Source organism: Pseudarthrobacter sp. TAF60_1, assembly GCF_052113505.1.
In the GTDB taxonomy this organism is placed as follows: domain Bacteria; phylum Actinomycetota; class Actinomycetes; order Actinomycetales; family Micrococcaceae; genus Arthrobacter.
On the sequence record NZ_JBFRDI010000015.1, the window covers coordinates 55,498 to 113,168 of the forward strand.

Below are 57,671 nucleotides of genomic sequence, written 5' to 3' on the forward strand. Positions count from 1 at the left end.
CCGTGCAACCCCGACAAGTGGATTGTCCACTTCCCCGAAGAGCGGTCCATCTGGTCCTACGGCTCCGGCTACGGCGGAAACGCTCTGCTGGGCAAGAAGTGCTACGCCCTGCGCATCGCATCCGTCATGGCACGCGACGAAGGCTGGCTGGCCGAGCATATGCTCATCCTCAAGCTCACCTCGCCGGAGAAGAAGAACTACTACATCTCCGCGGCCTTCCCCTCCGCCTGCGGCAAGACCAACCTCGCCCTGCTGGACCCCACCATCGACGGCTGGGAAGTCGAAACGCTCGGCGACGACATCACCTGGATGCGGATCGGCAAGGAAGGCGAGCTGCGCGCCACCAACCCGGAGGCGGGCCTGTTCGGCGTAGCACCTGGCACCGGCTGGGGTACCAACCCCAACGCCATGCGCGCCATTGCCAAGGGCCACAGCATCTTCACCAACGTGGCATTGACCGACGACGGCGGTGTGTGGTGGGAAGGCATGACCGACGAGGTCCCCGCGCACCTGACGGACTGGCAGGGCAACTCGTGGACGCCGGATTCGGACAAGCCGGCCGCGCACCCGAACTCCCGCTTCTGCACGCCGATCTCGCAGATCGACATGCTGGCTGAGGAGTACTACAGCCCCGACGGCGTAGAGCTCTCGGCCATCCTCTTCGGTGGCCGCCGTAAGACCACTGTTCCCCTGGTCACGCAGGCCCGCAGCTGGACCAACGGCATCTTCATGGGCTCCACGCTCTCCTCGGAAACCACGGCGGCAGCCGCAGGCCAGGTCGGCGTGCTCCGCCGCGACCCGATGGCCATGCTGCCGTTCATCGGCTACGACGCTGGCGACTACCTGAAGCACTGGATCAGTGTCTCGGGCAAGGCCAACCCGGAGCGGCTCCCGCACATCTTCCTGGTCAACTGGTTCCGCCGCACTGCCGACGGCGGCTTCGCGTGGCCGGGCTTTGGCGACAACGCCCGCGTCCTCAAGTGGGCCATCGAGCGTCTCGAAGGCAAGGCTGACGCCATCGAAACGCCTATCGGCTTCGTCCCCGCCGGCCACTCGCTGGACCTTGACGGACTGGACCTCACCCACGCCCACGTGGAAGATGCAGTGCGCGTCGACCGTGATGAGTGGGATGCCGAGCTGGCCTCCATTGAAGAGTGGTACGCGAAATTCGGTGACTCCCTGCCGGAGGCCCTGCGTGCCGAGCTCGACGCCCTGAAGGAACGCATGGCGGACCACAGCTAGTCAGCTGAACGAGCAGACATAACGACGGCGGCCCCGCACCTTTTGACCAAAGGTGCGGGGCCGCCGTCGTTCCCCACCGGCCCCTAGCCTCGCAAGCTCGGCCAGGGAACCCTGCCGGTGTGGGCCCATCAGTCGATTCAGCTGGCGAGCCAGATGTCCGGGCCGAAGACCTCGTAGTGGATGGACGTGGCCGGGATGCCCGCGTTGATGGCCTCGTTGCGGATGTTCTTCATGAACGGCAGCGGGCCGCACAGGTACAGGGAGGCGTTGGCCGGAAGATCCACCTCGCGCAGGGACATGAAGCCTTCCTTGGTGCCTTCGACCGGCTGCTCCAGCCACAGCTGCAGTTCGGCGCCGTCCAGGCGTTCGACGTCGTCCGTCATCTGGCCACGCAGCGCCCAACTGTCCAGGGTGCTTTCCGCATGCAGCACCAGGACCTGCCGCTCCGAACCAGCTTCGGCAAGGGAGCGCAGGATGGAAGCGGTGGGGGTGCAGCCGATGCCGGCCGAGGCCAGGACTACCGGACCGTCGCCCTCTTTGAGGGTGATCTCGCCGTAGGGGTTGGAGATCTCCAGGACGTCGCCCACCTCCACGCTGTTGTGCAGCACGGGGGAGACCTCGCCGCCGTCGTCAAGCTTGGTGGTGAAGCTGCGGCTGGTTCCGGCCTCGCCGGACAGTGAGTACTGCCGTACCTGCCGAAGGCCGTCCGGCAGGACCACTTTGACGCTGACGTACTGGCCCGGCAGGGCCGGGGTGATGGGGGTGTCGTCAGCAGGCTCGAGCGTGAAGGTCATGGAGCCGGCGCCGGCTACCGTTTTGGCGGCTACCCGCCACGGGGCCCACATTTTGCCGTTAGCCTGCGCGGCGTAGAGGCCCTTTTCCAGCTTGATCAGGGCATCCGCCATCAGCCAGTACACCTCGGTCCAGGCCTCGGCGATTTCCGGCGTGATGACCTCCGCAAGATCCTCGGCGATGGCGGCGAAGAGGTGCTCGTAGACCACCTGGTACTGGGGTTCGGTGATGCCGAGGGAGGCGTGCCGGTGAGCGATCCGCGCGAGGACTGTCTCCGGGAGTGTTCCGGGATTGTTGACCAGGTGGGTGGCGAAGGCGGCGATGCTGCCGGCCAGGGCCTGCTGCTGGTTGCCGTTGCGCTGGTTCGAACGGCTGAACAGTCCGTCAAGCAGTTCGGGGTGGGCGGCGAACAGGCGGGCATAAAACTTGGGGGTGATTTCACCGATGCGTGAACCGACGAGCGGCAGGGTGGCCTCAATGACTGGGCGGGATTTGTCCGAGAGCATTGCTAACTCCTGAGGTAGGTGACCGGGGCCTTCGTCCGGTCGGATAATACGCGCATTTGAGATGCCTGTATTGATACCCCAAGTTCTACACCTTGTAGAAATGTGAAATCAAATCGGGGCGTCACGTGGCGGGTTTGATCCGGAAATGAGGCCCGGAGGAGCGAGGGTGGGCCGGCCTACGGCGCCGGTATGGCCTCGGCCTGGAGGCCGGGACGCAGGCCGATCATCTGGAAGACAGGCGCCATTTGCGTCGATCCCGGCAGTTCGGCCACGACTATTTCGTCCAGTTCGCGGTAGAAGGCCTCGCGGGCCCGGGCCAGGGCGGCGCGAAGCTTGCACTCACTGATCAGCGGGCAGGTGCCGCCCGGAGACACGCAGTCGGCTGCGTCGGTGCGGGTGTTCAGTGCCCGCAGGACCTGCCCCACCGTAACCAGGCGCCCGGCCGCGCTGAGCCGCGAGCCGCCGCTCCTGCCCCGTTCCACGTCGATCAGGCCAAGGGCGCGCAGTTTGGCCATGGCCTTGCTGACGTGGTTGTACGGCGTGGCCACGGCATCGGCAATGTTCTGCGTGGTGAGGAGGGTGGCCCCCGGGGCAGCAGCCAGCACCATCAGGGCCCGGAGGCTGACGTCGGCAAAGGCATTGATCTTCATGGCTGCCGGCTGCGGTCTAGTCCACCCAGATGGCGGGCTCGTTGGTGTCGGCGGCGAGCGGGCCAAAGTCCCACTCGCGGCTGGCCGTGTTGGCAGCGTACGGGAGGACCGCGGCGAAGACAGACCCGTCCCGGTGCTCCGCGGCAACGTGGATGGCATCTGAATCATCCTCAACCAGCGTGATGTCGCAGACCACTGCGGCGGCGCGGAAATCAGCCCGATTCTGGCGCAGCAGTTCGGTGAGGTCGCTGATCATCCCCTCGGCATCGAAGTCGCCGTCCGAGCCTTCCGTGGCATCCGCCGGGGTAACGGCCATGAGCCGGACCTCGCCGTCGTTCTCCACCACCAGGGCGAACGGCAGGAACCCGCCGTTGCGCTGGAGCTGTTCCTGGGCGGCGCCAAGCCCTGTGCCCATCAGGTTCTCCAGATCGGCGGCGCTGGCCTCCGGAACGGAATCCCGCCAGGACGGCTCAGCCGGGCCGCCCGCCGCTTCGTTCGCCGCCTCCTGGGCCATGCGGGGCTTAGCGCCGGACATTGGCCAGCACGCGGTCGCGCACGCGTTCCATCAGCAGCCGGTCCGTGGCCTCGACGTTAAGCCTGAGGAACGGCTCGGTGTTGGACGGGCGGAGGTTGAACCAGAAGCTTCCGTCATTGGCCGTGAACGTGCTTCCGTCCATGGTGTCAACGATGATGTCCTCGGCAGCAAAATCTGCCTTCACCCGGTCTACTGCTCCAGCCTTGTCCTCGATCTCGGAGTTGATCTCGCCGGAGGAGACATAGGGCTCGTACTCGCGGCCAAGCTCGGACAGCGGGCCGTCCTGCTCGCCGAGGGCGGCGAGGACGTGCATCGCCGCGAGCATTCCGGTGTCTGCGTTCCAGAAGTCGCGGAAGTAGAAGTGTGCGGAGTGCTCGCCACCGAAGACGGCACCCTCCTCGGCCATGACTGCCTTGATGAAGGAGTGGCCAACGCGGGTGCGCACGGCCCGTCCGCCGTCGTTCGCCACCAATTCCGGCACCGCGCGGGACGTGAGGAGGTTGTGGATGATGGTGGGGGTGGCCTCACCTTGGGCCTGGGCGCGGGCGATTTCGCGGCGCGCCACCATGCCTGTGATGGCCGACGGCGAAACGGGCTCGCCCTTTTCGTCGATGACGAAGCAACGGTCGGCATCGCCGTCGAAGGCGAGGCCGATGTCGGCACCGTGTTTGATGACCGCGGCCTGCAGATCGCGCAGGTTCTCGGGCTCGAGGGGGTTCGCCGGGTGGTTGGGGAAGGAACCGTCCAGCTCGAAGTAGAGCGGAATGATCTCGAACGGCAGCTTGGGCAGGAGGGCGTCGCCGAGGACCGCGGGGGTGGTCAGGCCGGCCATGCCGTTGCCTGCATCCACCACAACCTTGAGTGGACGGGATCCGGACAGGTCCACCAGCTTGCGGAGGTACTCCGAGTATCCCTTCAGGACATCGTGGACGCCGATCTTCCCGCGCGTGGCTGCCGCCGGGATGTGGCGGGCGTTCAGATACTCCTCAGCAAGGGCCTGGATCTCTTTGAGCCCCGATTCGGAGGAGATGGGCTGAGCGCCGGCCTTGGCCATCTTGATGCCGTTGTACTCGGCAGGGTTGTGGCTGGCGGTGAACGTGGCGCCGGCCGCGTTGAGGGAGCCGCAAGCGTAGTAGAGCTCGTCGGTGGAAATGAGGTCAAGGAGCTGAACGTTGGCGCCGCGGGTGGCGGCGCCGTCGGCAAAGGCCTTGGCGAACTCGGGGGAGGAGGGGCGCATGTCGCCGCCCACCAGGACGGTCTGTCCTTCAAGTTCAAGGACATCGACGAACGCGGCACCTACGGCTTCGACGATTTCGGCGGTGATGGAATCGCCCACGATGCCCCGGACGTCGTAGGCCTTGAAGGATGCCGAGAGGTCAAAAGTCTTTGTCTGTTCGCTAGTCACGGGTCTTATCTTACGTGGAAGTGCACGGTTGCCTGGTGAGGGAGAGTGGGCGCCCGGCCATGTGACGGCGGGCCCCAATTGTTGTGTGCCGACATGTTGGGTTGTCCACATAAGGAACTCCGGGGAACTGGGTGTCGGTGGGGGCTGGGATACTGAATCAATGGTCGATACCCAGAACGCCGCCCTTCTTTCCGCTTCCCCTCACGCGCCGTCCGCCACCAGGATCCAGGCGCTGGAGGTCCTCCGGGAACTCGTGGGGCATCCGGAAGCAGCATTCCATGACGGTCAGTTCGAAGCCATTGAGGCGTTGGTCGACGGCGGCCGGCGGGCCCTGGTGGTCCAGCGCACCGGCTGGGGGAAATCGGCCGTGTACTTTGTGGCGTCACTGCTGCTCCGGCGCCGGGGTGCCGGGCCAACGTTGATCGTTTCGCCGTTGCTTGCCCTGATGCGGGACCAGGTGGCTGCCGCCGCCCGCGCCGGTGTCCGTGCCGTGGCCATCAACTCGGCGAACCAGCTGGAATGGGACACCGTCCGGGAGCAGCTTGCCGCGGACGAGGTGGACGTCCTGCTGGTCTCGCCGGAAAGGCTCACGAACCCGTCCTTCCGCGAGAACCAGTTGCCGGAGCTCATCCGGCGCACTGGCCTCCTGGTCATCGATGAGGCCCACTGCATTTCCGACTGGGGCCACGACTTCCGGCCGGATTACCGGCGGATCGCGGACCTGATCACGCAATTGCCGGACTCGGTTCCTGTCCTGGCCACCACCGCCACGGCCAACTCGAGGGTGGTCCACGACATCGAGGAACAGCTCGGTGCCGGCGTTCTGACCATCCGTGGCACCCTGGGCCGGGATTCCCTTCGGTTGGGTGTTCTCGCCCTCCCGGACTCGCGCCAACGTCTGGGCTGGCTTCTGACCCACCTCGGTGATCTCCCTGGCAGCGGGATCATTTACACGCTGACCGTTTCAGCCGCGGAGGACACCGCGCGGCTCCTCGCAGAGGCAGGGCATGAGGTTCAGGCCTACACCGGCCGGACCGACCCTGCGGACCGGGAGCGTGCCGAGCAGCTCCTTAAGGACAACCAAGTCAAAGCGCTCGTGGCCACCTCGGCACTCGGCATGGGCTTCGACAAGCCGGACCTCGGCTTCGTGGTGCACCTTGGCGCGCCGTCCTCCCCGGTGGCGTACTACCAGCAGGTGGGCCGTGCAGGCCGTGGCGCGGCAAACGCCGATGTGCTCTTGCTCCCGGGCTCGGAAGACCGTGACATCTGGCAGTACTTCGCTACCGCGTCCATGCCCTCTGAAGAGAAGGCCACGGCTGTGCTGACCGCCCTGGCCGAGGCTGGCTCCGCAGTGTCCACCGTTGCCTTGGAAGCACGCGTTGACCTCCGCCGCACGCCGCTGGAGCTGCTGCTGAAGGTGCTGGCAGTGGACGGTGCCGTGGAGCGAGTTGGCGGCGGATGGCGTTCCACCGGCACGCCCTGGGTTTATGACGCCGAGCGCTACAGCCGGATTGCCGAGGCCCGGGTGGACGAGCAGGACTCCATGGTCATCTACCAGGACACCGCCGGGTGCCGGATGGAGTACATCACGTCCGTCCTTGACGACGAGACGGCGCATGCCTGCGGGCGGTGCGATAACTGCGCGGGCCGCTGGTTCCCGGCCGATATTGCCGCTGAGGCCACCGCAGCTGCGGGCCAGACCCTGAGCCGGGCCGGCGGCGTCCTGGAGGCGCGGCTGCAGTGGCCCAGCGGCATGGACCGGCTGGGTGTACCAGTGAAGGGCAAGATCAAGGCCGACGAAGGGCTTGCGGACGGCCGCATCCTGGCCAGGCTCACCGATCTGGGCTGGGGAGGTGCGCTGCGGGAAATTTTCGCGGCCGGCGCCCCCGACCGGCCGGTGGACCCCGCCATGCTGCAGGCCTGCGTGCAGGTCCTGCGTGAATGGGCCACCGGTGACGGCCGCAACCCCGGCTGGAGCGGTGCCGGAAGGCCCGCCGCGATCGTCAGCATGCCATCCCGGAGTAAGCCCGAACTGGTCCGCTCCCTGGCACAGGGGATCTCGGAAATCGGCCGGATGCCCTACCTGGGCGAACTGTCTCTTGGCCACGGCGGACCTACGGGAAGCCGGGGCGGCAACAGCGCCTATCGGCTGGCTGGGGTCTGGGACCGTTTGGTGGTGGGGCCTGAACTTGAGGCAGCCGTGGCGTCCCTGCGGGGCCAGGGCGTGATGTTGATCGACGATCTGGTGGATAGCCGGTGGAGCCTTACCGTGGCCGGACGTGCGCTTCGTCAGGCGGGAGCGGGCGCCGTTCTTCCGCTGGTGCTTGGGCAGGCGGGCTAACCGCCGGATTGCTGGCCTCTGCACCGGCGGGGCGGCTGACTTCTGCGCCGGCGTGCCGGTGCAAGGACAGGCTGTCTGCGGTGCTGAAGAGCATCAGGACCGCCATGGACAGGAAAGCACCACGGAACGGACCGGCGGCATCGGCCGCGAACGCGGGGACGCCGTCGTACACCCTGATCAGCAGCGCCCCGACGGCGATACCGGAGCCTGCAGCCAGCTGAACCAGCGTCGCTGACACGGAGTTTGCCGAGGTGAGCTGGGCGGGCACGATGTCCGCGTACTGCACCGAGGCGTACGCCGAAAACCCGATGGAGCGGAAAGCGCCGCTGCAGACCAGCAGGGCGAAGATCAGGGCCTGCGGGGTGTTCGGTGTGAGCAACGCGCACAGCGCGAAGGTCACTGCTGACGCCAGGGAGCCCAGGACCAGCATGGCGCGGAAACCGAAGCGGCGGATCAGCGGCGTGGTGGCCGGTTTGATGCCGATATTGCCGATGAACACGGCGGCCACCATGATGCCGGCATGCAGTGGCGACCAGCCGAAGCCGGTCTGGAACATCAGCGGCAGCAGGAAAGGCACGGAGCTGATGGTCAGGCGGTACACAAACCCGCCGGTGGCCATTGCCCGGAAGGTCCGGGTGCGAAAGACCGAAAGATCAAAGAGCGGGTGTTTCGCCCGCCACATCCACAGCACCGCGCACACCAGGGCAGCCAGCCCAGCCACTGCGGAGATCGCGGCCCATGGACCGTCGGGATGTGCCGTGGCCAGTTCCAGGCCGACCACCAGGGAGCCCACTCCCGCGGTAGTCAGGGCCAGTCCCAGCCAGTCCAGCCGCCGGGCCGGATCGCCGGCCGCGGCCGGAACAATCTTGAGCGCCGTAATGAAGGCGGCCGCCCCCAGCGGCAGGTTGATGAGGAAGATCCAGTGCCAGGAAAGATACGTGGTCAGGGCGCCGCCCACCAGGGGAGCGAGCACCGGTGCCAGCAGTGCCGGCCACACCAGGAAGGCCGTTGCCCGAAGCAGTTCCGATTTGGGCGTGCCGCGAAGCACCAGGAGCGTACCCACCGGAACCATCATGGCCCCACCGGCACCCTGCACGATCCGGCTGATAGTCAACAGGGTCAGGTCGGGGCTCAGCGCGCAGGCCAGGGACGCGAGCGTGAAAAGGGTGATCGCGACGCAGAAGACCTTCCGGGCACCCACACGTTCGGCGAGCCAACCACTCAAGGGGATCCCCATCGCCACGGTCATGAGGTAAGCGGTCATGGTGATGTTCACGTCGGCGGCCGGCACGCCAAAGTCGCTGGCGATGTTGGGGATGGCCGTGGTGAGGATGGTGCCATCCAGAAATTCCATAAAGAAGGTGGCGGCAACCAGCAGCGCCAAACGGGGATTCCACGCCGGGCCGGTTTCCGTGGTCGGGGCGTTACGTGCTGGCATTGCACCATCCTGCCACCGTCGGCCCGCACGTCCCGCATGTAGGTAGCAGCAGATGTCGTCATGACGGCTCAAAAGGACATCTGCTGCTACTCAGTTGGGGGGAGGGGGCAAAGGTCCGGGGGCCGGGTACGCAAAAGGCCCCGGTCCAGGACCGGGGCCAAACGCGGAGACGGGGGGATTTGAACCCCCGGTGGAGTTGTGCCCCACACTTCATTAGCAGTGAAGCCCATTCGGCCGCTCTGGCACGTCTCCAATTGCTATTCCTAGCCCACCAAGGATACGCAGAACCGGCCACCGAGCGCAAAACGGCCAACGCGGGGTCACTCCGCGCCAACAGAACGCTGGCTATTGCGCCTGGAGTGACCCCGCGTTGCTATGCGCGGGCCGGACCATCCTGATTTCGCGGAGGTTTTCCCAGCCGGCGATGGTGTCCTCGGCGCCGTCGGGCGAAAACCCGAACCGGGTGTAGAAACCGATGGCCTTGTGGTTATCGGCGGCAACCCACAGGCTCGCGGCCCGGGCACCCAAGGCAGCTTCGAGAAGCCGGCGACCCAGCCCCAAGCCTTGGTGGGACGCCAACAAATACAGTCCCCACAACTCCAGGTCACCGGACGACGGCGACGGGTGGCCCTCCGGGGAGCCTGGAGCGGGCAACCGCCGGATGCCGGCGAAGCCAACCACAATGCCGTCGTCGCACGCCGCCCACACCTCCGCCGGCTCCGGCCGGTCCAGCAGTTGGTGCCAGAGCGCCAGCCGGCCCGCCGGATCCACCGCGGCCAGGAAAGCGTCGGACAGCATCCCGCGGTATGTCTCCTGCCAGCAACGGAGGTGGACCTCGGCCAGCCGTTCCACGTCAGCAGGGACTGCCCGGCGCACCGACAACCCGGACATCAGCCGCCGGCCAGGGCACGCCACAGGAAGTGCTGGCTCCGGGCCTGGAGCGCGGCGGCCTGCCGGTTGTCTGAAGCTCCGGCGTGACCACCCTCCAGCGCTTCGTGGAACCAGACGTTCCGGATGCCCATGGCCTCCATGCGGGCGGCCATCTTGCGGGCCTGGACCGGGCCAAACCTGTCGTCGGACGTGGCTGTCCAGATAAACGTTTCGGGGTACTCCACGCCGTCCTTCAGCAGGTGGTACGGCGAGAACGTCCTGATGTACTCCCACTCCTCCGGCACGTCCGGGTCACCGTATTCGGCGATCCACGAGTGCCCGGCGGAGAGCTTGGTGTAGCGGCGCATATCCAGCAGTGGAACGCCGCAGGAGACGGCGCCGAACAGTTCCGGGTAGCTGGTGAGCATGTTGCCCACCAGAAGCCCGCCGTTGGACCCGCCTACACAGCCGAGCCGTTCGCGGGAGGTGACCCCGCGGGAGACGAGGTGCCGGGCCACGGCCGCGAAGTCCTCGAAGGCGCGGTGCCGGTTCTCCTTCAACGCGGCCCGGTGCCAGCCCGGCCCGTATTCGCCGCCGCCGCGGATGTTGGCCACCACGTAGACGCCGCCGCGGGAGTGCTGCGGTTCGCCGGTGGCGCCGGTTGCGGCGGTCCGGCGTTCCAGCCACGCCCTGCCCACCGTCCCGCTGTACGCCGGGGTGCGCGAGACTTCGAAGCCGCCATAGCCCGAGAGCTGTGTGGGGTTCTGGCCGTCCAGGACCAGGCCGCGGGCGGCCACCTGGAAGTAGGGGACGCGGGTGCCGTCCGCGGACACGGCAAAGTGCTGCTGCACTTCATAGTCGCCGTCATTAAAGAACGACGGCGACGCCTTCACCTGGGCGTGCCGGCTCACCACGCCGGCGCCCTCCTCGCCCCCGGGCCCGGAAGCAGCCCGCTCCAGCGTTCCGCGCATCAACGTGCTGGGGGTGGTGAAGCCGGTGGCGACCAGCCAGAAATCGTCGCCCGCACCGCCGTCGGCCGGGCTTTCATCTTCGTCGTCCACCGCATAGGCGTTGACATCGTGCAGCGGCGGGCAGGCGTCCAGCGGGGAGGAAGCCCACGCCCCGGAAGTAGGCTCGGAAGAGGGCACAGCCGGATCCAGCACCCGGATTTCGGAGGAGACATCGCGCAGGAGATTCAGCAGCAGGAAGTTCCGCGTCCAGCTCCAGGACTGCAGCGACGTGTGCGGGTCGGGGGTAAACAGCACCAGCAGGTCCCTCGATCCGGCCAGGTAGTCCTCGAACCTGACGGCCAGCAAGGAGCCGGAAGGGTAGGTTTTGCCGTCGAGGTCCCAGTCCTGCTGCGGCCTGAACAGGAGCCACTCGCGGTGGGCGCTGAGGTTCACGTCCGTGGGTGCTTCGACCTCCACCCAGGATTCCCCGGCCCGGACGAACGTGCTCCGGTTGTAGAAGTCGATGTAGTCCACCGCGAAGGTGCGCTCGAAGCCGGGCGTGGAATCGTGCGCCACCACTGCCATCATGTGGTCTTCGGGCACCTCGAACAAACGCGGCGCGGCAGCCAAGGATTCGCCGCGGTGCAGGGTGACGGCGGTCCGGGCATAGGAGGAGGCCGTGCGCGGCAGTCCCTCCGCAGTGGAGGCCACCAGCAGGGTGTCCGCGTCCAGCCACGAGACGTTGCCCTTCCCCGTCGGCAGGTCAAAACCGCCGGTGGCCGGGTCCACGAAGGTGCGGGTGCCGACGTCGAACTCCCGGTAACGGTTGGCGTCACCGCCGTCGGGGGACAGCGCCACCAGGGCCTGGCGGTATGGTTCGCCGTCTGCCGGGCGAAGGAACGTGGCGCCATGGAACACCCACTCCACTCCTTCGGCGGTGGCCAGCGCGTCCATATCCAGCAGGACGTCCCATTCGGGAGAGTCGGTCAGATAGCTCTCCCAGGTGGTGCGCCGCCACAGCCCCTTCGGGTTCGCCTGGTCCTTCCAGAAGTTGTAGTACCACTCGCCGCGTTTGCCCACCATGGCGATCCGGTCCGTGGAGTCCAGCACTTCGAGAATGCTCCCCTCCAGGGCCGCATAGTCCGCATCCTCCAGGAGGTCCTCGGTGCGGGCGTTCTGCTCCCGGACCCAGGCCAGGGGCTCCTCCCCGTAGATTTCCTCCAGCCAGACGTTCTCATCAGGGGGCTCCGGGGCAACCGCCGGGGAGGCAGTTCCGGGGTTTGAAGGGGTGGAAGCGGACGATGAACCGGGCGCTTGATCAGCTGCAGTGGTGGTCATGCGCCCCATCCAAACAACATCTGAGCTCCGCAGGCAAGTCAAGGGCCCGGAGCCCGGGCGGATACTCTGGATGCCGTGGGTAAATCGACGAGCATCCGGGTAGCCATCATAGGCGCGGGTCCCCGGGGTACCAGCGTTCTGGAGCGTCTACTCGCCCATGCCGCCCTCAACACCGGGTCCGTGCCTGTCCATATTGACGTCGTTGACCCTTTTCCTGCAGGCCCGGGGCACGTCTGGCACCCCGGGCAGTCCCGGCTCTACCTCATGAACACCCAGTCCTTCTACCCCACGGTGATTCCCGAGGACCCCAGGCTTCCCACGCCTCTGGCCGGCACCACCTTTGACCGCTGGCGTGCGCATCAGCAGAGGGATCCGTCGCCGTCCCTGACGCCGGACGAAGTGGACGAACTGGCCGCCCTCGACTCCCGAGACTTTCCGAGCCGTGCACTGTACGGCCGCTACCTTCGCTGCACCGTGGAGGATCTCCTTGACAAGTTGCCCGACGGCGTCACGGTCGGGTTCCACGAGACGGACGCCGTGTCAGTGCGCAGGGCAGGGGACGCGTATGACGTCGGACTCGCCAGCGGCGGTTCACTCACGGTCGATTCGGTGGTCCTCGCCCTCGGGCACATCCCTTCCAGGCTCAACCTCGAGCAGCGCGAACTCCAGTCGTCAGCCGGCCAGCTGGGCCTGCGCTACTTCCCGCCCGCGGTGCCTGCCGACGTGGACTGGTCCGCCGTTCCGGCCGGTGAACCCGTCCTGGTCCGCGGCATGGGCCTGAACTTTTTTGACGCCATGGGCCAGCTCACGGAAGGCCGGGGAGGCAAGTTCATCGACGGTGGCGCCGGGCTTGAGTACCAGCCCTCGGGGCAGGAACCCCTGATCGTCGCCGCCTCCCGCAGGGGGACCCCCTACCGCGCCAAGGCCGCGTTGGACGGCTACTACCCGTCGTCGGTCACGTTGCGGTACCTCACAGAGGCCGCGCTGGAACGGTTCGCGGCCGCCGGAATCCTCCCGGGGTTCGACCATGACCTGTGGCCGCTTCTGCACCGCGACACCCTCTGGGCCTATTACTCCACTTTGGTGCGCTCGCAGCCGGGTGCCGTCCCGGATGTGCCGGCGTTCCTGGCTGCCCTGGACGAGGCCCTGCGGCCGCACGCCCACAGCTCAACCAACTGGGAAGACGCGGTGGAGAGTGTGCTGGCCGTCCATGTCGGGCCGCGGCACCGGCTGGACCTGCTGGGCCTTGCCTCCCCCCTGGCGGGCCGTTCGTTCGCCTCCCGCGCGGAACTGGATGCCGCCGTCGTCGACTACCTCCAGGATGACGCCCGCCGTTCCGCGCTGGGCGAGCAGGACCCGGTCAAGATGGCAATCGGGGCGCTGCATCGCGGGCGTGCGGTGCTCAAGACGGCAGTGGCCGACGGCGGCATCACCGATGAGTCCTGGGTCGCCGGGCTGCGTGGCTGGTTCGAGTCGTTCGTGGAGGGCCTGGCGAGCGGCCCGCCTGCCCTGCGTGCCGAACAGTTGGCCGCGCTGGCGCGCGCGGGAGTGGTCAGTTTTGTGGGTCCCGACCCCCGGTTCAGCGTGGACCGGCGGGCAGGCCGGTTCACCGCCGTCTCGCCGTGGGTGGGCAGTCCGCCGGTTGCGGCGACAACGATGATCGAGGCCCTGGCGCCCGCAAACCGGGTTGCCGCCAACGATTCAGCGCTCCTGCAGCAGCTCCTCGACGACGGGTTGGTGCGTCCCCGGCTGATGATGACGGCCGAAGGTGCGCCGGTGGAGGCGACCGGCCTGGATGTCAGGCCGCACCCCTACAGGCCCGTTGCGGCCAGCGGCTCCGTCACTGACGGGCTGTACGTCCTGGGCCTGCAGCTTTCCGCCGCCCAGTGGGGTACGGCGATTGCCGCGGAAGCGGTGCAGCCCGGCGGGCCCGCCTATGCGAGCGGGCAGCGGACCCTCCGCGACGCCGACGAAATCGCGCAGGCCATCCTGGATCCTTAAACAACGCGAGGGTCACTCTACGCCCGACATTCCGTCTGGAATGGGCGTGGAGTGACCCTCCCCACCCGCACCCTAACCTCGCAAGCTCGGCCAGGGAACCCTGCGGGTGGGGGCCCACGTTGGTCCTTGGTGCGAAGCGGCTAGCCCTTCGCGTCCTTCAGGCAGTGGCGATAGGCGGACATCGCCTGGCCGTAGCTCATCTCGCCGACGAGGTCGCCGGGCCGCTGGGGCTTTACCGGTGCCGTGCAGACCGGCTGGGCCGGGACGCTGGCAGCAACCTTGACATCAGTCCTGACCACTGTGCCGGACTCGACGGCGGTGAGAACCAGGGTGCCTGTTCCCGCGGCCGCCCCTGCCGGAACCTTCAGGTCCACGGTGGCAGCGCCCGCAGTCACCGGCACGCTGCCAAGCACGGATACGGTGCCGGCGGCGTCCATGAACTCGGCACGCAGCGAGGTGTTCACCGGGCTGCCAAGCGACGTCAGGTCCAGTTTGGAAACGGCCAGGGTCATGGCGTCCCCGGACTTGACCTCGGCGGCCGTGGTGTTGACCACGGCTACGGAGCGGCGGGCAAAGTCCGGGGAAACCGGGCTATGTGCCTGCAGGTACTTGATCCACGCGTCACGGTCGATCAGTCCGGAGTCCTTGGTGTTGGCGCCTTCCTTGAAAATCCGGAAGTTGTCACCACCTTGGGCCAGGAAGCTGAACGTGCCCACGCGGTAGGACTTCGCGGGATCGATCAGGGCGCCGCCCACCCGGATCGAGGTGATGCGGTCACCGGCGGCGCGGGATGCGTCGTAGGTGTAATTGACGTTCTTGGACAGGCCCAACTGCAGGTAGGCACGGCTGGGGACCGTGCCGTCGGCGTTGGTCTGCCACTGCTGCTCCAGCAGGCTCTTGAACTGCGCACCGGTCAGCGATGTGGTCCAGAGGTTGTTCACGAACGGCAGTACTGCATTCGCCTCGGCATAGGTAATGGTGCCGTCCGGGGCGTAGTACAGCTCGTTGCGAAGGCCGCCGGCGTTGACGACGCCGATTTCCGCGCCTCCGAGGTTCGTGTCCTTGAGCGTGTCCACGAGCGAGTCCGCCACGAGGTTGCCCAGGGTGGATTCGCTGCCGCGGTCATCGCGCTTGGCCGGACCCCCAGCCGGGTCCGGGGTGAACGCCGTCGTGATGTCCTGGGTAACCGAACCGATGGGCTGGTTGCCAACCTCGGCCGCGGCCGCGAGGGCCTTCTTGACGATGGCGTCGACAGCAGCCACCCGCGGGTACGCGGCAACGAGGGCGGCAGCGGCATCAGTGGTGCGCTTGACGTTGCCGGCCTTGGAGGCGGTGACGTTCTTGGTGGCGGTGTCCACTGTCAGCTGGATCTGGCCGACGTTCTCGCCGTAGTTTCCGGTCTGGACGATCGGGCGGGTCTTGCCTGCCTGGCCCGGAACCGGGGCGTCCCAGGCGTATTCCTTGTGGGTGTGGCCGGTGAAGATGGCATCCACGTCTGCAGAAGTCTCATTAACCAGCTTGGCGAACGGGCCGCCGGCTGCGATTTCCTGCTCCAGGGTGGCGCCGTCCGGTGTTCCGGACCCGGCGCCGTCGTGGTTTTCAACGATGATCACCTCGGCGATGTTCTGCGCGGTGATCTTTGCCGCTGCACGGTTGATGGCCTCGACCGGGTCACCAAAGTCCAGGTCGGCGATTCCGCCGGGGCTCACCAGGGAGGGGACCTCCTGGGTGACGGTGCCGATGACGGCGACCTTGATCCCGTTCATGTCCAGCACGGTGTACTCGGGCAGGACCGGCTCGGCGGTGCCCTTCTTGTAGACATTGGCACCCAGGTACGGGAACTTGGCGTTGTTGCCGCCCGCAATAACGCGGTCGCGCAGATCTGCCCAGCCGCCGTCGAACTCGTGGTTGCCCACGGCGGAGGCTTTCAGCTCCAGGGCGTTGAGGACGTCGATGGTGGGCTGGTCCTTGGCGACTGCCGAGGCGAACAGCGAAGCGCCGATGTTGTCACCGGCGGACAGCAGGGCAGTCGCGCCGGGGGCTGCCGCGGCCTGCAGCTTTTCGATGGTTCCCGCGAACTGCACGGTGTTGGCATCGATGCGGCCGTGGAAGTCATTGATGCCCAGGAAATTCAGGTTAACGCTCGCCGGCGTGGCGGGAAGGTCCAGGCCCACCACCACGGGGTCGTGGTCGCTGGCACGGAACTGGTCCGGTGCGTAGTAGTTGGTGACGTTGTTGTTGAAGCGGCTGTACTCCAGCGCCACGGATTCCACGGAGTTGATGTTCCAGATGTCCGCGCCCGCGACGACGGCGTTGGCGGCCGGCGAGGCGAGGATGTGGTCCAGGGAGCCCACCAGGCCGCCGAAGAGGTAGGAGTGCTTCGCAGAACCGTCGGCGTTTTTGGCTTTCTCGTCCTGGTTGACGTAGCCGGCGGCGCGGAAGACGTTCATCGGGTCTTCGTGGGCGTACGAGTTGAAGTCGCCGATCAGGAACACCTTGTCGGTGCCCTTGGACTTCTGCAGTTCGTCCGAGAAGGCCAGCAGGGACTGCGCCTGGGCGGTGCGGGCGAGGTTTGACGCGCCCTGGCCCTTGTCAGTGTCCTCCGGAGTCGCTGCCGACCCCTTGGACTTGAAGTGGTTGGCGATGGCGATGAACTTCTTGTCATCGGCGGCACCGACGGGCTTGAAGGCCTGGGCGAGCGGCTTGCGGGCGCTGGCGAAGGCGGTGGTGTCGTTCAGGATGATCGACTCACCCACCGGCTCGGCGCTGGCTTTCTTGAAAATGAAGGCGGTGCGGATCATGTCTTCATCGGCCAGCGGGGGAGCGTTGGCGGGTGTGCGCACGTAGTCCCAGATGCCGGGGGTTTCAACGTTGAGGGCGTCCACCAGTTTGGCGAGGGCGTCGTCACGGTTCTTGCCGAACTGGGCGGAGTTTTCGACCTCCATCAGGGACACGACGTCGGCGCCGGACTTGGAGATGGCGGCGACGATCTTGTCCTGCTGGCGCTTGAAGTTCTCGGCGTTGGCGGCGCCGCGGACGTTGCAGCCGCCGCTGACGGTGATGGGATTGCCTGCGCGGTCCGTGTAGAACTTGCAGCCGGTGATCTGGTCACCGGTGGTGGGGAAGTAGTTCAGCACGTTGAAGGAGGCGATCTTCAGGTTGCCGCCCACGTTGGCCGGAGCGTCGGTGCGCGTGGCGCCGAAGCTGGCCGGCTGAACGGCGTCCTTGTTGGCCTCGGTGAGGTGGGTCAGCGGCTGCAACTTCCAGGCGTTGTTGGCGTAGCCGAGCACCACGTTCGTCTTGAACGTCACCGGAGAACCGACGCGGACGGGGTCCGTGGCGGTCAGGTACGGGAGTACCTGGGCTTTGGTGGTGGCGTCCTTGAGGAAGTTGGTGCTGGATCCGTCATCGAGTTTGATGCCGCGGGCTGCGTTGTCCGCCACGGCGGCGTTGTACTCGGCCGAACCGTAAGGCGCGACGGCGGTGGGCTGGACCAGGGTGGTGGTCCCGCCGGCCAGGCCGATCTCACCGTACTGATTCAGGCTGTAGTTGTCCGTGACGGTGACTGGTCCCTGCGGTGCCAGCAGCATTCCTTCGAGGGATTCCCGGAAGGTCTCGTTGGCCGGCAGTACGAAGGTGGTTGGCTTGACCTCGGGGGCTGCCTCGGTGAGCTTGGTGAGTCCTGCTGCGGCGGCGACGTTGAGCTGTGTCATGCCGAAGTACTCGCTGACCGTGCCGGTGACCTGGACGTAGTCTCCGGTCTGGACGGCGGCCGCAGTGGCGGGGGAGTACACAAAGATGCCGTCCGAGGCCGCGTGGTTGGTGGCCGTCAGATCACCGCCGGTGCCTGCGGTCTGGACGTAGTAGCCGTTGAGGCCGCCGGTGGGGAATACTGCGGTGACCTTGCCCGTCGTGGTGACGGTGGCTCCGGTCAGCGGGCTTTCGGCGCCGGTGCCCTGGATCTCTGCGATGGTCTTCAGGCCGGGGGCGCCAGGATCAACCGGCGGATCAACCGGAGGAGTCGCCGGACCGGAGCCCTGCGGGGTGATGGTGGCGCTGAGCGTGAAGTCCGCGGAGTTGTTGTTGGTGTCCGCGAAGTTGGTGCGGTTCAGGCTCTTGACGTCCGTGTTGCCCGACGGCGGCGTGGCGGCTTTGGTTTCGAAGGTGTTCGAGGTGCCGTACCCAAGCAGGTCTGCGATGCCGGCTGTCTCGATCACGGAGCCGGTGGCGAGCCCAGTCAGGGCGGTGGCTTGCTTCGCCAGGACAATCGTGCCAGTGGTGCCTGCGGGGTTGAAGTTGCTGGCTTCAACGTCTGCCGTGGGCAGCTCCTGTGCCGTTGAGGTGGCGCTGTTGGTGCTGCCCTTGACCAGGAAGTGGCCCTTCGCCGGAATGGAGCCGGCCAGGGGAGAAACTCCGCTGGGCGCCGCCGTGCCGGTGCCGGAACGGTACTGGACCGACCAGCCGTCCAGGGAAATGGGTGCGTCGGAGGTGTTGTACAGCTCGACGAACTTGTTCTTGAAGGCCGCACCGGCGCTGCCGCCACTGAGGTAGGCCTCATTGATGATGATGGGTGAGGTGCCGGCAGCAGCTGAGACCTCTGCTGCGGCGGGCACAGTTGCCAGCGGGGCTGCGATGAGCCCCACAGACAGCGCAGTGCCCAGCGCTAATTTCCAAGGTGTGTTTTGCATCCGCTCTAACTTTCATAGGGGTGTCCCGGATTGGGGACCCGATGGAGTGTGCCCGGGTTGTACCTACGGACGGGGAACCGGACTCCGCTCCTGGTCAAGTGGGGTCCGGCACAGCAAAGCAGCACTGGATGAACGCAGGGTTGATTCCCTATGTAGCGCTGATTGCGGCGTTGGGTTGCAGGGTTGAAAGGTGGCCGGCCACCCCCAGGTGACAGCCATCACAAAAGAATACCGGCCGGTAGCTTCGTGGGAAGCTGCCGGCCGGTATTTTCTCGAGGAAATTTACTTATGCAATGATCTTGAAGACGGCCCCGGTGGGGTCAGCGAGCGTGGCCATGCGTCCGAAGGGGGAGTCCTCGGCAGCATGGTGGACGGTGGCCCCAAGGCCAACTGCCTTCTCGACTGACGCATCGGCATCCGCCACGTGGAAGTAGACCTGCCAGTACGACGGAACTTCAGCCGGAAGCATGCCAGAGGCGTCCATGATGCCGGCCTTGGCGGAATCGCCGGAACCGAGGGTGGTGTAGCGGAACTCCGGCGTGTCACTCATGACCTCCGTCTCCCAGCCGAACACCTGCTGATAGAACTTCACGGCGGCGTCATAGTCCTTGGTCATCAGTTCGTGCCAGGCGGCAGTGCCAGGCTCGGCAACCACTTCATAGCCCCTCATTTCGCGGGGCTGCCACACGCCCACCGCCGCGCCCGAAGCGTCACCGAATATGGCCATGTGACCCTGTTCCGGAACATCCATGGGCGGCATGTAGACCTGGCCGCCGTTGGCGGTGACGGCCTCTGCAGTGGCTTCGGCGTCATCTGAGCGGAGGTACGTGGACCACATGTCGGGCATGCCTGCCTGAGACTCATCCTTCTGCATGAGGCCGGCCACCATCTTGCCGTTCTTCCGGGCGGTGGTGTAGCCGCCGTACTTCTCCTCGTCTCCGGTCTCGTATTCCCAGCCGAAGAGTTCACCGTAAAACTGGCGGGCTTGGGCGATATCTGACGTCATCAGGTCAATCCAGCAAGGTGCGCCGGGGGTGCTCTCGGGTGCAGGCATAGTGGACTCTTTCGTTGAAGGGGTGGCAACAGAAATGACCCTATGCCGGGGCACTGACAGTTTCAATGGCCGGGCCCAGCGAGGCGCAGCCAGGGCGCGCCTCGGCGTGAGGCCCGGAAACGACGGAACCCCGGTCTGCCATTGCTGGCAAACCGGGGTTCCTTTCGCGGAAGGTAAGAGATTCGAACTCTTGGTACGGGGTTACCGCACACTAGTTTTCAAGACTAGCTCCTTCGGCCGCTCGGACAACCTTCCCTAACGAGTAGTGTTTCATAGGCAGTTGGCTGCAACAAAACAGAGTCTGCCGTGCGTCCGGTGCAGACTGGTTCCGGGGCACGAATCAGCTAGGAAACGGGAGTGGCCATGAAAGCCGTCTACATTGCAGAACCTGGTGGTCCGGAGGTGCTGGAAGTCCGCGAAGTGGACGATCCGGTCCCCGGGCACGGCGAAGTGCTGATCGACGTCGTCGCCGCAGGCCTGAACCGGGCGGACGTGCAGCAGCGAAGGGGCTTTTATCCGCCGCCGCCGGGTGCGACCGAGATTCCCGGGCTCGAAGTTTCCGGCAGGATCGCGGGCTTCGGTCCCGGCGTCACCAAAGCCTTCTCGGTGGGGGACAAGGTGGTGGCCCTGCTGGCCGGCGGGGGTTACGCGGAGAAGGTTGCCGTACCGGCGGAGCAGGTCCTGAGGATCCCGGACGGTGTTGATCTGGTCACTGCTGCGTCCCTGCCGGAGGTGGCAGCCACGGTATATTCCAACCTGATCATGACTGCTCAGCTGCAGGCGGGCGAAACCGTTCTGATCCATGGCGCAACAGGGGGCATCGGCACCATGGCCATCCAGCTGGCCAAGGCCTTCGGCGCCAGGGTGGCTGCCACCGCGGGGACGGACGAGAAAGTGGGCACGGCCAAGGCGTTCCTGGGCGCGGACATTGCCATCAATTACACCGAGGAGGAATTTCCGGACAGCCTGCGCCGTCAGAACGGCGGCAAGGGTGCGGACGTGATCCTCGACGTGGTGGGGGCCAAGTACTTGTCGCAGAACGTCGATGCGCTCGCTGACTACGGCCGGTTGGTGGTCATCGGACTGCAGGGCGGGGTCAAGGGGGAGCTCGATCTGGGCCAGCTCCTGCGGAAGCGCGCTGCCGTTGTAGCCACGGCGTTGCGGCCGCGTCCGGTCGAAGAGAAGGGCGCCATCATGAATGCGGTGCGTGAGTCCGTGTGGCCGTTGATCGCCGACGGCAGGATCCGCCCCTTGGTGGCCAAGACCTTCCCGCTGGATCAGGTCAGCGAGGCTCACCGGTACTTCGACAGCGGCGATCACGTGGGCAAGATCCTCCTGGTGATGTAGCGGTCAAAGCTCGACGGCGTAAATACTGAGTATTGCCTGAGGGGGAAAGTCCGGTTAGGCTCGAACCATACGCGGTATGCACGGCGCTTGGGGGTCTGTGCCTGCCGATGCTGACGCCCCCGCCAGGAGACACATGTCCATCCGCCACAGCCTCCTCGCCCTGCTGCAGGACCAGCCACGATACGGCTACCAGCTTCGGGTCGAGTTCGAGAACCGCACCGGCGCCACCTGGCCGCTGAACATCGGTCAGGTCTACACCACCTTGGACCGGCTGGAACGTGACGGCCTGGTCAGCAACGACGGCGGCGACGGCGAAGGCCATGTGGTCTACAGCATCACCGCGGCCGGAAAGGCCGAGGTACAGGGCTGGTTCGCCGCCCCCGTGGAGCGCGCCAACCCGCCCCGCAACGAACTCGCCATCAAGCTCGCGCTCGCGGTGACTCTTCCCGGGGTGGATGTGCAGGCCGTCATCCAGGCCCAGCGGGCGGCGTCCATCCGGGCGCTGCAGGACTACACCAAGTCCCGGCGCGACACGGCCGCCACTCAGCGGGCGGCGGACACCGCCTGGCTGTTGGTGCTGGACTCGCTCATCTTTCAGACCGAAGCGGAGGTGCGCTGGCTGGACCTGTGCGAAGCGCGGATGGTGCAGCAGGCGCAGGCCGCCGGTCAGGGCGCCAACGGCCAGGCAAGTGCGCGTAACTTGTCCAACGGGGTCACCACGGAGGCTGCCCCGCTCTCTGCAGAGACGCGGCGATGAGCGTCCGGGGGCCGCAGCAGGTCCTGGAGCTCGCCAAGGTCAGCAGGACATTCGGGGAAGGAGCGACGGCGGTCGCAGCGTTGCGCGAGGTTGACCTCACGATCAGCGCGGGTGAGTTCGTCGCCGTCATGGGACCGTCCGGTTCCGGGAAGTCCTCGCTCCTGGCGCTCGCCGGGGGACTGGACCGGCCGACGTCGGGCGGCGTCTTTATCGAGTCGACGCCCCTGGGCGGGCTGGGACTGAACGAACTCGCGCGGCTGCGCCGCCGCGCCGTCGGCTATGTCTTCCAGGACTTCAACCTGGTGCCCACCCTGACGGCAGCCGAAAACGTGGCGCTGCCCCTGGAACTGGACGGGACTGCCGCCCGGAAGGCCCAACGCCAGGCGCTGGATGCTCTGCGGCAGGTGGGCATTCCGGAGCTTGCCGACCGGTTTATGGACCAGATGTCCGGCGGCCAACAGCAGCGCGTTGCCATCGCCCGGGCGATCGTGGGCGAGCGCCGGCTGATCCTGGCCGACGAGCCCACTGGGGCCCTGGATTCGACCACCGGCCACGGCGTGATGGAAGTGCTCCGCGGACGCGCGGATGCCGGGGCAGCAGTCATGCTGGTGACCCACGAGGCACGGCACGCGGCCTGGGCTGACCGCGTGGTTTTCCTGCGGGACGGCCGGATCGTGGATCAGGCTGCGGCCCTGCACGATCCCGCCGTACTGTTCGCCCGGACCGGCTCCTGACGTGGGGTTGGATTCGACGCCGAGGCTGGATCCGCGGCCGGCACTCGACCTCATCCCGGCACCGGGGGCGCGGCGGCACGCGTTCCGTGTGGCCTTGCGGATGGCGCGGCGCGATATCCGGCGCCATAAAGGGCGTTCGCTGCTGATCAGCCTGCTCATCATGCTGCCGGTGGCCGGGATGACGGGCGCGCTCACGCTGTTCGAAAGCACGCGAGAGACCGCGGCTGAACGGGTGGAGTACCAGCTCGGCGCCACACAGGCGCGGTACCGGGTCATGGCCGTGCCGAACGGCAGCCTGGTCCAGGACCCGGTTGACGAGACCAGGATCCTCTCGACCAGCTGGGACAGGGATCCCGGCTTCACGCCGAAGGATCCCCGTGAACTGGTCCCCGCAGGCTATGACGTCCTCGCCGAAGCGACCCTCGATCTCACTGCAGCGTCCGGGGCGGCAGAGGTGCCGCTGATCGGCCGGGCTGTGGACGCATTGGCTCCGGAGTTCGCCGGAAAATACACGTTGCTGGACGGGAAAGCACCCGCCAACGACACCGAGATCCTCGTCTCGCCCGGGCTCCTGGAGCGGTTCGGGAGGCGACTGGGGGAGGAGCTCTCAACCTCGGCCGGAACATTCGTCGCGGTAGGGACACTCCGTGACGCCGGCTATTCGGACAGCAATTCGATCGCCTATCTTAAACCCGGGCAAGGAACGGTAGTCAGCCGGGGCGCGGTGGTCAGCCAGGATGCAGCAGACTCTTCGGACCGATCCGTAGCAACGTCAGCCGCGGCGGCAACCAGCAACTCAACCGTCTACTACCTTGTGGGCGACGAACCGGTCACCTGGGGGCAGGTCCGGGAGGCGAACATGGCGGGAGTCGCCGTGCTGTCCCGATCGGTGGCGCTGAACCCGCCGTCGGCAGACCAGCTCGGATTGGACAACGTGGCGGGAGCCTCCACCATGTCCATTCCGCTGGCCGCCTACGCCGGTGGGGCCCTCCTCGGTGCGCTGGCTCTGTTGGAGGTGGGCTTGCTGGCTGGCGCAGCCTTCGCTGTCGGCGCCAAGGGCCAGATCCGGGATCTGGCCCTGCTGGCCGCGACCGGCGCCGAGGCTCCCACCATCCGGTCGGTGGTGATGGCGGCCGGCCTGTGGCTTGGCGGCATCGGTGTGGCTGCCGGCGCCGCGGTGGGGCTGGCTGCTGCGGCCGGGGTGGTGATGGTGGCCCGTTTGAACGGCTCGGTCCGGTTCCCGGGGTTTCATCCGGAACCGTTGCTTACCCTGGCGGTCATGGCCATGGGATTTGCGGCGTGTCTCCTGGCCGCGCTGGCTCCTGCACGGCAGGTGGCCCGCCAGGCCGTCCTGGGTGCACTGAAATCCGGGCGCGCACCGCAGGGTTCCGGCCGGCGGCCCACGGCTTTGGGTGCTGTCCTGCTGCTGGTGTCAGCCGCCGCGTTAGGTGCCGGCAGTTGGCTTGCCTTCACCAGCGACGACCCGGACGTTTTTGCCGCCCGGACGCCGGTCATCGCCTGGCTGATGCTGGGCGGAGCGGTCCTTGCCGTCACGTCCCTTGTCCTGCTCACGGGCACCGTCGTCGGCTTCCTGGCCGGACAGGCCGGACGGCTGCCGCTTGCCGGGCGCATGGCTGCCCGTGACTCGTCCCGCAACCGCAGCCGCACTGTTCCGGCTGTTGCCGCCGTACTGGCTGCCGCCACCCTGGCCAGCGCGGGCATGGTCCTGGCAGCCAGCCAACAGGCGAACGATCAGCAAAACCATCAGTGGTCCGCGCTGAAGAACCAGGGTGTCCTCCCGCTGTTGATCGAACAACCGCTGCCTGACGGAACCAGGCAGGCACCGGGTCGGGTTGATCCCGAAGCGGTAGAGACAGCCCTGCGGGGCGCCGTGGACACGGTCGAGTGGACCCACGTCCTGCGAGCGCCCGCCATCCGGGACTGCGAAATGAGGCCGGACCTCATCGAAGGGACGCCGGCGCAGACCCCTGCGTCGAGCTGCCTGGAGTATGCGTTGGCCGTCCCGGCGCGCAATGAGTGCCCGGCGAGCGCCGGCCAGCGTGTCCTCGATCCGGAGGACTGGCGCTGCCGGGGGCCCATGCGGCCGTACCCGGGCCATGGCAGCGCCGGCTCCATGGTCATCGGAACGGCGGCGGACGTGGAAAAGCTGCTGGGTAAGGCTCCGACGGCGGAGGCACGGGAGGTGCTGGCCTCGGGCGGCATGGTGGTCACCAACCCGGTGTTCGTCCGCGACGGGAAAGTGTCGCTGGTGGCCCAGGACGTTCGCCGGCCGGCGCCCAGCCTCCCCGGCGTGGCACTCTTCCAGGGATACGTGGAGACCGGACGCACTGAGGTGGCAGCCGCCGTCGTGGAGCCGGACGTCAACGTGCCCTATTACGGAATCGTGTCGCCGGAAGCCGCGGCAGCGGCCGGAATGCAGGCTGCAGACGGGGCCCTGCTGGTCCAGCTCAGCGCCTACCCGGATGCTGCCCAGTCGGACGCCCTGGCCTCTGCCTTCGCCAGTGTAAGCCAGAGCCGGTACGGGTTCATCTACGTGGAGCCCGGCGCCGAACGGGACGCATCACTGATCCTCTGGTCCATCGTTGGCCTCGGGGCGCTGATCACCCTTAGCGCCGCTGGCATAACCACAGGGCTGTCCATGGCAGATTCGCGTAAGGACCACGTGACGCTTGCCGGCGTGGGTGCCGCCCCGCGGCTGCGGAAGGCGCTCGCCGGTTCCCAGGCGTTAATGACTGCAGGCCTCGGAACTGTGCTGGGAAGCGTTGCCGGTATTGCCCCTGCTCTGCTGCTGGTGACGGCCACGGGGATGGCGCGTACCGCCGTCGTGCCTTGGCTGCAACTGGCTGCGCTGCTGGTGGCGGTGCCGCTGACCGGCGCTGCCCTGGCCTGGCTCTTTAGTCGGGCGAAGCTGCCGGCCTCGCGCCGCGAGGCGGGGACCTGACAACGGACGGGGCGGGGCAGCAGCCGGAATCCGTTACAGACTTGGGCCTTTTGGATTGGCGGTGGCAGGCCTACGGTAAGAGGCAAGAGGTCTGTCACTGAGCGCCTCCAGCCTGCCGTTCACCGCACGGATGCGCGGCCCTGGCATGGGGCCGCCTTCGCGGTAGTGCCGCGTTGGTAGGGTGCCTTGGAGTAACCGACTGAAGCAGGAATTCTCAAGGAGGAGACATGGCCACCAGGCCTGAGGAACCGGCAGGTTCAGCAAAACGGGGCGGACCGCTGACCGCCAATTCAGAACTTCCGCCCACCGCGGTGGATCCGGCGGTCGCCGAAGCTGAAGACAGGAAATGGACGCCGGCAAAGATCGCCCTCTGGGCAGCCATTGCACTGCTCGGTGGTGTGGCCTGGTTCATGGTGGCCATCATCCGCGGCGAAACGGTGAACGCCATCTGGTTCGTGTTCGCCTCGGTCTGTACGTACCTGATCGGTTACCGCTTCTACTCCAAGGTGATCGAGCGGTACATCACCAAACCCGATGATCGCCGCGCCACACCTGCCGAGTACAAGGCCGACGGAAAAGACTATGTCCGGACGGACCGCAACGTCCTGTTCGGCCACCACTTTGCCGCCATTGCCGGCGCAGGCCCCCTCGTCGGTCCGATCCTCGCCGCCCAGATGGGCTACCTGCCGGGAACAATCTGGATCATCATCGGTGTTGTCCTGGCCGGCGCAGTTCAGGACTACGTGGTCATGTTCTTCTCCATGCGCCGCGGCGGCCGCTCCCTGGGCCAGATGGCCCGCGAAGAACTCGGTGTCATCGGTGGCACGGCTGCACTGATTGCCACACTCCTGATCATGGTCATCATCGTCGCGATCCTCGCCCTCGTGGTGGTCAACGCCCTGGCGGAAAGTCCCTGGGGTGTCTTCTCGGTGGGCATGACCATCCCGATCGCCCTCTTCATGGGCGTCTACCTCCGCTTCCTCCGCCCCGGCAAGATCATGGAAGTATCCCTGATCGGCTTCGTGCTGCTGATGGCGGCCATCATTGGCGGCGGCCTGGTGGCCAATACCGAGTGGGGTGCCGCGTTCTTCACCCTGGACAAGGTCACCATCGCCTGGGGTCTCATCGTTTACGGCTTCATCGCCGCCATCCTTCCCGTATGGCTGCTGCTGGCACCGCGTGACTACCTGTCTACCTTCATGAAAATCGGCGTGATCGTCATGCTGGCGCTGGCCATCATCGTGGTCCGCCCGGAGATCACCGTCCCGGCCTTCAGCGAGTTCGCCAGCAGGGACAACGGACCGGTCTTCCCTGGTGCCGTGTTCCCGTTCCTGTTTGTCACCATCGCCTGCGGCGCCCTGTCCGGTTTCCATGCCCTGATCTCGTCCGGCACCACGCCGAAGCTGATTGAGAAGGAACGCCAGACGCGCTACATCGGCTACGGCGGCATGCTCATGGAGTCCTTTGTGGCCATCATGGCGCTGGTCGCGGCCATCTCCATTGATCGCGGGCTCTATTTCGCCATGAACTCGCCCGCCGCACTCACCGGCGGGACGGTGGAAACCGCGGCCACATGGGTCAACAGCCTGGGACTGTCCGGCGTGAACATAGGCCCGGACCTGCTTGCCGAGACGGCAAAGAACGTCGGCGAAGAAACCATCGTCTCCCGCACCGGCGGCGCACCCACCCTTGCGGTGGGGCTCGCCCACATCATGCAGCAGTTCATCGGCGGTACGGCAATGATGGCCTTCTGGTACCACTTCGCCATCATGTTCGAGGCACTGTTCATTCTGACCGCCGTCGACGCCGGAACGCGCGTCGCGCGCTTTATGCTGCAGGATTCCATCGGCAACTTTGCCCCGAAGTTCAAGGAGCATTCATGGCGTCCCGGCGCCTGGCTGTGCACCGCCATCATGGTGGCCGCCTGGGGGCTGGTGCTCCTGATGGGCGTGACGGATCCCCTCGGTGGAATCAACACGCTGTTCCCGCTGTTCGGCATCGCCAACCAGCTGCTGGCGGCCATTGCGCTGTCGGTGTGCCTGGCCATCGTGGCGAAACGGGGTAACTTCAAGTACCTGTGGATCGTCGGTGTGCCGCTGGCGTTTGCGGCCGTTGTGACCATCACCGCGAGCTACCAGAAGATCTTCTCGTCCACGCCCGCCGTCGGCTACTTCGCCAACAACGCGGCGTTCAGCAAGGCACTCGCGGACGGTAAAACCCAGTTCGGCACAGCCAAGAGCGTTGCCGCCATGGAAGCCGTGGTTCGCAACACCGCCATCCAGGGCTGGCTGTCAGTGATCTTTGTGGTGCTCAGCATCATCGTGATCGCCATGGCCGTCGTGGCAACCATCAAGGCCTACCGGAACCAGCAGGCTGGCATCCCCAACGAGGACAACGAGGACCAGGCCCGTCCCTCCCGCGTCTTCGCTCCCGCCGGCCTGATTCCCACGGCAGCCGAAAAGGAACTGCTGGCCGAATGGAACAAGCTGCCGGCCGAACTGCGGTTTGAAAGGGCGGGTCACAACTGATGACCGCAGGCCTGGCCGCAGTTGCCAGCGGCTTCCGGGGTTTTGCCCGGTACCTGGGCGGCGTCATGGGGGCGGATGCGTATGCCAAGTACCTCGAGCACTACCAGGCGGCCGGACACCAGGAGCCGCCGCTGACGGAGCGGGAGTTTTGGCGGGACTACACGGACCGCCAGGACTCCAACCCGCAGGGCCGGTGCTGCTGAACGTGCCGTGCGGCGTCATCGACTGGACCCGGCGCCGCCGGCGCGTGAGAGTATGAACGCATGAGCGATCCGAACGACACTCAGCCTGAGGACATTCCGGTAGAGGGCACCACCCTCGACAACGGCGGCCCGGCCGAGCCGGCTGCGGCCGGGCCTGTTTCAACTGGCCCGGCTGCTGCCGGCCCCAAGGCTGGTCCGGCCAAGCGCAGCAACCTCCAGGACCTGGTGGACGAACCCGCGAAAGTCATGCGGATCGGCACCATGATCCGGCAACTCCTGGAAGAAGTTAAGGCAGCCCCGCTGGACGACGCGGCGCGCGGACGCCTGGCGGAGATCCACGAGCGTTCCATCAAGGAACTGGAGGACGGGCTTGCGCCGGAGTTGGTGGCGGAGCTGGAACGGATAAATCTCCCTTTTCCGGACGATGCCACGCCGTCGGACGCAGAGCTCCGGATTGCCCAGGCTCAGCTAGTGGGCTGGCTGGAGGGCCTCTTCCACGGCATTCAAACGGCCATCGCTGCCCAGCACGCAGCGCGGGAACATGCCGTGGCGCAGATGCAGCTGAAGCAGTTGCCGCCGGGCACCGTGATTGCTCCGGGGGTTGTCATCGGGGAAAACGGAGAGCCGCAGCGGGCCACTGCCGGACAGCGTCCCGGCGCGGCCACGCCAGGCCGGCCGGAGGACCCGGACCACGGCCCCGGACAGTACCTCTAGGTTCTTCGTGGGATTCTTTACTGCCGCCCGTCAAGGGCGCAAGGATGATGCGGAGCTCGGCAAGGGCCTGTGGCGCCGCGCCCACGACCGCTTCCACAGGGGACTGGACCGCTATCACCAGGTCCTTGAGGGTGTGGAAGACGATCAGCTTTACGCCGAACTGGTGGAGATCGCCAATGAACTGACGGGGCTCCTGGAACGTGTCCGTACAGTCTGCATAGAGGCCCAGCGGCGGTCACCCAGCGACGGGCTCGACATCCCGGGGGCGTTGGCCGGCGTCCACCGGTCGTTGTCCAAAGCCGGCAACTCGCTGGCCACCACCGCCGAGGCCGCCGCCATGCTGCGGCTCGCCGTCGGCCCTGTCCCGGTGGGGGCAGCGTCCGTGCGCCGCCGGGCCGAATCGGTGTTCGAGCAGGTGGCCGACGCCGAGCGTCGCCTCGCAGAGGATGCCGCGGCTGGCCGCCCCGAGACTCTTTCCGGCTGACGCCCCGCCGTCGGCATGGCCCGCCGGCGTGGCGCGCCTGACGGCGCCCGCCAGAGCAGGGCGGGAAGCCTTAGGCGGCGATCCGAGCCTGTTCTATGGCGATTTCGTCGATGACTGCCCATGATTGCTCGCCAGCGCACTGCCGGCTGGCGAAACGCTCGGCATCCGGCCGGGAGTCGAAGCTTTCATTGCGGATCCGGCCACAGTCGGCGTCGAAGTACGTGACGTGAAATTCGTAAGCGACGTTGTTTTCCATAAATCAAGTGTGCAACCGGGGTCTGACAATCACCGGTCATCAGTCCCGCGTGTTGCCCAGCCGGAGTACCCGTTCCTGCGCGAGCACGGCTGAACGCTGTGCTTTTTCGGCCGCCCGTGACGCCTGCTTTGCTTCGGCAGCTGCCGTGGACAGCCACTTCCGGGCACTGTCCAGCTGTTCCTCGGCGGCCTTCAGCCGTGCCCGGAGATCCCTGGTTTCGCGGGTCAGCCCGGCAACTTCCTCTTCTGTCTCCGCTAGCTGATCCTGCCGTTCCGTTGCCAGGCGGACAGCCTCCTCCTCCGCCGCCTTGGCGTCAGCCAGAACGGCCTTGGCCTTCTCCAAAGCAGAAGGGGACGTCCGCCGCGGAGTCTCCCGGACAGCCTTGAGGCGCGGCTGGGCCGGAGGCTGGCGCCTGGCGCCTGCCGCCGTCGGGCGCTGTTCTTGTTCGTGCTCCGGGGGCGGTTTAGGGGAGGAGCGCGGTTCTGGCAATGCCCCGGGGACGGCCACGGCGCCGTCGAGATCCACCGTGTCCACGCCGTCGGCGGACAGTGTCTGGACCAGCAACCCGCTTTGCACTGCGGCCGCTGCCCCTTCGTCTGTGATCAACGCACCAAGCGTCCGCTCGACGTCGGTGGCGATCGGAGCGCTGATGGCGCGTCCGTTACGTTCCGCGACGGAACGGGCGGTGTCGACGGCGTCGCTGAGCATGGCGCGGCGCTCCCGTGCCAGTTCGCGGAGGGCAGTGGCATCAAAAGATGACTGTGCGGCGCGCATCCGCTGACCGAGGTCGGCGAGTTGCGCGAGTACCGCGGACTCGTGCACCGCCATCATGTTAACGGCCCAGGCCGCCACTGAGGGCTTTGGCAGGGCTTTGACGGCTGCAGGAAGTTCCTTCCCTGAACCGGTGGCTGCCTTGGCCGCGGCAGTCCTGGCCGCCATGAACTCGTCAAATGGCAGGGCGTACAGGTCCACCGCGATGGCCGTGAGCGCCTTGTCATCCATGGAGGCCATCATAGGGGGAGTCCGCGGCACACCCTCGTATGCGCCCCGCCTAGACTGGCCGCCTGAGACGAGTGTGGGGGCTTGTTATATGGCTGGCGGTCCTGCTATTGGGCGTTTGGCTTTCGGTAGCCAGCTGCTGGCCCTTCAGGGGCGTGCAGGTACCCGCCGGGGTCCCCTGCGGCGTACCTTCAGTCTTCCCGGGCCGCTGGGCCCGCTCCTCCTCCCGGCGCCATGAGCACTCCGACGTGGAGCTCTCACCCCTGACCGCCGTTCAGCGCGGCCAAGCAGGCCAAGCATGAACGAAATAATTGCCACCCAGAGTACTGCCGTGGCGAGGACGATACAGATCAAGATCAGAGAATTCATCTGGGGCCCTTGGGACGTAGCTGGAAAGTGTGTACGGTTGGTCGCTGGTTTACGCAACGTATTTCTGCAGCAGGTCCGTAGTCTGCCGGCCGCACTTGGTGATCCTGGAGATATTGGCGGCGGCCAACTGCGGCAGCAGCCTGGCAGGCTCGGCATGGCGGGTGTCCACGCGGAGGGAGTGTTCGAGATCGGTCGCAAACTCGGCAAGGCGTTCCGCCCCCACCATCTGGCTGGACGACTTAAGGCTGAGAACCGCGTCGAGTGCGCCCCTCAGATCGCCTGTGGTCAGTGTAAGGCGGACCTTTTCAGCCCTGTCAGGCAGCAGCGCAATGAAGTTGAGGACGAAGAGCTTACAGACATCTTCGTCGTCGAGCCCGTCCCGCAGCTTTTGCAGAACTGCCCGATCCAATAGCGGTAATGCGTTGGCGTCCATAATTCCCCCGAGCCTCGACGTACCTATCTACGCCCCCCAGGACTTGTAATGGACGCTACTGGCTCGAGCAGGTGAAAACACGAGTAGGTTGTACTCGATTTTCCCCACGGCTACACCCGAATTACTCGTCAATGACGGGGTGCCAACTGACTGGCCGCCGCGCACGCGAGGCAGTGCTGCAGTGCCTCGGCAGGGGACAGGACGAGGTCTGGGCAGTGATTCAGGCGCGGCCGTACGACGTAAGGCCCGGCGGGTGCCGGCGGGCCGTTAGGACGCGCCGGTCCCAGCGTGGTTCCGGCACCGATGCCGGCTATGCATGTTTACTGCTGCAGGGGGAGATGGGCAATGCCTGTCCGGCTCCGCACACATGGACCGGACGGCTCGCGGTCCCAAAACGCCTCAAGAAGAAGGTATTCAGTGCAGAAAGCCAGGCCACCGGCACTTGCGATGGCGCTGATTGCGGTCCTGGGCAGCGCGTTTGTGAGCGTCAGCAGCGCTCATGCCGCACCCCAGGTCAGCAACCCCTGTCAGCGGCTCTCTGCCGGGCAGGTCAAATACTCAAGCTTCGGCGCCAGCCGGGTGACCTTCGCGACCGCTGAGACCCGCGAATCGAACCGCGTCACCATCACCGGCTGCGTGCGCTTGGGCGACGGCTACGTCCAGGAATGGCAGGACTGGGGCTACGCCGGGCTAAAGGGCTTCGCCCCGCCAGGACTCACGTGGGAAGACACCTTCAAGTCCCCCCCCCGGGTCCTACAGCGTGACCGAAGCACTCGGCCGCTCCAACCCCGGTACAGCCCTGGCTTACCACACCCTCAATCCGAACTCCCGCTGGGGCGGCGAATACGGGGCCACGTACAACCAGTACTTTGAGGGCAGTGGCGGCCCTTCCGACGAGAACCTCTACACCTACATGAACCAGGGCTATTACGAGCAGGCCGCGGTCATCAACTACAACCGCCAGCCGGACATGCCGGTGACGCAGGGTGCCTCCTATGCGATCTTCCTCCACGCCGGCCGCACCACATCCGCCGGCTGCCTCTCCACCAGCCTTGATATCGTCAACCGGTTCGTGCGGACCAGCCGGCCCGGGGACCGGATCATCATGGGTGCCGTGGACGACATTTTCACCCCTTTCTCGTCCAATCCGTGGGGAGCCATCTCGGCGAAGTACGCGCAGACGGGTGGACCCGCAGGGGGAATGGGAAGCCCGACCTCCGATGAAATCGGGGGATTGAAGAACGGCGGCGCCTTCCAGAACTACCAGGGCGGCGCCATTATTTGGTCCCCGGCCACCGGAGCCCGCATTTCGCGCGGGGCCATCCGCGGCGCCTGGGCTTCGCAGAACTTCGAATATGGTCCCCTCGGGTACCCTACGAGCGACGAAGTCGGCGGACTGCGGGCCGGCGGAGTCTTCCAGAATTACGAGGGCGGGGCCATCCTTTGGTCACCAGCCAGCGGCGCCCACATTTCGTCCGGCCCGATCCGGGACAAGTACGCCACCTTGGGTTTTGAGAACAGCGGACTCGGGTATCCGGTCACCGAGGTAATCACCGGGATGAAGGAAGGCGGAACGTTCCAGAATTATCAGGGCGGTGCCATCATCTGGCACCCTTCCTACGGTGCCCGGCTGTCCGTTGGTGCGATCCGGAATGTATGGGCCTCCCAAAACTTTGAACACGGACCTTTGGGATTCCCCACAACAGATGAATACGCGGCCCCCAGCGGTCTGGCCCAGAACTATCAGGGCGGCGTCATCTATTTCACCCCCGGCGTCGACACCTTCGCTGTCAGCGGTGAAATCTTCAGGAAGCATGAATCGATGAACCGGTCCCTGGGTTACGCTGCCAGCCCCCAGGTTGCCATCAAGGACGGCGGATATTACCAGAATTTCCAGAGAGGCTCCATCCTCTGGTCGCCGGCGACCGGAGCACACGTCTCCATCGGCGGAACACGGGATGCATGGGCCAGGGCAGGCTTCGAGAACGGAGTGCTTGGCTACCCGACATCCGATGAGCTGCCCGTAAAGGACGGCGTCTACCAGACGTACCAAGGGGGGGGTCATCTACTGGACGCCACCCCTCGCCGGCCACACTATGGCATCCGACTATCAGGCCAAGTTCGACGCCTCGGGCGGACTAGCCACCTTGGGGTTCCCCGCGTCCGACAAGGTGGTCGGTCTCAAGGAGGGCGGTTCTTTCCAGAACTTTGAGAACGGTGCCCTGATCGCCAGCCCTGCAACCGGAATCCGCCTCTCCACGGGCAAGACACGGGACGCCTGGGCTGCTACAGGCTTCGAGTGGGGAAAGCTCGGCTACCCCACCACGGACAATTACACCACTGCCGACGGTAGCGTCGTCCGGGACTACCAAGGCGGACGCATCACTGTAGCCGCTGACGGCACTGCCCGGATCGACTACGGGGTTCCATCCAAGCCCTAAGGTCACGTCACGGATCGGGCAGGGGACGAGGAAACCGCCCTCCGTATCTGCGAACGGTCCGCAAGCTGGGGTGAAGCGAGCCTTCCGGCTTCTCAGGCGTGATGTGGGATTTAAAGCGGGAGGTCCGGGGTCTCAAGGGTCCGTAGCGGTGATGTCCGGGACGTGTCACTTCCCGAAGTTCCCATTCTTTGAGCAGGAACTCCCGGGCGCCGGCGTATCTGTTCGTCCTGAAATAGTTTCCGTGGGTGGCGACTAGCGCCTGATAGGAATCAGGCTCGATCTCGAGCGCGGTACGATCCAGCGTGTTTTCATCCGGGGTGTCTTGTGGATACGAGTAGACGGGGAAGCCAAGGTAATCCGTCCGACGCCAGATGTTTAGCCAGAATACGGGTCCCGCCGGTCCTCCTTTCAGGAGCCCCACAAGCTGCGCTTCCGCTGTGCCGTGCGGGAGTAAGGACGGCGTCGGCAGGGAGCGGCCCTGCCATGGATCGCTCCCGAAGTACCTTGGTCCCCTGACACCGGGTGTGCCAAGGACAGCCGGTCCCCACAAGTCCGGGAAGAACCTTCCGAAGTAGGGGCGAAGCTGCACACCGAACGTAAGCAACCTGATCCTGGAAAGGAACTCTCTGACCTTCTTCTTGGCAGTATCCGAATTGCCTCCTGTGGCATCGAGCTCGCTGTTTTGAACCATGGCGGCCAGGTGATACAGCGCCGCGATGCCTAGGACGGCTCCAAGACTGTGCGTTGCCAAGAGGATACGACGCGCAGGCCGCACCTCATTGAGCACCGTCGGATCATCGGCTCTCTTTTCGTCGGTGAGCCATTGGAACATCCGGTTGGCAAGCTCGGGAACCGCCCGTTCGGAGTAACAGGCGGGACCAAAAGGATGGCCGGCGCGCGGCAGCCAGGCCACCAGGTCCCAGAGCAGCCCCAGAGGCCTGCCAGTTCCCACTGCCGCGCTGGCGATCGCCGCGCCCACAATCATCAGTCCCGCTGCTGTCAGAGCGCTTGTGGCTACCCAGGTGCCCGCAGTGGAGAGCATGTTCCAATACGGGAGGTGCTGCAGCCACTGGTGGCCTAAGCCCTGCTCATGGAGGATCGTCAGCGCCAGAACCACGATGACACCAATCATGGTTACTCCGGCAGCGACCTCTGCCACGCGCTCCCCGCGCTGAAGCAAAGCGCTTTTGCGGCGGACCGCCATAATCTCGGATTTATAGGACAGTTCAACATCGTCGATGACAGGATTTGTGACTCCTTTACCTACCCATAGGCTGCCCAGCATCAGCGCGCCCAGGAGCAGTAATGCAGCGAGGACCAGGAGCACCATTACACCGCCGGACACCCAGTAGAGGAACGGGATTCTAATTGCGGAGGCATCGTCCTTCAGCAGGTCGCGGAATAGCGGATGGTTAGCGTCCTGTTGCCAAAGGAGACCGCCAGCCTGTAACCAGTTGCCCATGCCGACGACGATTGCGCTGGAATAGAAGGCAGCGAGCAGGAGGCTGAGGGACATCATCACCGCCGGAGCCAGACCGTGCCATGCTTCAGCCTTCCGACCAAGTGGCCGCACTGGCGCCCTCTCACCCTGATTCAACAGGGATGCCGACACAGCCAACAGGCAGACGGCGCACACGCCGAAAGCCGCGCTCACTGATACTGGTGTCGCATTCCAACGGCCGATGATGATGAGGACGCCAATTAGGGCGCAACACCACAACACTGTTCCCCAGAAGACGGCGGCCGTCGGGCTCAGGCGCATTAAGCACCCTGACGTTGCGAGTATCGCCAGGAGGGCCACCAGCACGGTCGGCACCAACTGGGCCACCGTGAAGGGTGCTTCCTCGTTCACCGTGGTTGCGCGGCAGACAACGACGACGGCCCAAAGGTACGTAGCCAAACTCGCAAAGAGCCAGCCCGCGGCGAGGGCCATGCGGTCTGACTTGTCCTTGGAGGGTGCCCGGATGCTCCTTGACCCCCAATACATGACAGACCCCGCTACGACTGCCAGCAGGAAGCACGAGATCACCAAAGGATAGGTGGCACCGGCGGCGCCATCGGTCGAACTTGTCGTGAGATCGGCAGCGAGTAGGAATGCCATGAGCAGGACAGTAGCTGCAATGTGTGCGACGCCGGTCGGCGAGTTGACCCTGCGGATCCACAGCCGGGGCGCGGTGAGAACTGGGCTGTCGTTTAGATTTCTTTTCACATCGCGGCGCGCGCGCAGTCCAGGAACAACGGAACGACGGACGCGTTTCTGGTCCTTGAACCGGGTGCGGAAACGCACGTCGCTGGACACACTAACAAATGCCAGCAACGCCACAACGAGGATCGGGAAAGGGGACACTGCGGCAAGTCGTTGTCCCCGCGTAAGGTCACGGAGACCATCGAACCAGTGTGGCAAGCTATTGCACATCTGAGGTGGCGCATTCACGGTGACGCGAAAACACTGAACAGCGACAAAGTCCATGGTGGCTGTGGCCACGGCAGTAGCTAACAAAAGCGTCAACAGCAGACTGAACAGACGTACGAGCGCCGCTCCTGTGCCCGGATCGACCCCGTCTTCCCGACGGTCGTCAGCTTTGAGAACGCGTGTCCAGTAGGCGGCATTGGCGAAACCGAACGGCGCGATCAGGAACCATCCGATGTTGTAGAAGGCCCGGCCGGCCTTGCCCAGGAGTCCGGGCGGCGCGAAGCGGTCCAGCTTGCCCCAGCTATATGCCTCGAGCAAGGTTCTCGAGTCCGGCGCCGCCGACGCGTCGGAGGGTGGCTCTTTGACTTGGTAGAAGCCGGCTAGGTTGTCGACGAGTTTTATGGTGTCAGCCTCGGCCGGCACCACATCGCCCGGCCCGACGCATAGCATTTCATTCGGGGGAGTATTACGAACCCCATGAATGCGAAGTTCGAGAATTTCCAGCGCTGAGGACATAGCCCCTCCTTGCGGCATCCCCAGCTCGTGCCCCAAAGGGTACGACTGTCAAGAACAAATGTCCAGAGCTTGGAGTAAAGGCCCCATGGTGGCCGGCATCCTCCAAGAACATCCGACAGTTCACCGGGCCGCCACTTCAGGTTAATTACCAGTTAGTAACTTGGGAACTCCTGTTGAGACCCCAACCTTAAGAGGCTTTCCCATGAGCACTAAACCAATTCGACGTATCCTCGTAACGGCAGCGTCCCTGATGCTTGCGGCCTGTTCAGCCGCCGGCATAACGGCCGCCCAGGCAGATGTCCGCAATGATCAGGACACCGGACCCGCCGCAGGCTCCCACCACGACACAGACACGGAGCTGGCCGACGCGTTTAACAGCGTGGACAGAAACACTGCCTGGCAGCAGACGTCCAAGCTGAAACTGAACTTCCCGACCTACCACACGGAGGGCATCGCCTACAGCGAGGACCACATCTTCCTGTCGGCCGTCCAGATCATTGAACCCACCAAGAAGTTCCCCACCCCGCAGGGCGGGTACGACCGCACTCCAGGCAAGGGCATCGGCCACCTGTTCGTCATGGACAAGGCGGGTAATCTGCAAAAGGACATCACCCTGGGCGAGGGCGACATGTACCACCCCGGCGGCATCGACTTCGACGGCACCAACGTCTGGGTCCCCGTCGCCCAGTACCGGCCCAACAGCAGCGCCATCATCTACAAGGTCGATGCGAGCACGCTGGACGTGCACAAGCAGTTCGAGGTCACGGACCACTTCGGCGGCATCGTCCTGGATAAGCAGACCGGTCACCTTGTCGGGAACACCTGGGGCTCGCGCCGGTTCGCCGAATGGGACCTCCAGGGCAAGGAACTGGCCACCTGGGAGAACCCGAACTACTTCATCGACTACCAGGACTGCCAGTACGTGCCCAACGCCAAGATGCTCTGCGGCGGTGTTACCAACCTCCCGCAGACCCCGGCCGCCGGCGGCACCTCAGCCACCTACGAACTCGGCGGCATGGCGATGATCGACCTCAAGTCCCACGAGGTAACCCGCGAGGTCCCGTTCCAGAAATGGTCCACCGCCGGTCATGTCGCCACCCGCAACCCCTTCAAAATGACCGCCGACGGCAACCACCTCACCATGAAGGTCGCCCCGGACAACGGCGAAGAAGGCAACGGCACGGAAATCCTCACCTACGAAGCCACCGTCGCCCCGGCCAAGTAGCACCCCCAAAGACCCGCCGTTCCCCGCGGCGCCCACCCCATCTGAAACGATTGGATCCCTCCATGCCTTCCATGGCACGCCTCACCCGAAAAAGAGTTGCCACCGCCACCGGCGCGGCAGCCCTCGCCGCTTCAGCCCTGACGGCCGGACTTGTCGGCTTCAGCGCCGCACCCGCGACCGCCGTCAGCGCCCAGGGCAACACCGCCACACCGATCAAGCATGTGGTGGTGCTCTTCCAGGAGAACGTCTCCTTTGACCACTACTTCGCCACCTACCCCAACGCAGCCAACACTCCGGGCGAAACGCAGCAGGGCTCCGGAGCGCCGGCGGCGGCCTTCAAGGCATCCGAGGACACACCGAAGGACATCAACACCCTCGCCAACGCGGGCCTGCTGGCCCCGAACAACCCGAACTCGGTCCAACCGGCGCGCCTGTCCCCGATGCAGGCGGTCACCTGCGACCAGGACCATGAGTACGCGGCCGAGCAAAAGGCGTACAACGGCGGCCTGATGAATAAGTTCGTGGAGCTCACCAGCAAGGATGCATGCGCACCGAACCAGTACGGTCGCCCCGGGCTGACGATGGACTACTACGACGGCAACTCGGTCACCGGGATCTGGAACTATGCCCAGAACTACGCCATGAGCGACAACCACTTCAGCACCGTCTTCGGCCCCTCCACCCCCGGCGCGTTGAACCTCGTCTCCGGCCAGACCCACGGTGTCAAGGAATTCACCGCCGCAGGCCAGCCGGTGAAGCCCACCGCCAGCGACTACACGGTCCGAGTCCCTGACGCCAACGGCGTCGGCACCATGATCAACGACCCGGACCCGGTCTACGACGACTGCTCCAACAACAGCCACGCCAAAGCCAACAACCTTGCCGGCATGACCGGCAAGAACATCGGCGACCTGCTCAACGACCAGGGCGTGTCCTGGGGCTGGTTCCAGGGCGGCTTCGCCCCCACCACCGCGGCAACCGCCACGACCCCGGCTGCCTGCAAGAGCACCCACAACAACGTTGCCGGTGTCTCCAGCACGGACTACAACCCGCACCACCAGCCCTTCCAGTACTACGCCTCCACCGCCAACCCGCACCACCTGGCCCCGGCGAACGATGCGGAAATCGGCCACGACGGCCAGGCCAACCACCAGTACGACCTGACCGACTTCAACAAGGTGGTCAACAGCGACAACATGCCTGCGGTGTCCTTCCTGAAAGCCTCCAACTACCAGGATGGCCACGCCGCCTACTCCGACCCGGTCGATGAGCAGAACTTCGTCACCAAGACCGTGAACGAGATCCAGCAGTCGAAGAACTGGGAGGACACCGCCGTCGTCCTCGCGTACGACGATTCCGACGGCTGGTACGACCACGTCGCCGCCAAAGTGAAGAACGCCTCCAACAGCCCCGACGACGCCGCTTGGTGCCAGAACGCGGCCGCGGCCGGTGTTCCGGTGGCCGGCGGTTACGCCGACCGCTGCGGCCCCGGCCCGCGCCAGCCGCTGGTCGTCATCTCCCCCTACGCGAAGAAGAACTTCGTGGACCACAACGAAACCGACCAAGCCTCCATCCTGCGGTTCATCGAAGACAACTGGCACACCGGACAGATCGGCGACTCCTCGGCTGACGCCGCCGCCGGGTCCATGAATGCCCTGTTCAACTTCCACCACGAACGCAACGACAAAGTCCTGCTCAACGAACAAACCGGGGCCGTAGCGTCGATCACCCACAACGGCCACGGCCGGGACGGCGGAACGGACGACGCCGAACACTAGCCCTCGAACGCCCTGCTTTGGGCATTCGGGAACACCAACGACGGAAGCGCTACCGGTATATCGCTGGTAGCGCTTCTCGTCTTCAGTATGACGCGATGCACCGCAGGAGCAGGTGGTGACCGTGGGGCCGCGTCGCGGAGAGTATTTAGCGGCGATGAGGCCAATCAGCCGACGTGGACGCCGGGCCTGGCAGCCTTGTCGGGTTCGACCTCGCGGAGGATCTCGCGCACCAGCGGCGGGGTGTCACCCTGGCCGAGGAACAGGTAGCGCATGAGGTGTGCGATCGGGCTTCCTTCGGACCATTCGAAGTAGCACTGTGGCTTGACGCCGGTGGAGTCCCGCATGGCAAGCAGGACCGCGGCAATGGCGTTCGGCACGGCGGGGGACTTCACCCGAAGAACCCGATAGCCCTCGACTTCGGTGCCTTCGACCCGGAGGGTGTGCGTGAAGTCCGACGGGTCGGAAATCTCGACCTCCAGGAAGATGACGTCGGCAGGGCCGGGCAGAGGGTTCAGCCCCCGTTGTTCGTATTCCTTTTCTGCGTACTCTGCCTTGTCACCGGCTTGCCTCTTGTTCGCGATGATGTGCAGCTCGCCGTCGTAGGCGATCGAGTCGGTGATGAACTGGCGGGCTGCCTCGTCGAACTCGATGGTGTCCACCCTCAGTTCGGTGGTGCGGGTGACCCGCGATACCAGTGAGATTGCGATGATGCCAGCGATGAAGAACGCCGAAATGAGGATGCCGTCCGGTTTTTCGATGACGTTCGCACCCAGGGCGTAGAGCAGGATCAGGGTCAGGATGCTGAAGCCAACTGCCCCGGTCCTGCTCCGGCGCCGGATGGCTGAGACCGTGACGGCGACTGCCCCGGAGACCATCATGGCGAGGATGCCGGTTGCGTAGGCGCCGGCCTGGGCGTTCACGTCGGCATGGAACGCGATGGTGATGCCGATGCTCAGGACGGTGTAGACCAGCACCACGGGTCGGACCGCGCGGCCCCATTCCGGGGCCATCCCGTACGCGGGCAGGTAACGGGGCACGATGTTGATGAGTCCGGCCATGGCGGAAGCGCCGGCGAACCACAGGATCAGGGCGCTGGAGATGTCGTAGACGGTGCCGAACCCGGCCCCGAACAGGTCGTGGGCGAGGAACGCCAGGGCGCGTCCGTTCGCCTGTCCGCCATCTTGAAACTCCCTCGCCGGGATCATGACCGTGGTGAGGAAGCTGGTGGACATGAGGTAGACGCTCATGATGAGCGCCGCCGTGGTGAGCAGCTTACGGGTGTTTTTAACCCTTGAGGCCATGACCTCATCGGGAGTGGTTCCGCTGGCCTTGATCAGGGGCATCATGGACACTCCGGTTTCGAACCCGGACAGGCCCAGGACCAGCAGCGGGAAGGCGATGATGGCTGGGCTGACCAGCCCGAGGGGGCCGCCGCCGCTCGAGAGCAGCCGGTCCGTCCAGCCGGCAACCAGAGACGGATCGGCTGCCAGGTGAACGAACCCGGCGACCACGACGGCGGCGTTGAGCAGCAGGTAGATTGCCACCAAGGGGATGGCGACCCCTACGGCTTCATTGAAGCCCAGCAGGAAGACCCCGCCCAGGATCAGCAGCAGAACCACGGTGATGATGACGGCGCCCCCTTTGAGGGCTTCCGGGACCAGTGGGTTCTCCAGCAGATGCACCGTCGCATCGGCACCGGAGAGTGTGATCGTGATGATCCACGAGGTCGCAACGAAGCCGAGGAGCAGCAGGACGAAGAACTTCCCGCGCCAGAACGGCAGCAGCTTCTCCAACATGGCCACTGAACCTTGCCCGTGCGGGCTTTCCTGCGCGACCCGGCGGTACATGGGCAACATGCCAAGCAGCGTCAGGGCCACGATCAGCAGGGTGGCCAACGGCGACAGGGCCCCGGCGGCCAGGGCTGCGATGCCAGGCAGGTAGGACAGGGTGGAAAAGTAGTCGACGCCGGTCAGGCACATGACCTTCCACCAGGCGTTGGGCTTGTGGTCTTCCTTGGCTTCCGGGCCGGCAGGAGCGACCTGGTTGGCGAGCAGCCAGCGGACCAAGGGCTTATGGTCCGGGCTTGTAGCCTGCTTCAGGTCAACCTGGGCCGGGACGGCGTGGTCAGGAGGGGGTGTCATTGAGGTCTTTCTATTGGTAGCCAGGGTGACGACGTGCTGAAGCTAGGGAACCCGCCAATTCTACCGGTGGCACACCGTTCAACGGGGCGAGCAGCGCGTTGCCGGTACGCGTGGAACTCCGTCCGCCTTGGGGTCTCTGCCTTCGACGTCCTGCATACTAGCCCGAGGTACGACAACGGCCGGGCAGCGGGTGGGGCTGCCCGGCCTGAGCCGTCGCGGATGCTTCTGTTTTATGCGGCCGGCGCTGGTGCAGCCTTCTTTTCAAGCGCCTGGGCCATCTTCTGGACCCGGTCACCATAACCGCCGTTCAAAGCGGTGTCCTTGATTTTGTTTGCCTGGGCATCCAGGTCGGCCGGGGCGGAGTTCTTAAGCGCCGTCAGGTCGGTCTGGAGGTTCGTCGGCAGCTTGGCGAACAGCTTCGGGTGGCTGATGAGCTGGTCGGCCACCCGCTGGAGTCCTGCGCCCGGGTTGCCGGAGTTGAACGCGGTCCGCAGTTCCTGGCGCAGACCGGCCAAGCCGGTGGCTGTCTTCTCGGCGTTCTCGGCGCGCTTCTGGATCCCGGCGCCGTACCCCCCGGAAAGGGCGGTGGTCTTGATCTTGTAGGCGTCCTTCACCCGGTCGGCCGGGGCGGCGTCCTTGAGTGTCCTCACGTCTGCCTGCAGGGCGGCGGGAAGCTTGGCAAACAGCTGCGGGTGGCCCACGAGCGTGGTTGCAGCTTTCGCAGCGCGGTCACCGGTGGCCTGCGGACTGTTGGCGGTGACCATCAGCAGCGCTTCCAAGCCGCCGGAGCCGTGCCCTGCCTTGGCGCCCGTCTTTGAATCGGACGTGGGCGCCCCCGTTGAGCTGGGGGCCGGGGTGGATGCGGCGGACGCGGCACCGACGCCGATGATGGCCATGGCTCCGGCGGCGAGGAGTGCTGCCGCACCGACTCCGATGCGGGTTTTTAATGACGGGATCAATGGCTTTACCATTGGTGTCCTTCCGTTCGACGCCTCGTGACGCTGGGCACACCCTTACCCAGTCTGCCTTCACTGTAGGAGTGCAGGCTGGGGAATAGCTGAATGTCGCCGAGACCCTGCATTACGCCAGCGTTTGGGGTGGCCCACAGGTCCCGCCAGCGTGGTGCTGGCCTCTGACAGGGGGAGCCTCCGGTCCCGGCCAAAATCGTCTCACGTGTGAGCTCGACACCCGTCCCAAAGGAAGATCAAAGTGTGCCCTGACCTTAATCCCAGGTCTTGGCTTAACCAGCGAAAAACCCCCCGAAGCCCTAAAACTAGGGGCAATGGGGGGTTTATCCCGAGCTTCCTATCAGAATCGAACTGATGACCTTTTCATTACGAGTGAAACGCTCTACCGACTGAGCTAAGGAAGCACCGCATGGAATCTCCCGGCGTAACCGGGCGGTTCATGCAAGAGTCAACTGTAATAGAGTCCCGCCGTCCGGGTCAAAATGGGGCCCGGCAGGTGGCTAGCAGACTGTGTTGTCGGCAGGAACCTTGCCGTCCACCAGGTAGCTGTCTACCGCATCCTCAAGGCAACTGTTCGCCCGCCCGTAGGCAGTATGGCCCTCGCCCTGCCAGGTCATCAGCGAGGCGTTGCCCAGCTGTTTACGGAGGGATGCTGCCCACTCCACGGGGGTGGCCGGGTCTCCGGTGGTCCCGATGACAACGATGGGAGACTGCCCGGTGTATTCGACCGGGGCGGGGGTCCGCACATTCTTGTACGGCCAGTCCACGCAGTTGGTGCCGCCATAGGCGAAGTAATAGCCGAGGGTGGGTGAAGCCTGACGCAGCCGCTGGTCTTCGGCCCGCATGGACGCCGTGTCGGAGACCATCGGGTAGTCCAGGCAGTTGATGGCGCTGAAGGCGAACGTTGAATTGGACGTGTACTTCCCGTCGGCGCCGCGGTCGGCGCCGAGGTCCGCCAGCCGCAGCATCAGGCTGGCGTCACCCCTCAGGGCGGCTTCGAGTGCCTGGGTCAATGCCGGCCAGCTCTGGTCGTTGTACAGCGGCGTGATGAGGCCGCTCACAAGCATGGTGGCATTCACCATCCGGCCGTCCTTGGCCTGCCAAGGCCTGTTTTGGACTGCTGTGATGAGGTCCCGGATCTGCTGGACACCCGTGTCCACGTTGCCCTTGAGGGGGCAACCGGCGGTCTGGAGGCAGTTGGCCACGTAGGACCTGATGGCTTTCTCGAAGGCCACGGCCTGGCCCATTGTCAGTTCCTCATTGCTGATGGACGGATCAAGGGCGCCGTCCAGAACCATCCGGCCCACGTTGTTCGGGAACAGCGACGCGTAGGTGGAACCGAGGAAGGTCCCGTAGGAGAAGCCCAGGTAATTGAGCTTCGTGTCGTTCACCACGGCACGGAGGATGTCCAGGTCCTTGGCCGCGCTGACGGTGTCGATGTGGCCGAGGGAGGGTCCCGTCTGCGCAGCGCACTGTTCGGCGATGGCTTTGTTGTCCGCCAGCGCAGCGGCCAGCCCCGCGTCTGTTTCCAGATCGTAGATCTTGGCCCGCGCCGCGTCCCGCTCTTCATCCGTCATGCATTTCACGGGGGCGGAGCGTTTGACGCCCCGGGGATCAAAGCCGACCAGGTCGTAGTTGGCCCGGACGGACTGCGAAAAGTGAGTCCCTGCGGCGTCCCTGACGAAGTCGTAGCCGGAGCCGCCCGGGCCACCCGGATTTACCAGCAGGCTGCCGGCCTTCTTGCCGGTGCTGGGAGCCCGCAGGGCAGCGAGCTGGATCTTGGCTCCGCCAGGATTCGCGTAGTCCATCGGCACGGTCACCTTGGCGCATTGGAAGCCGTTTTCGCACGGCTCCCACACCACTTCCTGCGAATAGAAGGAGTCGAGCCCGGCGGGGGCGGAAGCCACAATGGAGGGATCCGCCTTGCCCGTAGCGGGCTTTTCGTCCGGCTTGTTGCCGCCAAGGAGGCTGCACGATGCCAACGTCAGGGCCAGAACCAGGGCGCCGGCAGCCCGCAGGCCGCTCCCCAGGGATCGGGAGCGTGCGGGCAGGGGGCGAGCAGTCATTCGAGGGGTCTCCTTGGAAGGGCTAGATCAGGCTGGCGGCCATGGACTCAATGGTCAACAGCGGAGCAACGTTGGTGGTGGTGATGCGTTGGCGGGCTTTGTTGATGGCGTCCATACGGGCGAGTGTTGTCTCCGGGGCGGACCGGCCGGCAAATTCCTCCAGTTCGCTCCTGAGTTCAACGTTCACCAGCTCAACACTGTTCCCTAACTGGATAATCAGCACGTCCCGGTAAAAGGAAAGCAGGTCCGTGAGGGTCCGGTCCAGCGAATCGGTGATGGACCGCTTGGCCCGGCGTTTCTGGTCCTCTTCCAGTTGCCGGATCTGGCTCCGCATGGCCGGGGGCAGCGTCCCGGACTCGGGGGCACCCAGGGTGGCCAGCAGCGCGGCCTTCTCGGCGGCGTCGCGCTCTTCATTGGAACTGTTGGCTTCGGCGGTAGCGATCTTCACGAGCTTGTCCGCCATCATGACCGCAGCGGTGACCCCGCGCAGCCCCAGCGGGAACTTCACAGTTTCCAGCCGGCGTTCGCGGGCCTCGGGATCGCGCGCCAGGCGGCGGGCAATCCCCACATGGCTTTGCGCGGCGCGCGCCGCGCGTTCGGCGAGGGCCGGTTCCACGCCGTCGCGCTTCACCAGCAAAGCCGCGACGTCGGCGGCCGGGGGCAGGCGCAGGGCAACGGCACGGCAGCGGGACCGGATGGTCACCAGCACATCAGCCGGCGATGGCGCGCACAGCATCCAGATGGTCCGCGGGGTGGGTTCCTCGATCGCCTTCAGCAGGACGTTGGTGGTGCGCTCGGCCATGCGGTCGGCGTCTTCCACCACGATGATCCGCCACCGCCCCGAGGACGGACGGTTGCCTGCGGTGGACACCAGGTCGCGTGCCTCGTCGATGGTGATGGTGACCTTCTCGGTCCGGACGAAGGTCACATCCGAATGCGTCTCGCCGATGATGGTCTGGCAGGCGTGGCACTCGCCACAACCCCGCTTCGTCACATCCTCCTGGTCACAGTTGAGGGCCGCCGCGAACGCCTTGGCGGCGTTGGAACGCCCGGAACCGGGCGGGCCCGTGAACAGCCAGGCATGGGTCAGGCCCTCACCGAGGGTTGCCTGCCGCAATTGCTCGACGACGGCGGGCTGGCCTTGGAGGTCATCCCATACCGTCACGCGGCACCCCGCGAAGTCGCCAACAGCGAGTCGATGCTGGTCAGGATCCGCGCCGCGAGGTCGGCCACAGGGAGGTGGGCAGGCAGGACGAGGTAGGTGTCCGGGCGGCTGGCGGCCAACTCAAGGAAGGCGTCACGGATGGTGGTGTGGAAATCATCAGCTTCGGCTTCCAACCGGTCCTCCGCGGCGGCGCCGGCAGTCCGCCTGCGCCGGCCAACAGCCGGGTCCACGTCCAACAGGACAGTGAGATCAGGCTGCAGCCCCGAGGTGGCCCATTCATTGAGCGAACGGACGGCATCAGCGCCGAGATCGCGACCGGCACCCTGGTACGCCACGGACGAATCGATGTAGCGGTCAGTTAGGACAACTTCACCGCGCTCCAGCGCCGGACGGATGACCTGGCTGGCATGGGCTGCACGTGAGGCCGCGAAGATGAGCGCCTCGGTATGGGCGTCAATGTGGCCGTGCCCGTGGTCCAGTACCAGGGAACGCAGCTTTTCGCCGATGGGTGTCCCGCCCGGTTCCCGGGTCCGCAGGACCGTCAGGCCGCGGGATTCCAAGGCCTCGGCGAGCAACGCCGCCTGCGTGGACTTCCCGGCGCCGTCACCGCCCTCGAAGGCGATGAAAAGTCCAGGGCTGTTGGTGGTGGTCACTGCTCCAGCCTACCGACTTCAGCGCTCCGCGCGTGTCAAAGTACGCTTTCCCCATGAGCATCACGGAGCAGCACGCAGCGTCCCTATCCGCCGAAACCGTGGTGGTTGCCGCCGGCCGGCCCCCGCGTGAGCACGACGAACCTGTCAACCCACCCATCGTGCTGTCCTCGACGTATTACGGCACTGGAGCGCTGGGCGACGGCGACCGCGGCTACGGGCGCTACGCCAACCCCACCTGGGATCCCTTCGAAGAGGCCCTGGGCCAGCTGGAAGGGTCCGAGCTGCCCGGTCTGCTTTACGCGTCGGGTCTGGCAGCCGTGAGTTCCGCTTTATCGCTGCTGCCTGCCGGCGGAGTTCTGGTGATGCCCTCGCACAGCTATGCGGGTTCCATGGTGATGGCCAGTGAGATGGCGCAAAAAGGGTTCTTGGAACTCCGCACGGTGGACATCGCGGACACGGACGCGGTCAAGGAACAGCTGGCCCCGAAAGGACCGGGTGCCAAGGCCGCCAGGATGCTGTGGCTGGAAAGCCCCACCAACCCCATGCTCGGCATCGCCGACATCCGCGAACTGACCGTGGCAGCCCACGCGGCCGGAGCCATCGTAGTCACGGACAACACCTTCTCCACCCCCTTGGTCCAACAGCCGCTCGCCCTCGGCTCGGACGTGGTGTTGCACTCGGTGACCAAATACCTGGCCGGCCACTCCGACGTCGTCCTCGGCGCCCTGGTGACCTCAAACCCGGACATCCGGGCGGCGCTGCTGCATAATCGCACCATCCACGGCGGCATCGCCGGCCCGTTCGAGGCCTGGCTGGCGCTGCGCGGACTCCGGACCCTGGCCCTGCGGGTAGAACGGTCGCAGACGTCGGCGGCAGTCCTGGCGGAACGCCTCAGCAAGCACCCCCTGGTCGAAAGTATCCGGTTCCCCGGGCTTTCCACCGACCCCGGGCACGAACGTGCGAAGTCCCAGATGAAGGGCTTCGGATCGATCGTATGCGTGCAGATTGCGCGGGTTGGCGGCCTGGACGGGGCGGATGCTGCGGACAAGTTGGTGCGCGCTCTGCAACTCTGGCTGCCTGCGACCTCGCTGGGCGGCGTCGAGTCACTGATTGAGCGGCGCCGCCGGCACACTGCGGAGCCGCTCAGCGTTCCGGAGAATCTGGTGCGCCTGAGCGTGGGCATCGAGAATGTTGAGGACCTCTGGGCCGATTTGAAGCAGGCGCTGGACTCACTGGGCGGCTAGGCTTGGACGGTGGACGGTCGAGTGATGATTTCATACGTAGAGACGGCAATATTTTTTGTCCTTGCCCTGGTGGCACTGGGACTTGAGGCATGGGCGCTGCTGGACTGCGTCCGCCACAAGTCCGCAGCCTTTGAAGCCACGGGCAAACGGACCAAGACGTTCTGGCTGGCGCTGACCGCCGGCGCCACCCTCATCGGAGTCATCTCCCTCTTCAGCAGCGGCGGCATCTTCGGCACCCTCGGCCTGTTCGGGCTGGCTGCCGTGGTGGCAGCTTCCGTCTACCTCGCCGACGTCCGCCCCGCTGTCAAGGACGCCGGCCGCGGCGGCAGCCGCCCCTACGGCTGGTGACCCCGGGCCCCCGGCGCCACCGCTTCCCAGCCCACGGTCAGTTCACCCAGGCGCCACCGCGACGGCCCATCCTGAACCGGCCACCCGCCGTCGCGCAGTGCCTTGCACATCGCCTGCCAGCGCTGCCTGTTGCCGAACGAGGCCAGCGGCGCTGATTCCAGCCAGGCGCGGTCCATGGCCTGCATCAGCCGGTGCACCGGTTCGCCCGGGACGTTGCGGTGGATGAGGGCCTTCGGCAGGCGCTCGGCAATGTCTGAGGGCAGGTCAAAGCTGCCGAAACGCATGGACATGCTCAGTGACAGCGGCCGTTCAGGGTCGAGGGCAATCCAGGTCACCCGCCGTCCGATCTCATCGCACGTCCCGTCAATGAAAAGGCCGCCGGGGGAGAGCCGGTCCTGGACCAGCCGCCAGATCCCCGGCACGTCAGCCTCTTCGTACTGCCGCAGGACGTTGAAGGCACGGACCAGGACAGGGCGCCCCGGTACAGGCAGCTCGAAGCCGCCCACCTGGAAGGTCAGTCCCGGCCGTTCCAGTGCCTTGGCCGCGCGGACCCGTTCCGGTTCGATCTCGATCCCCACCACGCGCACGTCCGGCCGGGCGGCGCGGAGGCGGTCAAAAAGTTCGACGGCGGTGGCGGGCGTTGCGCCGTACCCCAAGTCAACCACCAACGGGTCTGCCGCGGCGCGCAGCCGCCAGGACTGGGGTCCCGTGAGCCAGCGGTCCACGCGGCGCATCCGGTTGGGGCTGGTGGTGCCGCGGGTGACGTTTCCCACCGGTTTGCCGCCCCGGTTCTGGGAAGCGCTCACCCGTTCAGCTTTTTGCACCACGGCCCAACCCTATCTTCGTAACGCAAAACGGGCTGCAGCGTGCCTCGGCTAGGATGAAAATCATGACTTACAAGCTGATTCTGCTGCGCCACGGCCACAGCGAATGGAACGCCAAGAACCTGTTCACCGGCTGGGTGGACGTTGACCTTAACGACCAGGGGCGCGAGGAAGCGGCCCGCGGCGGTGAGCTCCTGGTGGAGAACAACCTTCTCCCGGACATTCTGTACACATCCCTGCTCAAGCGCGCCATCAACACGGCGAACATCACCCTGGACAAGGCGGACCGCGGGTGGATCCCCGTCAAGCGCGACTGGCGCCTGAACGAACGCCACTACGGCGCCCTGCAGGGCAAGGACAAGGCCCAGACCTTGGCCGAGTTCGGCGAAGAGCAGTTCATGGAATGGCGCCGCAGCTACGACACCCCGCCGCCGCCCCTGTCCGATGACAGCGAGTTTTCGCAGGCCCGTGACCCCCGCTATGCGGGCCTTGGCGACGCCCTCCCGCGCACCGAGTGCCTCAAGGACGTCCTGGTCCGCCTGCTGCCGTACTGGGAGTCGGACATCAAGGCAGACCTCAAGGCCGGTAAGACAGTCCTGGTTACCGCCCACGGCAATTCCCTGCGCGCCCTGGTTAAGCACCTCGACGGCATCAGCGACGACGCCATCGCCAGCCTGAACATCCCCACCGGAATCCCGCTGGTCTACGATCTGGACGAGGACTTCCAGCCCATCAAGCCGGGCGGCACGTACCTGGACCCCGACGCCGCAGCCGACGCCATTTTGGCCGTGGCAAACCAGGGCAAAAAATAGGCAAAGCAGCCATCACGACGGCGGGCCGGTCACCTCAAGGTGACCGGCCCGCCGTCGTACGGGGGTTTGGGCCTACAGTGCCTGCGGCTGCCATTCGCCGGTCACCAGGTAGGTGACCTTTCGTGCCACGGAGACGCCGTGGTCAGCGAACCGTTCGAAGTAGCGGCTGGCGAGGGCAACATCCACGGTGGTGGCTGGGGACTCAGCCCAATCCGGGGAAGCGATTGCCTTGAAGACGCTCAGGTGAAGGTCATCGATGCTGGTGTTGGCTTTCAGGATGTCGCGGGCCACTTCGAGGTCCCGGGTTTCCAGGAGCACGGTGAGTTTGTCCGCGATCAGCTGGTCCAGTTCGGCCATCTTCCTGAACGTCCCGGTCATGGATGCGGGGATCACCGTGGACGGGAAGCGCAGCCGGGCCAGCTGGGCGACGTGCCGGGCAAGGTCACCCATCCGCTCCAGCGAGGCGCTCATCCGTAGCGACCCGACGATCATACGGAGGTCGCTGGCTACCGGGCCCTGCAGGGCGAGGATGTCGATGGCGCGCTCGTCGAGGCTGTTCTGCAGGAAATCGATGCGGGCGTCAGCTGCGATGACGTCTTCCGCCAGGTCAACGTCGGCAACCTGGAAAGACGTGGTGGCCTTCTCCATTGCCTCACTGACCAACTTGGAAATCTCAATCAGCTGCTCACCGACCTGAGTCAGCTCTTCCTGAAAAACCTTACGCACGGGGGCGTCCTTTCTCTGGAACCCCGCCCCCAATGGCAGACGGAATTCATGTCGCCGTTCGGCACTCCAACCCGTAACTCTGCCAGCGTGCGGTGAACGAACAGTCTCTTGTAAATGAACGTTAGCTGAACCGTCTGTGCAATGGCCCCGGACGCACCGGCAAGCCACTCATCTCAGCATAAGCTGGAGCTGTGGATCCTATGCTCATCGGTGTCATCGCCGGCCTCGTCGGCCTGGCGCTCGGCACCTTTGGCGTGCTCGCATTCAGGGTCAGTGAAAAGCAGCGCCAATTTGTCGACGTCGACATGGACGAGCCTTCCCTGCCGAAAGGCGCCGCGGACGTACTGGCTGTGGTCGGCCGGGCTTTCGTGGTGGTGGACGCAGTGGACGGAGTGGTGAGAGCCAGCCCCGCGGCGTACGCCTATGGCCTGGTGCGCGGCCACACGGTGGTCCACAAGGAGCTGCTGGACATGACAGCCGGGGTGCGCCGCGACGGCGTGATCCTGGAGAAGAAGCTGGAGCTCCCGCGCGGCCCGCTGGGCCAAGGCACCATCATTGTCCAGGTGCGTGCGGCCATGCTTGGCGAGGAATACATCCTCCTGCTGGCCGACGACCGCACCGAGATCACCCGCACGGAAGAGATCCGCAACGACTTTGTTGCCAACGTATCCCACGAGCTAAAGACCCCGGTCGGGGCGATTTCCCTGCTGGCCGAGGCGTTGGAATCGTCGGCAGATGACGAACAGGCTGTCCGCCGGTTCGCCAAGCGGATGCACAAGGAATCAGCCCGGCTGGCCGCCCTCGTCCAGGACATCATCGAGCTCTCCCGGCTCCAGGGCGCCAGCGTGTCCCAAGGGGGCGGCGCCGTAGACATCAACGCGGTCATCGCCGAAGCCGTGGACCGTTCCCAGCTGCCGGCTGAAAGCAAGAAGATCCAAATTGTCGTCGGTGAACCCGCGGACGCCACAGTGTTTGGTGACCGGGACCTGCTGGTTACCGCACTGCGGAACCTGATCGATAACGCCATTCGCTATTCGCCGGAGAACACGAAGGTGGGTGTGGGCGTCCGGTCAAAGGACGGACTCATCGCCGTGTCCGTCACGGACCAGGGCGAAGGGATGACCCCGGAAGACCAGGAACGGGTCTTTGAGCGCTTCTACCGCGTGGACGCAGCCCGGTCCCGCCACACCGGCGGCACCGGCCTGGGCCTGAGCATCGTCAAGCACGTTGCATCCAACCATGGCGGTGAGGTGACGCTGTGGTCCCGGCCCGGGCAGGGTTCCACCTTCACCCTGAGGCTTCCCGAGATGGAGAGCCAGGACGAAGCCGATACTCCAGTTGTCAAAGATCGAGCCGTACCCGAGCGTGTGAAAGAGCGCCGCGTACATGAGCAAGGAGCCAGCGCTTGAGCAGGATTTTGATTGTCGAGGACGAAGAGTCGTTCAGCGACCCGCTGTCCTATTTGCTGGGCAAGGAAGGATTCGAAGTCGAGGTAGTGGATAACGGCCTCGACGCGATTACCGAGTTCGATCGGAACGGGGCGGATCTGGTCCTCCTGGACCTTCAGCTGCCCGGCCTGTCCGGAACGGAGGTCTGCCGCCAGCTGCGCCAGCGTTCCGGTGTTCCGGTCATCATGCTGACGGCCAAGGACTCGGAGATTGACAAGGTGGTCGGCCTCGAACTGGGGGCCGATGACTATGTCACCAAGCCGTATTCGTCCCGCGAACTGGTGGCTCGGGTGCGGGCCGTGCTCCGCCGCCAGGGTGAACCGGAAGAGCTGATCTCTGCCACGGTCCATGCGGGCCCCGTCCGCATGGACATTGAGCGGCACGTGGTGAGCGTGGACGGCGAACAGGTCCTCCTGCCCCTGAAGGAATTCGAGCTGCTGGAAATGCTGCTGCGGAATTCGGGCCGGGTACTGACCCGCGGGCAGTTGATCGACAGGGTCTGGGGCTCCGACTACGTGGGGGACACCAAGACCCTTGATGTGCACGTCAAGCGGCTCCGCGGCAAGATCGAGCCGGACCCGTCGGCGCCACGCTACCTGGTGACCGTCCGCGGTCTCGGCTACAAATTCGAGCCGTAGGCCAATCGCGCCGCCGGCAAACGCACGGCGTCTGCCAACCGCACGGCGCCGGCAGACGCAAAAGGAGGGGCTCCCCGGGGGAGCCCCTCCTTTTCTGCTTTGCGGCGGATGCCTGGCTGCGGCGGTTGCCTAGTGCGCTGCGGCGGAGGCGCTTGCCGATGTCGTTGCCGACGTCGACGGCGATGACGTGGGAGAAGCGGATCCGGTCGGTTGGCTGCCGGCCGGGAGGTACTCCTTGTACTCGGGCAGCGTGGCGTCCAGGACGGGCATCTGCACAGTCTTGGTGACGTTGGTGCCGTCCTCGGCGACCTTGATGTCCACGAGGGAGCCGGGAATGCCGCCGCTCGTGCTGAGGATGGCCTCGTCCGTGGACTGGTTGAGCAGGGTGTAGGAGTTTGCCTTCACCGGTACCTGCGTCTGGGAGCCCTTGGCACCGTTGACAGTAAGCTTCACGTCCTGCGAGGAAGAGTTGTAGACGGCGCCGATCAGGCGGCCCGGCTTGTCCTCACCGCTGGAGACGATCAGCATGTTCCGGAGCTGCAGCGGCCCCAGGTCCGCGCGGATACCGTCCGAGGAGGAGTACTGGTGAGTGGTCTGCTGGGGGGTGATGTAGCCGCAGCCGGTCATCGTCGCCAAGCCCAGGGCCAGAACTCCTGCCGCCAGTGCCAGTTTGCCGCTCTGGGCCCGGTTCATCGCAGTGAAACGCACGTCACGTACTCCTCGAGAGTGTGGAAACATTAATCAGCCATAGCCTAGCGGCAAACATGCACAAACGAGGATTCCTTGCGGTCACATTGTCCTTGGCAGCAGGTCCCCGGATGCACTATTATCCGCATTCGTCAAGGGGTTCGAGGGGGTCGAATCCGCCCATTTTCCGCGTATTTACGGGGTTCCGGGCCTCGTTCCAGGCCAGTCGTATGCCTGAATCGTGATAAACTGGTCTGCGGGAAAGGGGAATGTTTACATGGTATTTGAGGTCGGCGAGACAGTAGTTTACCCTCACCACGGTGCTGCAAAAATTGAAGAAATCAAGATGCGCACTGTCAAGGGCGAAGAGAAAATGTATCTCAAGCTCAAGGTGGCTCAGGGTGATCTGACCATTGAAGTTCCAGCAGAGAACGTTGACCTTGTTGGGGTCCGTGACGTAGTGGGCAAGGAAGGCCTGGAGCACGTATTCGACGTGCTTCGTGCCGAGTTCACTGAAGAGCCCACCAACTGGTCACGTAGATACAAGGCAAATCTGGAGAAACTTGCTTCCGGTGACGTCATCAAGGTAGCAGAGGTCGTCCGTGACCTTTGGCGCCGGGATCACGATCGGGGCCTTTCCGCAGGTGAGAAGCGCATGCTGGCCAAGGCCCGGCAGATTCTGATTTCAGAACTTGCACTGGCTGAAAAGACCGATGAAGAGAAGGCGGCAAGCGTTCTCGACGAGGTCCTGGCTTCCTAAGAATTGAACCTCGGTGGTGCGCAAGCACCTCCGGGGTTTCTTTTTGCCCAATTCCGCCCTGTCGCGCGCCTGCGAACCGATCCGCTGCAGGGTTCGGCAGGACTGGGCCGGGCGGGACGTAGGCTAGATGCCATGAGCAACGGACTGCCCCGCCCCGTCACCGCCGTGATCCTTGTTGCCGCCGGTTCCGGCGAAAGGCTTGGCCATGGAATGCCGAAAGCCGCAGTGCCTCTGGGCGGCGAGCCAATCCTGATGCATGCGCTCCGCGGCGTCGTGGCCTCCGGCGTAAGCAGCCAAATATGCATCGTGTTGCCGGCGGGCGCTGACGGTCTCCACGAGCTGTTGGAGGAATTCAGGCAGGAACTGGCCGACGGCGGGCCCCTCCTCACCGTCGTGGACGGCGGTGCCACCCGTGCGGAGTCAGTCCGGGCCGGTATCGGAGGCCTGATCGAGGGGATTGAAGCGGTGCTGGTGCATGATGCCGCGCGCGCGTTGACACCTGAAAATGTTTTCCATCGGGTGGTGGACTCGCTGGCCGCCGGTGCCGTTGCAGTCATTCCAGCAGTACCGGTAGTGGATACGGTCAAGACCGTCACCCGGACGAGCGGCGATGAGAGCGCCATCGCTCCGGAACTTGTCACCGGTACCGCCCCGCGGGAGGACCTTCGGTCTGTCCAGACGCCCCAGGGGTTCCGCCTGTCCACGTTGCTCCAAGCCCATAAGTCGGCGTCGCAGTTTGATGAGGCGCAGGCCGCCGCGGTCACCGACGACGCGATGCTGGTGGAACTCTTGGGCGTTCCCGTCCATGCTGTCCACGGCTCCACCCAGTCACTGAAAATCACCACACCCCTCGACCTGATCATTGCCGAGGGCCTGCTGGAAGGCCCGCTGGGCATCCGATGGGTGGAAGGTTGAGCATGGAAGAAGCGCAGATGATCCTGCCGCGCACGGGTATCGGTTTGGACGTCCACGCTTATGCCTCCGAGGATAACCCCCGTCCGCTGTGGCTTGGCGGGCTCTTGTGGGAAGGCGAACGAGGGCTTGCCGGGCACTCGGACGGGGACCCCGTAGCCCACGCTGCCGCCGATGCGCTGTTCTCCGCCGCCGGCATCGGGGACCTGGGTACCCACTTCGGGACGGACCGCCCGGAGTTCGCCGGCGCGTCGGGGGTCACGCTCCTGGCGGAGGCAGCCAGGATTGTCCGGGCGGCGGGGTTTGAGATCGGCAACGTGGCGGTGCAGTTCGTGGCCAACCGGCCCAAGTTCGGGCCACGGCGGCAGGAGTCCCAGGAGGTCCTGAGCGCGGCGGCGGAAGCCTCCGTCAGCGTCACCGCCACCACCAGTGACGGGCTGGGTTTCACCGGCCGGGCCGAAGGCATTTCCGCCATTGCCACTGCTCTGGTGTATCCCAGGCAACCGGGCCATATCGGCTAATCTGGAGCGGTGACCCTCCGTTTTTACGACACCGCATCCGCCGAAGTCCGCGACTTCGTTCCCCTCGTCCCGGGAAAGGTGAGCCTGTACTACTGCGGAGCCACGGTGCAGGGCATGCCGCATGTGGGCCACATCCGCTCTGCCATCGCCTTCGACCAGCTCACCCGCTGGCTTGAATACCGCGGCCTGCGCGTCACAGCCGTCCGCAATGTCACGGACATCGACGACAAGATCCTCACCAAATCCGCTGAGTCCTTCGAACCCGGCTTCGAGTGGGGGCCGGGCACTGTCCGCGAGGAAGAATGGTGGGCACTGGCCTACCGCTATGAGCAGGAATTCCTGAAGGCCTACGACACGCTGGGCGTGTCCCGGCCCACCTACGAACCCCGCGCCACCGGCCACATCCCGGAGATGCATGCGCTGATCCAGCAGCTGATTGACCGCGGCCACGCATATCCGGCGCTGGACGATTCCGGGGATGTGTACTTCGACGTGCGCTCCTGGGACAAATACGGGTCACTCACGCGCCAGAACATCGACGACATGCAGGGCGCCCCCGACGCCGATCCCCGCGGCAAGAGAGATCCCCGGGACTTCGCCTTGTGGAAGGGCTACAAAGAGGGAGAGCCGAGGACGGCGAGCTGGGCTTCGCCGTGGGGTGCCGGCCGGCCGGGCTGGCACCTGGAATGCTCCGCCATGGTCACCAAATACCTCGGCACCGAGTTTGATATCCATGGCGGGGGCTTGGACCTGCGCTTCCCGCACCACGAAAACGAAATGGCCCAGTCGCAGGCGGCGGGGCACGGCTTCGCCAACTTCTGGATGCACAACGGCATGGTCACCTACCAGGGCGAGAAGATGTCCAAGTCCATCGGCAACACCATCAGCCCCGCCGAGATGCTGGAGCTCGCCTCGCCCCGGGTGGTCCGGTACTACCTCGGCCAGGCCCATTACCGCTCAGTGCTGGACTACCGCCCCACCTCGCTCGAGGAAGCTGCCGCCGCCGTCGAACGCATTGACGGTTTCATCAGCCGTGCCGTCCGGGCCCTCTCCGAGGGCAATAACTACAGCTTCGCCACGTACGGTAAGGTGCCGGAGGCGTTCGAGCTGGCCATGGACGACGACCTCAACGTGCCGCAGGCCCTCGCGGTGCTGCACGAGACCGTCCGGTCCGGCAACACCGCACTGACCGAAGGCCGGCTGGAGGACGCGCGCCAGGCCCTGCGCTCCGTCCATGACATGCTCCGCGTCCTCGGCCTGAACGCAGTGGCCACCGGGGCAGCATCGGATGCCCGGGAATCCGCCGCCCTGGAGGTGCTGATCGAAGCCCAGCTCGCGGCACGTGCCCAGGCCCGGGCAACCAAGGACTGGGCTGCCTCGGACGCAATCCGGGACACGCTGAAGGCGGCCGGAGTCGCCGTCGAGGACGGTCCTGACGGCGCCACCTGGAGTCTCCAGCGGGACTGAACCGGCGGTATCTGCAGCCGAGTCAGGCGATTTTACTTGATTCAGTAGACTGGTAAGCAGACTCAGTCAAACAATCAAGGGTGGAATTCTCATGGCCAACAACGGTCGCCGGTCGGTCAAAGCAAAGAAAGGGCCAACCATCGGAACCGGTGGCCACGGCCGCAAGGCTCTGGAAGGCAAGGGCCCCACACCCAAGGCGGAGGACCGCCCGTACCACAAGGCGCACAAGAGCAAGCAGCTCGCGGAACGTTCTGCTGCCAAGCGCGGCACCGGCGCACGCAGCGCCGGTGCAGCCCGCTCCGGTCCCAAGGGACGTGCCACC

46 protein-coding genes and 3 tRNA genes (2 of these 49 only partly in view) are annotated in these 57,671 nt (G+C 65.5%); 25 read left to right on the top strand and 24 right to left on the bottom strand.

Translation table 11 applies throughout. From position 1 onward, the window contains the following. Positions 1-1,242, top strand: partial view of a phosphoenolpyruvate carboxykinase (GTP) gene (locus AB4Y73_RS16325; RefSeq protein ID WP_441873037.1) — the 3' portion only. 594 nt of this gene lie to the left of the window's left edge; the window shows 1,242 of its 1,836 coding nt (coding positions 595-1,836); its start codon lies beyond the left edge, outside the window; its stop codon occupies positions 1,240-1,242. A 137-nt stretch (positions 1,243-1,379) separates the two neighbouring features. Here the strand turns inward: AB4Y73_RS16325 and AB4Y73_RS16330 are convergent, their stop codons facing one another. From AB4Y73_RS16330 to AB4Y73_RS16345, 4 genes are all read right to left on the bottom strand, one after another. Then, positions 1,380-2,540: a globin domain-containing protein gene (locus tag AB4Y73_RS16330; protein ID WP_441872941.1), complete on the bottom strand. Its 1,161-nt coding sequence runs from the start codon at positions 2,538-2,540 to the stop codon at positions 1,380-1,382. A gap of 176 nt (positions 2,541-2,716) precedes the next feature. Continuing rightward, positions 2,717-3,190 (bottom strand): RrF2 family transcriptional regulator, encoded by a 474-nt coding sequence (locus tag AB4Y73_RS16335; RefSeq protein WP_441872942.1) that lies wholly within the window; start codon positions 3,188-3,190, stop codon positions 2,717-2,719. 16 nt (positions 3,191-3,206) lie between these two features. Continuing rightward, positions 3,207-3,704: a hypothetical protein gene (locus tag AB4Y73_RS16340; RefSeq protein WP_441873039.1), complete on the bottom strand. Its 498-nt coding sequence runs from the start codon at positions 3,702-3,704 to the stop codon at positions 3,207-3,209. 7 nt (positions 3,705-3,711) lie between these two features. After that, positions 3,712-5,130: a phosphomannomutase/phosphoglucomutase gene (locus tag AB4Y73_RS16345; protein ID WP_441872943.1), complete on the bottom strand. Its 1,419-nt coding sequence runs from the start codon at positions 5,128-5,130 to the stop codon at positions 3,712-3,714. Positions 5,131-5,290: 160 nt separating this feature from the next. Between AB4Y73_RS16345 and AB4Y73_RS16350 the strand changes: the two genes are divergently transcribed. After that, a complete protein-coding gene (locus AB4Y73_RS16350) occupies positions 5,291-7,471 on the top strand; it encodes a RecQ family ATP-dependent DNA helicase (protein ID WP_441872944.1) in 2,181 nt (726 codons plus the stop codon). Here AB4Y73_RS16350 and AB4Y73_RS16355 read toward each other — a convergent pair. The 4 genes from AB4Y73_RS16355 to AB4Y73_RS16370 all read right to left on the bottom strand — a co-directional run bounded on the left by AB4Y73_RS16355 (position 7,395) and on the right by AB4Y73_RS16370 (position 12,067). Beyond that, positions 7,395-8,909 (bottom strand): MFS transporter, encoded by a 1,515-nt coding sequence (locus AB4Y73_RS16355; RefSeq protein ID WP_441872946.1) that lies wholly within the window; start codon positions 8,907-8,909, stop codon positions 7,395-7,397. The two genes, AB4Y73_RS16350 and AB4Y73_RS16355, sit on opposite strands and share 77 nt — an antisense overlap. A 164-nt stretch (positions 8,910-9,073) precedes the next feature. After that, positions 9,074-9,161, bottom strand: a tRNA-Ser gene (locus AB4Y73_RS16360). Between the two features lie 93 nt (positions 9,162-9,254). Beyond that, on the bottom strand, positions 9,255-9,800 hold the full coding sequence (locus AB4Y73_RS16365) for a GNAT family N-acetyltransferase (protein ID WP_441872949.1): 546 nt from the start codon (positions 9,798-9,800) through the stop codon (positions 9,255-9,257). Further along, entirely contained in the window at positions 9,800-12,067 is a 2,268-nt protein-coding gene (locus tag AB4Y73_RS16370; protein ID WP_441872951.1) for a prolyl oligopeptidase family serine peptidase, read from the bottom strand. The genes AB4Y73_RS16365 and AB4Y73_RS16370 overlap by 1 nt, the downstream gene beginning before the upstream one ends. Before the next feature lie 75 nt (positions 12,068-12,142). On the opposite strand from AB4Y73_RS16370, the gene AB4Y73_RS16375 reads away from it, so the two are divergent. Further along, the gene (locus AB4Y73_RS16375) at positions 12,143-14,068 is read left to right on the top strand and encodes an FAD/NAD(P)-binding protein (RefSeq protein WP_441872953.1); all 1,926 of its coding nucleotides are present in this window, start codon (positions 12,143-12,145) and stop codon (positions 14,066-14,068) included. 140 nt (positions 14,069-14,208) lie between these two features. Here the strand turns inward: AB4Y73_RS16375 and AB4Y73_RS16380 are convergent, their stop codons facing one another. From AB4Y73_RS16380 to AB4Y73_RS16390, 3 genes are all read right to left on the bottom strand, one after another. After that, a complete protein-coding gene (locus AB4Y73_RS16380; protein ID WP_441872955.1) occupies positions 14,209-18,756 on the bottom strand; it encodes an ExeM/NucH family extracellular endonuclease in 4,548 nt (1,515 codons plus the stop codon). Positions 18,757-19,042: 286 nt separating this feature from the next. Continuing rightward, positions 19,043-19,810: a VOC family protein gene (locus AB4Y73_RS16385; RefSeq protein ID WP_441872957.1), complete on the bottom strand. Its 768-nt coding sequence runs from the start codon at positions 19,808-19,810 to the stop codon at positions 19,043-19,045. 167 nt (positions 19,811-19,977) lie between these two features. Continuing rightward, positions 19,978-20,065, bottom strand: a tRNA-Ser gene (locus AB4Y73_RS16390). 108 nt (positions 20,066-20,173) lie between these two features. On the opposite strand from AB4Y73_RS16390, the gene AB4Y73_RS16395 reads away from it, so the two are divergent. The 8 genes from AB4Y73_RS16395 to AB4Y73_RS16430 all read left to right on the top strand — a co-directional run bounded on the left by AB4Y73_RS16395 (position 20,174) and on the right by AB4Y73_RS16430 (position 29,539). Next, positions 20,174-21,157, top strand: coding sequence for an NAD(P)H-quinone oxidoreductase (locus AB4Y73_RS16395; protein WP_441872959.1), 984 nt, complete (start codon positions 20,174-20,176; stop codon positions 21,155-21,157). 133 nt (positions 21,158-21,290) lie between these two features. Next, complete coding sequence (locus AB4Y73_RS16400; protein ID WP_441872961.1) at positions 21,291-21,914, top strand: PadR family transcriptional regulator; 624 nt, start codon at positions 21,291-21,293, stop codon at positions 21,912-21,914. Next, a complete protein-coding gene (locus AB4Y73_RS16405) occupies positions 21,911-22,648 on the top strand; it encodes an ABC transporter ATP-binding protein (RefSeq protein WP_441872963.1) in 738 nt (245 codons plus the stop codon). Before AB4Y73_RS16400 ends, AB4Y73_RS16405 begins: the two co-directional genes overlap by 4 nt. Position 22,649: 1 nt before the next feature. Then, positions 22,650-25,610, top strand: a complete 2,961-nt coding sequence (locus AB4Y73_RS16410) for an FtsX-like permease family protein (protein ID WP_441872965.1) — start codon at positions 22,650-22,652, stop codon at positions 25,608-25,610. A 227-nt stretch (positions 25,611-25,837) separates the two neighbouring features. Continuing rightward, positions 25,838-28,138 carry a carbon starvation CstA family protein gene (locus AB4Y73_RS16415; protein WP_441872967.1) on the top strand — a complete coding sequence of 767 codons (2,301 nt, stop codon included), beginning with the start codon at positions 25,838-25,840 and terminating at the stop codon, positions 28,136-28,138. Further along, positions 28,138-28,341 (top strand): YbdD/YjiX family protein, encoded by a 204-nt coding sequence (locus AB4Y73_RS16420; protein ID WP_441872969.1) that lies wholly within the window; start codon positions 28,138-28,140, stop codon positions 28,339-28,341. The genes AB4Y73_RS16415 and AB4Y73_RS16420 overlap by 1 nt, the downstream gene beginning before the upstream one ends. A 60-nt stretch (positions 28,342-28,401) precedes the next feature. Beyond that, positions 28,402-29,055, top strand: coding sequence for a bacterial proteasome activator family protein (locus AB4Y73_RS16425; protein WP_441872971.1), 654 nt, complete (start codon positions 28,402-28,404; stop codon positions 29,053-29,055). A gap of 7 nt (positions 29,056-29,062) precedes the next feature. Next, complete coding sequence (locus AB4Y73_RS16430; RefSeq protein WP_441872973.1) at positions 29,063-29,539, top strand: hypothetical protein; 477 nt, start codon at positions 29,063-29,065, stop codon at positions 29,537-29,539. Between the two features lie 70 nt (positions 29,540-29,609). Here AB4Y73_RS16430 and AB4Y73_RS16435 read toward each other — a convergent pair whose 3' ends face one another. The 3 genes from AB4Y73_RS16435 to AB4Y73_RS16445 form a co-directional block, all read right to left on the bottom strand. Continuing rightward, entirely contained in the window at positions 29,610-29,795 is a 186-nt protein-coding gene (locus AB4Y73_RS16435) for a hypothetical protein (protein ID WP_441872975.1), read from the bottom strand. Positions 29,796-29,834: 39 nt separating this feature from the next. Then, positions 29,835-30,797, bottom strand: a complete 963-nt coding sequence (locus tag AB4Y73_RS16440) for a hypothetical protein (protein ID WP_441872977.1) — start codon at positions 30,795-30,797, stop codon at positions 29,835-29,837. Positions 30,798-31,212: 415 nt separating this feature from the next. After that, positions 31,213-31,596 carry an Hpt domain-containing protein gene (locus AB4Y73_RS16445; RefSeq protein WP_441872979.1) on the bottom strand — a complete coding sequence of 128 codons (384 nt, stop codon included), beginning with the start codon at positions 31,594-31,596 and terminating at the stop codon, positions 31,213-31,215. A gap of 760 nt (positions 31,597-32,356) precedes the next feature. On the opposite strand from AB4Y73_RS16445, the gene AB4Y73_RS16450 reads away from it, so the two are divergent. Continuing rightward, positions 32,357-33,808, top strand: coding sequence for a hypothetical protein (locus AB4Y73_RS16450; RefSeq protein WP_441872981.1), 1,452 nt, complete (start codon positions 32,357-32,359; stop codon positions 33,806-33,808). Beyond that, on the top strand, positions 33,768-34,037 hold the full coding sequence (locus tag AB4Y73_RS16455) for an LGFP repeat-containing protein (protein ID WP_441872983.1): 270 nt from the start codon (positions 33,768-33,770) through the stop codon (positions 34,035-34,037). The genes AB4Y73_RS16450 and AB4Y73_RS16455 overlap by 41 nt, the downstream gene beginning before the upstream one ends. Positions 34,038-34,044: 7 nt before the next feature. Here AB4Y73_RS16455 and AB4Y73_RS16460 read toward each other — a convergent pair whose 3' ends face one another. Beyond that, positions 34,045-36,966, bottom strand: a complete 2,922-nt coding sequence (locus AB4Y73_RS16460) for a hypothetical protein (protein ID WP_441872985.1) — start codon at positions 36,964-36,966, stop codon at positions 34,045-34,047. Positions 36,967-37,168: 202 nt separating this feature from the next. Here AB4Y73_RS16460 and AB4Y73_RS16465 point away from each other — a divergent pair, with 202 nt between their 5' ends. Then, on the top strand, positions 37,169-38,191 hold the full coding sequence (locus AB4Y73_RS16465) for a DUF6454 family protein (protein WP_441872987.1): 1,023 nt from the start codon (positions 37,169-37,171) through the stop codon (positions 38,189-38,191). Between the two features lie 62 nt (positions 38,192-38,253). Continuing rightward, a complete protein-coding gene (locus AB4Y73_RS16470; protein ID WP_441872989.1) occupies positions 38,254-39,969 on the top strand; it encodes a phospholipase C in 1,716 nt (571 codons plus the stop codon). A gap of 164 nt (positions 39,970-40,133) precedes the next feature. Here AB4Y73_RS16470 and AB4Y73_RS16475 read toward each other — a convergent pair whose 3' ends face one another. The 6 genes from AB4Y73_RS16475 to tmk all read right to left on the bottom strand — a co-directional run bounded on the left by AB4Y73_RS16475 (position 40,134) and on the right by tmk (position 46,962). Then, positions 40,134-42,110, bottom strand: coding sequence for an amino acid transporter (locus AB4Y73_RS16475; RefSeq protein WP_441872991.1), 1,977 nt, complete (start codon positions 42,108-42,110; stop codon positions 40,134-40,136). 230 nt (positions 42,111-42,340) lie between these two features. Beyond that, positions 42,341-43,081 (bottom strand): hypothetical protein, encoded by a 741-nt coding sequence (locus AB4Y73_RS16480; protein WP_441872993.1) that lies wholly within the window; start codon positions 43,079-43,081, stop codon positions 42,341-42,343. A gap of 328 nt (positions 43,082-43,409) precedes the next feature. Further along, positions 43,410-43,482 (bottom strand) — tRNA-Thr (locus tag AB4Y73_RS16485). 96 nt (positions 43,483-43,578) lie between these two features. Then, on the bottom strand, positions 43,579-45,144 hold the full coding sequence (locus AB4Y73_RS16490) for an alpha/beta hydrolase (protein WP_441872995.1): 1,566 nt from the start codon (positions 45,142-45,144) through the stop codon (positions 43,579-43,581). 22 nt (positions 45,145-45,166) lie between these two features. Continuing rightward, complete coding sequence (locus AB4Y73_RS16495) at positions 45,167-46,309, bottom strand: DNA polymerase III subunit delta' (protein ID WP_441872998.1); 1,143 nt, start codon at positions 46,307-46,309, stop codon at positions 45,167-45,169. Beyond that, entirely contained in the window at positions 46,306-46,962 is a 657-nt protein-coding gene (gene tmk / locus AB4Y73_RS16500) for a dTMP kinase (protein WP_441873000.1), read from the bottom strand. Before tmk ends, AB4Y73_RS16495 begins: the two co-directional genes overlap by 4 nt. Before the next feature lie 53 nt (positions 46,963-47,015). Between tmk and AB4Y73_RS16505 the strand changes: the two genes are divergently transcribed. After that, positions 47,016-48,206, top strand: coding sequence for a trans-sulfuration enzyme family protein (locus tag AB4Y73_RS16505; RefSeq protein WP_441873002.1), 1,191 nt, complete (start codon positions 47,016-47,018; stop codon positions 48,204-48,206). 24 nt (positions 48,207-48,230) lie between these two features. Next, positions 48,231-48,554 (top strand): DUF2516 family protein, encoded by a 324-nt coding sequence (locus AB4Y73_RS16510; protein WP_441873041.1) that lies wholly within the window; start codon positions 48,231-48,233, stop codon positions 48,552-48,554. Here the strand turns inward: AB4Y73_RS16510 and AB4Y73_RS16515 are convergent. Continuing rightward, a complete protein-coding gene (locus tag AB4Y73_RS16515; protein WP_441873004.1) occupies positions 48,542-49,381 on the bottom strand; it encodes a class I SAM-dependent methyltransferase in 840 nt (279 codons plus the stop codon). The two genes, AB4Y73_RS16510 and AB4Y73_RS16515, sit on opposite strands and share 13 nt — an antisense overlap. 62 nt (positions 49,382-49,443) lie before the next feature. On the opposite strand from AB4Y73_RS16515, the gene AB4Y73_RS16520 reads away from it, so the two are divergent. Then, a complete protein-coding gene (locus AB4Y73_RS16520) occupies positions 49,444-50,190 on the top strand; it encodes a phosphoglyceromutase (RefSeq protein WP_441873006.1) in 747 nt (248 codons plus the stop codon). Positions 50,191-50,262: 72 nt separating this feature from the next. Here the strand turns inward: AB4Y73_RS16520 and phoU are convergent, their stop codons facing one another. Next, the gene (phoU, locus tag AB4Y73_RS16525) at positions 50,263-50,916 is read right to left on the bottom strand and encodes a phosphate signaling complex protein PhoU (RefSeq protein WP_441873008.1); all 654 of its coding nucleotides are present in this window, start codon (positions 50,914-50,916) and stop codon (positions 50,263-50,265) included. 200 nt (positions 50,917-51,116) lie between these two features. Between phoU and AB4Y73_RS16530 the strand changes: the two genes are divergently transcribed. After that, entirely contained in the window at positions 51,117-52,325 is a 1,209-nt protein-coding gene (locus AB4Y73_RS16530; RefSeq protein ID WP_441873043.1) for a sensor histidine kinase, read from the top strand. Continuing rightward, positions 52,322-53,002, top strand: a complete 681-nt coding sequence (locus AB4Y73_RS16535; protein WP_441873010.1) for a response regulator — start codon at positions 52,322-52,324, stop codon at positions 53,000-53,002. The genes AB4Y73_RS16530 and AB4Y73_RS16535 overlap by 4 nt, the downstream gene beginning before the upstream one ends. 129 nt (positions 53,003-53,131) lie before the next feature. Here the strand turns inward: AB4Y73_RS16535 and AB4Y73_RS16540 are convergent, their stop codons facing one another. Continuing rightward, entirely contained in the window at positions 53,132-53,695 is a 564-nt protein-coding gene (locus AB4Y73_RS16540) for a hypothetical protein (RefSeq protein ID WP_441873045.1), read from the bottom strand. A gap of 271 nt (positions 53,696-53,966) precedes the next feature. Here AB4Y73_RS16540 and AB4Y73_RS16545 point away from each other — a divergent pair, with 271 nt between their 5' ends. The 5 genes from AB4Y73_RS16545 to rlmB all read left to right on the top strand — a co-directional run. Further along, a complete protein-coding gene (locus tag AB4Y73_RS16545; protein WP_026266570.1) occupies positions 53,967-54,449 on the top strand; it encodes a CarD family transcriptional regulator in 483 nt (160 codons plus the stop codon). A 132-nt stretch (positions 54,450-54,581) separates the two neighbouring features. After that, positions 54,582-55,364 carry a 2-C-methyl-D-erythritol 4-phosphate cytidylyltransferase gene (ispD, locus tag AB4Y73_RS16550; RefSeq protein ID WP_441873012.1) on the top strand — a complete coding sequence of 261 codons (783 nt, stop codon included), beginning with the start codon at positions 54,582-54,584 and terminating at the stop codon, positions 55,362-55,364. 2 nt (positions 55,365-55,366) lie between these two features. Next, entirely contained in the window at positions 55,367-55,882 is a 516-nt protein-coding gene (gene ispF / locus AB4Y73_RS16555) for a 2-C-methyl-D-erythritol 2,4-cyclodiphosphate synthase (RefSeq protein WP_441873014.1), read from the top strand. Positions 55,883-55,891: 9 nt separating this feature from the next. Next, positions 55,892-57,349, top strand: a complete 1,458-nt coding sequence (gene cysS, locus AB4Y73_RS16560; RefSeq protein ID WP_441873016.1) for a cysteine--tRNA ligase — start codon at positions 55,892-55,894, stop codon at positions 57,347-57,349. Between the two features lie 91 nt (positions 57,350-57,440). After that, positions 57,441-57,671, top strand: the 5' end (the start) of a protein-coding gene (rlmB, locus tag AB4Y73_RS16565) for a 23S rRNA (guanosine(2251)-2'-O)-methyltransferase RlmB (protein WP_441873018.1). 759 nt of this gene lie beyond the right edge of the window; 231 of the gene's 990 nt are visible here — the first part of the coding sequence; it begins with the start codon at positions 57,441-57,443; the stop codon falls past the right edge of the window.

Bases quoted from the DNA above. Each gene is read 5' to 3' on its own strand.
- AB4Y73_RS16330 (WP_441872941.1), bottom strand. From the start codon at position 2,540: ATGCTCTCGGACAAATCCCGCCCAGTCATTGAGGCCACCCTGCCGCTC.
- AB4Y73_RS16335 (WP_441872942.1), bottom strand. From the start codon at position 3,190: ATGAAGATCAATGCCTTTGCCGACGTCAGCCTCCGGGCCCTGATGGTG.
- AB4Y73_RS16340 (WP_441873039.1), bottom strand. From the start codon at position 3,704: ATGGCCCAGGAGGCGGCGAACGAAGCGGCGGGCGGCCCGGCTGAGCCG.
- AB4Y73_RS16350 (WP_441872944.1), top strand. From the start codon at position 5,291: ATGGTCGATACCCAGAACGCCGCCCTTCTTTCCGCTTCCCCTCACGCG.
- AB4Y73_RS16355 (WP_441872946.1), bottom strand. From the start codon at position 8,909: ATGCCAGCACGTAACGCCCCGACCACGGAAACCGGCCCGGCGTGGAAT.
- AB4Y73_RS16365 (WP_441872949.1), bottom strand. From the start codon at position 9,800: ATGTCCGGGTTGTCGGTGCGCCGGGCAGTCCCTGCTGACGTGGAACGG.
- AB4Y73_RS16370 (WP_441872951.1), bottom strand. From the start codon at position 12,067: ATGACCACCACTGCAGCTGATCAAGCGCCCGGTTCATCGTCCGCTTCC.
- AB4Y73_RS16380 (WP_441872955.1), bottom strand. From the start codon at position 18,756: ATGCAAAACACACCTTGGAAATTAGCGCTGGGCACTGCGCTGTCTGTG.
- AB4Y73_RS16385 (WP_441872957.1), bottom strand. From the start codon at position 19,810: ATGCCTGCACCCGAGAGCACCCCCGGCGCACCTTGCTGGATTGACCTG.
- AB4Y73_RS16395 (WP_441872959.1), top strand. From the start codon at position 20,174: ATGAAAGCCGTCTACATTGCAGAACCTGGTGGTCCGGAGGTGCTGGAA.
- AB4Y73_RS16400 (WP_441872961.1), top strand. From the start codon at position 21,291: ATGTCCATCCGCCACAGCCTCCTCGCCCTGCTGCAGGACCAGCCACGA.
- AB4Y73_RS16405 (WP_441872963.1), top strand. From the start codon at position 21,911: ATGAGCGTCCGGGGGCCGCAGCAGGTCCTGGAGCTCGCCAAGGTCAGC.
- AB4Y73_RS16415 (WP_441872967.1), top strand. From the start codon at position 25,838: ATGGCCACCAGGCCTGAGGAACCGGCAGGTTCAGCAAAACGGGGCGGA.
- AB4Y73_RS16420 (WP_441872969.1), top strand. From the start codon at position 28,138: ATGACCGCAGGCCTGGCCGCAGTTGCCAGCGGCTTCCGGGGTTTTGCC.
- AB4Y73_RS16425 (WP_441872971.1), top strand. From the start codon at position 28,402: ATGAGCGATCCGAACGACACTCAGCCTGAGGACATTCCGGTAGAGGGC.
- AB4Y73_RS16435 (WP_441872975.1), bottom strand. From the start codon at position 29,795: ATGGAAAACAACGTCGCTTACGAATTTCACGTCACGTACTTCGACGCC.
- AB4Y73_RS16440 (WP_441872977.1), bottom strand. From the start codon at position 30,797: ATGGATGACAAGGCGCTCACGGCCATCGCGGTGGACCTGTACGCCCTG.
- AB4Y73_RS16445 (WP_441872979.1), bottom strand. From the start codon at position 31,596: ATGGACGCCAACGCATTACCGCTATTGGATCGGGCAGTTCTGCAAAAG.
- AB4Y73_RS16460 (WP_441872985.1), bottom strand. From the start codon at position 36,966: ATGTCCTCAGCGCTGGAAATTCTCGAACTTCGCATTCATGGGGTTCGT.
- AB4Y73_RS16465 (WP_441872987.1), top strand. From the start codon at position 37,169: ATGAGCACTAAACCAATTCGACGTATCCTCGTAACGGCAGCGTCCCTG.
- AB4Y73_RS16470 (WP_441872989.1), top strand. From the start codon at position 38,254: ATGCCTTCCATGGCACGCCTCACCCGAAAAAGAGTTGCCACCGCCACC.
- AB4Y73_RS16475 (WP_441872991.1), bottom strand. From the start codon at position 42,110: ATGACACCCCCTCCTGACCACGCCGTCCCGGCCCAGGTTGACCTGAAG.
- AB4Y73_RS16480 (WP_441872993.1), bottom strand. From the start codon at position 43,081: ATGGTAAAGCCATTGATCCCGTCATTAAAAACCCGCATCGGAGTCGGT.
- AB4Y73_RS16490 (WP_441872995.1), bottom strand. From the start codon at position 45,144: ATGACTGCTCGCCCCCTGCCCGCACGCTCCCGATCCCTGGGGAGCGGC.
- AB4Y73_RS16505 (WP_441873002.1), top strand. From the start codon at position 47,016: ATGAGCATCACGGAGCAGCACGCAGCGTCCCTATCCGCCGAAACCGTG.
- AB4Y73_RS16510 (WP_441873041.1), top strand. From the start codon at position 48,231: ATGATTTCATACGTAGAGACGGCAATATTTTTTGTCCTTGCCCTGGTG.
- AB4Y73_RS16520 (WP_441873006.1), top strand. From the start codon at position 49,444: ATGACTTACAAGCTGATTCTGCTGCGCCACGGCCACAGCGAATGGAAC.
- AB4Y73_RS16530 (WP_441873043.1), top strand. From the start codon at position 51,117: ATGCTCATCGGTGTCATCGCCGGCCTCGTCGGCCTGGCGCTCGGCACC.
- AB4Y73_RS16540 (WP_441873045.1), bottom strand. From the start codon at position 53,695: ATGAACCGGGCCCAGAGCGGCAAACTGGCACTGGCGGCAGGAGTTCTG.
- AB4Y73_RS16545 (WP_026266570.1), top strand. From the start codon at position 53,967: ATGGTATTTGAGGTCGGCGAGACAGTAGTTTACCCTCACCACGGTGCT.
- ispD (WP_441873012.1), top strand. From the start codon at position 54,582: ATGAGCAACGGACTGCCCCGCCCCGTCACCGCCGTGATCCTTGTTGCC.
- ispF (WP_441873014.1), top strand. From the start codon at position 55,367: ATGGAAGAAGCGCAGATGATCCTGCCGCGCACGGGTATCGGTTTGGAC.